This window comes from Bacteroides sp. 1001136B_160425_E2 (genome assembly GCF_015559655.1).
GTDB classification, from domain to species: domain Bacteria; phylum Bacteroidota; class Bacteroidia; order Bacteroidales; family Bacteroidaceae; genus Bacteroides; species Bacteroides luhongzhouii.
Window position 1 is genome coordinate 115,344 of record NZ_JADMQH010000007.1, and the last position, 57,671, is coordinate 173,014.

The window sequence follows — 57,671 nt, forward strand, 5'->3', positions numbered from 1 at the left end:
AGCTCTTATACGCTGTTTGTACGTACATATCACTCAAGTGTGGGGAAGGTATCCTCTTCGAAGATAGCACGAAAAGACTACTTACACAAGCAATCTTTTTCGCTTTGTTGTATATACTGGTTAGGGTTATGATTCTTTTCAGGTTGTCGTACATATCTTTGTTATGTTTGCCGCATCATTTCTCTGTGGTGCGCGGTTAAAAAAAAGAGAGCGTGGGAAACTACCACTGTATGCGACCGTAGGTATCCAGCTAAGACCCTACAACGACATAAGTGATAGCCCCACGCCCATTTATTATTATGGATAAATGGCTATATATAATACTTTTAGCTGAAAAGTATCCCTTTTTACCAATATAATGCTTACCTTTGCTAAAAACGTATTCTTATGGAACAGAAAGACAAATATATTCGTTTTGACTGGGCAATCAAACGCCTTTTACGCAATAAGGCTAACTTCGGGGTGCTTGAAGGTTTCCTCACAGTATTATTAGGTGAGGAGATTCATATTCTTGAAATTTTAGAAAGTGAAGGTAATCAGCAACGGGAAGATGATAAATTTAATCGTGTTGATATTAAAGCCCGCAATAGTAAAGATGAAATAATTCTTGTTGAAGTTCAGAATACTCGTGAACTCTATTATCTGGAACGTATCCTGTATGGGGTAGCTAAGACTATTACCGAACATATTGATCTGGGCGAAATCTACTCTAACGTAAAGAAGGTATACTCTATCAGTATTCTTTATTTCGACATTGGGCAAGGAAATGATTACCTTTATCATGGACAGAATACATTTTTGGGTGTACACACGGGCGATCATCTGAAAGTTACTACCAAAGAACAGGGGGCTATTGTTCGTAAGTTGCCTGCTGAAATCTTTCCTGAATACTTCCTTATCCGTGTGAATGAGTTTAATAAAGTGGCTGTTACTCCTCTGGAAGAATGGATTGAATATCTGAAGACAGGGTGTATACGCCCTGATACAAAGGCACCCGGACTTGAAGAGGCCCGTAAGAAACTGGTTTATTATAATATGGATAAGGCTGAAAAGCTGGCATACGATCGCCATATAGATGCGGTAATGATACAGAATGATGTGTTGAGTACTGCTAAATTAGAAGGGCATGAAGAAGGACACCAGCTTGGACTTGAAGAAGGACGACAACGAGGACTTGAAGAAGGTATTAAGGAAGGACTTGAAAAAGGCATTGAAAGAGGTATTGAGCAAGGTATTGAAAAAGGTATTGCGCGAGGCATTGAAAAAGAAAAAACAATCACTGTCCGTAAGTTGAAATCTCTCAATATCCCTGTTGATACTATTATGCAGGTTACAGGATTGTCTGCTGAAGAGATAGAACAACTCTAATAGGCACCTATTATAGGTCCTTTTCCTATAACTATATAAGAGAATCCTGCACTAATAAAAAAGTTCAGTGCAGGATTCCTCATTCTTATTATTATAGAAAATGTTTTGTAACCTAAAATCTTAATTTAACTCCGGCATTCATGACGAAACCGTCAAGCGGTGCATAAATATCCCTGAATATAGGATTGGATATACTGCCTGTGTATATCGTGTCAAAACGGGTTTGGCGTCTATCCGTGAAGTTTTCAAAGTTGGCATATAAAGAAAACATTTCCCATATTTTCTCAATCATAAAGCCGCATACCACATACTGTTTCCCTTTCAGTCCGTCTCCTAATTTCTGCGGACTAAAGTAATATGCCTCTAAACCAATTTTCCATTTGTCCTCTACCTCATACATCAAAATGCTGTTCAACCGGTGTTTGGGAGTTAATATATTCTCTTGTCTTATACCGTTTTCTTTCGTGCCGGTATCGGTAAATGTATATCCTAAATATAGATGGAAATCTTTATATCCGATTTTTACATTCGTTTCTCCGCCTTTGCTATCTGTATGGCCGGTTATGTTGTTGAGTCTGTACAGACCGTCTGTTGTTGATTGTAGCAGGAGGGGATTGTCGAGATAGGTATAAAAGAATAGTTGGTTGATGCTGAATGTAATGTTGCCGTCACAGAAGGAAGTCACATAATTAAAGTCTATATTTAACCCGTAACTTCTTTCCAGTTTATTCTTATCCTTGTCGATTGGTAATACATGCTGGTATTGAAGCCTTTCGCTATCTTCTGTAAAGATAGTAGGTGCTTTATAGCCAAACCCTCCTCCGAGCCGGGAGGAAAATTTGTCAGTTATCTTGAAGTGGGCGGAGACGCGTGGAAGTATGGCAGTTCCATAATCAGGAACATAATCCGTTCGTAATCCTGTTTCCAGGTTAAGCCACTCTGTCGCTTCCCAGTTGTTCTGTACGAAAGCTCCCAGTATTGTTTGGTTATAGTCTCTTGGTTGAAAATCGGTCAGTTTCTTTTCATCAAACTTATCTGTCCACAAATTCAGTCCGGCTACCCATTCTGTTTTTTGATTCGTATGTGTGTATGATAGTTCGCTGAATGTAGATACTTGAACACCTTCGAAAGAATAGCTTGGTACGCCTATGTTTCTTTTGAAATAAGTGACACTATTCTTAAAGTCCAATCTGTCTTTTTCATTAAATCTGTGCCCGAAGGTTAATTGGGTAGAATGTCTTTGTGTCTTATTCTTCTCGAAATAAGAGTGGGTGTCGTCTCCTTTTCCTTTTATATATTCAATATCTCCTCCCAAGCGGTCCTCGAACATGGCATTAAGCCCTATGCTTATCTGTGTGTTTTCAGTTAAATAGAGGAATAATTTAGGATTAAAGACATATCTGTCGAACTGGGGTATTGCCGTGAAACCGGTATCCGAAGGGTCATAAGCCCAATTTCTATTATAAGAAGCAAAGATTGTTGTACCGACCTTATTGAATCGTTGCCCATAAAATCCGCTCACGTCCAAGCCTTTGCCTGATGTCCCGTTGAGATGCAGGCTTAAGTCTCTCTTCTCTTCGGGAGTTTTTGAGATGAGGTTGATTAATCCGGCTATTGCTCCGCCGCCGTATAGGGTAGATGTAGAGCCTTTGATAATTTCAACCTGCTTCAAGTCGAGGGGAGGAGTCTGTAATAGTCCCAGTCCGCTTGCCGCACCTGCAAAAACGGGGAATCCGTCTTTCAATATCTGCGTATATCTGCCGTCTAAACCCTGTATGCGTATAGCTGCGTTTCCTGATGTCGCAGAGGTTTGTTGTGTAATGATACCTGTACTTTCGTTCAGCAACATACGGATATCTCCCGGCTTCATACTTCCTTTTTCTCCAAGCTCTTCACTGGAGATGAATTCAACTCTGGTAGGTATATTTTGGATACTTCGTGTTCCTCTGGTCGATGAAATAATTACTTCTTCCAGCATTTCTTCATCTTGCTCTAAGAAAATCTCCACCGGAGCTGTTGAGGAGAGGGGGAACGAAAATGATTTTGTTTCAGACTCATACCCTAGATAACTGAATGTAATATGTTGCACTCCGTTTGGTATGTTTGATATAGTGATTATTCCGTTCTCATCCGAGCTGGCTCCATTGGTTGTTTTGTTAAGAACAGCGTTCACGCCAATCAATATCTCTTTGTTTTTTTCGTCTTTAACGATTGCTTTAAATGTGTTTTGCGCCCATGCGTTTTGCGCCAGCAATGTAACTATTGCTAGTGTTATAATTCTTATGTTCATATTTTTATTATTGATAATTTACCGTTGCACACTTATTCACGCTATGAATAAATACGCAGCAAACCTACGGTGAAGTATAACCTTCGCCGTCGTGAATTAAATAGTTATATCTCCATAGAAGGGATATTCTTAAATAAATGATTAGAGAATCATTATCTTGGGTGGTTGCCAGATAGAAGATGAGAACTGCGGAATCAGTTTCTCCTTGTAAAACGAAAGGGGGGTATCATTGAACTGAATCATTGTGACAAATGGCGAATGAAACAGTTTGGGCGCAGGGCAGCCCGTACAAGTGTTGCAATGTAAGAAAGGTGAGCAGCAACAATCTGTGCAGGAACATCCGTCGTCATCAGTGGATGTCTCTTCCTGCGTGTCATTTTTGCATTGGAATAAACATTCGTCTTTCAAAAAACAAGGAGCTGTTGATAATAACAACACCCATAAAGCTATTATGTAAGACAAATATTTCATATATGTTGTACAACGTTTAAATTCGGGCGCAAAGTTACTGCTTTACATTTAATAAACAAAATGTGTCATGCTTTTTGTGCGAAAATTAGGATTGTGATAATGCTATCCCATCTTCAATTATTTACTCTTCTGTCTTTTTCGCATATACTACCTGTTTGCCTGCTCCGTAACGAATCAGCACACCGTGTTCGATAAAAGTATTCAGTTCTTTCAAAGCACGTTTCTTGTCGTGCCCTGTCAATCGGCAATAGTCGGTGCGGGTTAGGCAGGGATATTTGTTCAGATGCTGGTTGATTATTGTCAAACATTCTTCTTCACTGCGCCCTTTCCCGTGGTGACGAGTCATCGATTCTCCACGTTCTAGTCTCATTTGCTGGCCTACTTCTTTCTTAAACTGGCTACTTGCCCGGAAATTGACATTCTTCAGTTCTATAGATTGTGCATGTACATCTTTTTTCTTCATCACGCGAGGTCCCTTCAAAGACACAGAAAAATATCCGATATCTCCCAGTTCCACAATCCATCCGTTGGCAATCAAATCTCTCAACTCGTTTTGGAAAGACTGCATGGCGCCTGCCAGTAAACTGCGGCTTATTCCTGTGAATTTGTGTACACGGTCTAGAAATTCTTCCTGATCGACGGTTCCTTTGAATACTACGCGGGGATGAAGCGGTTGTGCATCGCCTGTTTGTTGAATGTCAGGCGTGTCGTAAAGGTCATATTGTATACTCATATTCGTTTTTATTTTGTGTAGGCACATTGATGAATCTGCTTGCCTATCCGGATTTACTTCGTTTGCTACTTTTATTTCGTTCCACTATAGTTTCTCTTTCGTCCCACTATAGTGTTCCGTAAGGGAAACTATAGTGCTCTTTGTGGAACACTATAGTGGAACGAAAAAAGATTAGGCAACAAAGGTAATCTCTTTAGGCAATAAAACTAATTATATTAGCAGGAAAAAAATAAAAACGTCGCAAATATTGTTTATTACCTTAAGTCGCCCTTTCCTTTTTTAATAAATTAGCTAGAAAGTGTGGTGTTTATTGAATAAGAACGCTTATTTTTGCAGCATGTTACAATTTGAGAATCAAAAGATAAAACAAATAGTTCGCAAGGTGCTTCCGGTAGTAACGCTGGGGGCGATGTTATATTCCTGTGCCAGTATTGGACGACCGGACGGTGGACCATACGATGAGACGCCGCCTCGTTTCATCGGTAGCACTCCGGAGGCGGGGGCTTTGAATAATAAAAGGACTAAAGTCTCTTTGATGTTCGACGAGTTTATTAAGCTGGAGAAAGCGACCGAAAAAGTCGTTGTTTCCCCCCCCCAGATACAGCAACCGGAAATCAAGGCTTCCGGTAAGAGAATACAAGTCAACCTGCTCGACTCTTTGAAGCCTAATACGACCTATACGATTGATTTCTCGGATGCAATTGTCGACAATAATGAAGGTAACCCGTTAGGTAACTTTGCGTTTACGTTCTCTACCGGTACAGAAATCGATACGATGGAAGTGGCAGGAACGATGCTCGATGCCTCTAACCTGGAACCTATTAAAGGTATGCTAGTCGGACTACATTCCAACCTGAATGATTCGGCTTTCAACAAATTGCCTTTCGACCGTGTGGCACGTACGGACAGCCGTGGACGTTTCTCCATCCGTGGTGTAGCCCCCGGCAAATATCGTATCTATGGATTGATGGATGCCGACCAGAACTTTGCCTTCAACCAGAAAAGTGAAATGATCGCTTTTCACGATTCGTTGATTATTCCCCGCATGGAAGAACGTATTCGTATGGATACGGCTTGGGTAGACTCGTTGACCTACGATACGGTGGTGGAAAAGAAATATATGCATTATTTGCCGGATGATGTAATCCTCCGTGCTTTTAAAGAGCTCAATTATTCACAATATCTTATCAAGTCGGAAAGACTGGTTCCTCAAAAGTTTACTTTCTATTTTGCCGGTAAGGCGGACACTTTGCCTGTCTTGAAAGGCTTGAACTTCGATGAAAAGGATGCTTTTGTGATCGAAAAGAATCAGCGGAACGATACGATCCATTATTGGGTAAAAGATTCTCTTCTCTTCAAGCAGGATACGCTGGCCATGAGTCTGACTTATCTTTATACGGATACCTTGAATCAGCTAGTACCCCGTACGGATACACTGAACCTCGTTTCAAAGCAGAAATATAAGAAAGAGGAGCCGGATAAGGACAAAAAGAAAAAAAAGAAAAAGAAAGGGGAAGAGGATGAACCCGAACCGACGAAATTCTTGCCGGTGAATGTCAATGCCCCTTCGTCAATGGATGTATATGGATATATTTCTTTGAATTTTGAAGAACCGATAGCCAGTTTCGACACTGCCGCCATACACCTGCGGCAAAAGGTGGATACGCTTTGGAAAGATATACCTTTCGATTTTGAGCAGGATTCAGTGAATCTGAAGAGGTTTAATCTGTATTATGATTGGGAACCGACGCTGGAATATGAATTCTCAGTAGACTCGACTGCCTTCCACGGAATATACGGATTATTTACCGATAAGATAAAACAAGGATTCAAGGTGCGTAGTGAAGATGAATATTTCACGCTTCATTTCAACGTGACGGGAGCGGATTCACTGGCCTTTGTCGAATTGCTTGACGCTCAGGACAAAGTGGTCCGTAAGCGAAGAGTGGAAGAGGACGGAATGGTCGATTTCTACTTCCTGAATCCGGGAAAATATGCAGCCCGACTAATCAATGACACAAATGGAAATGGTGAATGGGACACGGGAGACTTTGCTAAAGGCATCCAGCCGGAGGCTGTTTACTACTATCCGACGATATTGGAATATAAAGCGTTGTGGGATGTGACCCAACCGTGGAATATTCATGCGACTCCTGTGGATAAGCAGAAACCGGACGAACTTAAAAAACAAAAACCAGATGAAGACAAGAAAAAGAAAGATAGGGATCGAAATAATCAGAACCGCCGTCGTTGACGTTCGACGTAACCTTATTATTGGATTGGTGGCATTATTGACCGGAATCTTCGCCCTCCCCGCCAGTGCCCAATGTGAAGCGAAGAATGATGCGTTTCAATCCGGCGAACATGTAATGTATGATTTATACTTCAACTGGAAGTTTGTCTGGGTGAAAGCCGGACTCGCCAGTCTGACAACGAATGCGACCACTTATCATTCGCAACCAGCCTATCGGATCAACCTGCTTGCTTTAGGTAGCAAACGGGCAGACTTCTTTTTCAAGATGCGCGATACGCTGACTTGTGTGATCGGTGAAAAACTGGAACCGCGCTATTTTCGCAAAGGTGCTGAAGAAGGAAAACGTTACACGGTCGATGAGGCTTGGTTTTCTTATAAGGACGGTCTTTGCTTGGTAAATCAGAAGCGTACTTACCGGGATGGAGCGTTTGATGAATCTGAAGCTAGCGATAGCCGTTGTATATACGATATGTTGAGTATTCTGGCGCAGGCACGTTCTTACGACCCTGCAGATTATAAGGTGGGAGACAAAATCAAGTTCCCGATGGCTACGGGCCGTAAAGTGGAAGAGCAAACGCTTATCTACCGTGGAAAAGAAAATGTGAAAGCGGAGAATGGAGTTACTTACCGTTGCCTGATCTTCTCATTGGTAGAATATGATAAGAAAGGAAAAGAAAAGGAGGTGATTACTTTCTTCGTAACGGACGACTTGAACCATCTTCCTGTCCGCCTGGATCTATTCCTGAACTTTGGTTCGGCAAAAGCATTCCTGAATAATGTGACGGGTAACCGGCATCCACTGACTTCTATCGTTAAATAGATATAGAGAAAAAACAGAGAGAGCTGGAAAGCGCCTTTGCAGGTCGTTTTCCAGCTCTCTCTGTTTTTTTATTCCTGAACTTCGAAAGGCACTTTCTGATCCTTTCGGAACACGCTGGATTCAAAAGTAGCAATCAGCTCTCCGTTTTGGTTTGTTATATCTACCTGATAGCAACCTGTGCTTCGGCCGATATAGCGTTCACGTGCTTCGGCAAAGAGAGTGTCTCCAGGTCCGCTGGCACGTAGAAAAATAATAGTGGACGAGAGAGAGAAAGCTAGTGTGCCGTGCGAGTTGGCAGCTGCGGCAAGCGCCAGATCTGCTAATGTGAAGATCGCTCCTCCTTGTGTGCGGGCACCTGCATTAAGATGTTCGGATTTTATTTCTAATTTGGCTTTACTGTAACCTTTGCGTACTTCCAGCAGTACTACGCCTGCATTTTCGGCAAACAGATCGTTCTTAAAAAACTCTTGTGCGGTCATGATGATTTGATTTATAGTTTATAGGGTGAATTCTGGGTTATGAAAAGGTCACTCAGGCATAAATCATAATTCATAAATCCAAAATCTGTTGCAAATGTACCAAAATTGTCCTTCATTTGGATTATTTGGGTCGGTCAAATCTATTTAAATGCACTACTTTTGCCATCAAGAAAATTAATCACTTAACAAATAATCCCTGTATTATGAAAACAATTCTTAGCGCATTAGGATTTTCCCTTTTGATCTTAACGAGTTGCGGTGGACAAAAAAAGGTTGAAGTAGACTTTATTCAGGACAACATCGACAACGCAGTTGCACAAAACACGATTCAAACGGACATTATTGAAAAATCCGGTAAGATCCTGAATCCAAGAACCATCAACGGAGACGGTAGTATATCCTATATACCTATCGAAGACTGGTGTTCCGGTTTCTTCCCCGGCAGTATGTGGCTCACATATAATCTGACCGGAGATCAGAAATGGTTACCATTGGCCGAAAAATATACGGAAGCTCTCGATTCGGTAAAATATCTGAAGTGGCATCATGATGTAGGCTTTATGATCGGTTGCAGTTATCTGAACGGCTACCGTTTTGCGGACAAGAAAGAATATAAAGATGTAATTATTGAAACAGCCAAGTCACTTTCTACTCGTTTTCGTCCGAACGCGGGCGTTATCCAGTCATGGGATGCTGATAGAGGCTGGCAGGGAACACGTGGATGGAAATGTCCGGTGATTATTGATAATATGATGAATCTCGAACTTTTATTTGAAGCAACCACTCTTTCCGGTGATTCTACTTTCTATAATATTGCAGTGAAACATGCTGATACAACGATGGCTCACCATTTCCGACCGGATAATAGTTGCTACCATGTGGTAGATTACGATCCGGAGACAGGTGAAGTGCGTAAGAGACAAACTGCGCAGGGATATGCGGACGAATCGGCTTGGGCGCGCGGACAAGCTTGGGCACTCTACGGATATACTACTTGCTATCGTTATACGAAAGACAAGAAATATCTCGACCAGGTACAAAAAGTATATAATTTTATATTTAATAATAAGAATATGCCGGAAGATCTCGTTCCTTATTGGGATTACGATGCTCCGAATATTCCGAACGAACCGCGTGATGCTTCTGCTGCCGCTTGTACAGCTTCTGCTCTTTACGAACTGGATGGCTACCTGCCGGGTAATCACTATAAGGAAACCGCTGATAAGATTATGGAAAGTTTAGGCTCGCCTGCTTATCGTGCGAAGGTTGGAACAAATGGAAACTTCATCCTGATGCATTCAGTAGGTAGTATTCCTCACGGTCAGGAAATCGATGTCCCTCTGAACTATGCTGACTACTACTTCCTGGAAGGACTGATGCGTAAAAGAGATTTGGAAAAGAAATAAGGAATAAGAAATAAGGAATAAGAAATAACAAAAAATAATGAACGGTAAACAGTGAACGATGAATACTCTACAGATTCTAACGTAACATGTTTACCGTTTATCATTCAGCATTGATTGTTTATTATTCCCCTCTTATCATTTATCACTAACCTGTTTAAATCATTTATCGTAAACTATCATGAACAAACCTATTAACCTCCTTGTAGGAGGCCTGACACTGTTTGTTGCACAGGGTTGCAAGGCTCCGAAGCAAGTGACCCAACAAGCTGAACATCCCAATATAATCTATGTATTTCCCGATCAATACCGTAATCAGGCGATGGGCTTTTGGAACCAGGACGGATTCCGGGATAAAGTAAATTTTAAAGGAGATCCCGTGCATACTCCCAACTTGGATGCGTTTGCGCGTGAATCGATGGTACTGTCGTCTGCACAGAGTAACTGTCCGTTGAGTAGCCCTCATCGTGGAATGTTATTGACCGGTATGTACCCGAATAAAAGCGGTGTGCCATTGAATTGTAACTCCACACGTCCGATCAGTTCCTTACGCGAAGATGCGGAATGTATTGGCGATGTATTCAGTAAAGCAGGTTACGATTGTGCCTATTTCGGCAAACTTCATGCTGACTTCCCAACTCCGAACGATCCCGAACATCCGGGCCAATATGTGGAAGAGAAACGTCCGGCATGGGATGCTTATACTCCGAAAGAACGTCGTCATGGTTTTAATTACTGGTATTCTTATGGTACATTTGATGAGCACAAGAACCCGCATTATTGGGATACAGACGGCAAGAGACACGATCCGAAAGAGTGGTCGCCCCTGCATGAGGCAGGTAAAGTCATTTCTTATCTGAAAAATGAGGGCAACGTACGTGATACCAAGAAACCGTTCTTTATTATGGTAGGTATGAATCCCCCTCACAGTCCGTACCGTTCTTTGAATGACTGTGAAGAACAGGATTTCAATCTTTATAAAGACCAGCCTCTGGATAGTCTGTTGATTCGTCCGAATGTCGATTTAAAAATGAAGAAGGCAGCATCCGCCCGCTATTATTTCGCTTCCGTAACAGGTGTAGACCGTGCTTTCGGTCAGATTCTGGAAACATTGAAAGCGATGGGATTAGATAAGAACACAGTTGTCATCTTTGCTTCCGATCATGGTGAAACGATGTGTAGCCAGCGCACTGATGATCCGAAGAATTCCCCTTATTCCGAATCTATGAATATTCCGTTCCTGGTTCGTTTCCCCGGTAAGATTCAGCCGAGGGTGGATGATTTATTGCTTTCTGCTCCTGATATTATGCCTACGGTACTTGGCCTGTGCGGGCTGGGTGATTCTATTCCGGCAGAAGTGCAGGGGCGTAATTTTGCTCCTCTTTTCTTCGATGAAAAGGCGGAAATCGTTCGCCCTACCGGTGCGTTGTATATCCAGAATATAGATGGTGATAAAGATGAAAATGGATTGGTACAGACTTATTTTCCTTCCTCAAGAGGTATCAAGACCGCTCAATATACGTTGGCTTTATATATCGACCGTGATACGAAGCAATTGAAGAAAAGCCTTTTATTCGATGATGTAAAAGATCCATATCAACTGCATAACTTGCCTTTGGAAGAAAATAAGGAAATTGTGGTACAACTTTGCGGTGAAATGGGAGCTATGTTGAAGGAGATTAACGATCCCTGGTATACGGAAAAGATTCTGTCGGATCGGATTCCTTATTAACGATTTATGTATTCTTAATATAATCATTTAGGCACAGATTACACGGATTTCACGGTCTTTAGTGTTGTCATTGTTGCAAAGTAGCCGCATTCATCCGTGTAATCCGTGCCTAAAAAAGATAACAATTCAGTAATGAAAAGTAGTTGTTTTATAATATTATTCCTTTTGGGAATCATTCCTTCAACTTTCGCTCAACTCATCGGATTTGAAGAGGAAGTACCCGAAGCATTTAAAGTTTCCGGAAAGGGAGAAGTGAAAATCTCTTCTCTTTTTTACAAAGAGGGTGAAAGTAGTCTGGAATGGGACTTTCAACCCGGTTCTACGCTGGATGTTCAAATTGCTCCTTTATCGTTGAATACGAGAAACGAGAAGCAGTTCGGCATTACCTTGTGGATTTATAATGAGAAACCACAGCAGGATTCCATTCGTTTTGAGTTTCTGAATAAGGAGGGAGAAGTCTCTTATTGGTTCTCTTATCGTTTGCAGGCAGCAGGTTGGCGGGCTTGCTGGATCTCTTTTGAGTATATGCAGGGAGATAAGAAAGATAAGAAGATCGTAGCTTATCGGCTGGTTGCCCCGCAACGGAAGGGGCGTATCTTTCTTGACCGTCTGATTTTCCCGGAAAAGAAAATGAATCTTCGTACCACCCCCGATCAGCAGTTGCCTACTAATAATGGATTGTCTAATCGTGACCTGTGGCATTGGTGTCTCGTGTGGAAATGGGAACAACAGTCGTATGATATTCCTCTGCCTTCTAAATTAACAAGCGAGCAAAAGAAGGAACTGAAGACTATCGAACAACGTTTGACAGATTTTTTGGAAGTAAAGAAGGCACCCCAAGGAGCGATTAATGCTGCCTATAAGACATTTGAGAAGGCTGCAATTAGTCCGTCCATCGCCGGAACGGGATTTATAGGAACCCCTATTGTTGCTCCTGATGAACAGGACAAGAAGAAAGGGGAAATGTCATGGAATGATATTGAAACAATGCTTTCCGGTTTTGCTTATGATGCTTATTATAATCAGAACGAAACGTCAAAGAAGAATTATTTTACCGTATTCGATTATGCTATTGACCAGGGATTTGCATATGGTAGCGGTATGGGTACCAATCACCATTATGGATATCAGGTGCGTAAGATATATACGACTGCCTGGCTGATGCGCGATGCAATCTACAAACATTCTCATCGGGAAGCTTATCTTTCCACATTGCGTTTTTGGGCTGCTTTGCAGGAAACTCGTCAGCCATGCTCTCCAACACGTGATGAATTGTTGGATTCCTGGCATACATTATTGATGGCGAAATTTATCTCTGCTATGATGTTTCCCGATGCAAGAGAACAGGCGCGAGCTTTGAGCGGCTTGTCACGTTGGTTATCTTCTTCTTTGCGTTATACTCCGGGAACGATCGGTGGTATAAAGGTAGACGGTACGACTTTTCATCATGGCGGTTTCTATCCGGGATATACCACTGGAGTACTTGCGACTGTAGGAGAATATATTGCATTTACCAATGGTACAAGTTTTGAACTGACCGAAGATGCGCGCAAACACATGAAATCAGCCTTTATTGCTATGCGCAATTACTGCAATTTTTATGAATGGGGTATCGGAATCAGTGGCCGTCATCCTTTTGGAGGGAAGATGGGAAGCGATGATATCGAAGCATTTGCCAATATCGCTTTATCCGGCGATTTGTCCGGTCAGGGAAATACGTTTGATCGTGGTCTGGCTGCCGATTATTTACGTCTGATACGCAATAGTGATACTCCGAATGCGCGTTTCTTCAAGAAGGAAGGTATTCAACCGGCACAGGCTCCACAGGGATTCTTCGTTTACAACTATGGTTCGGCAGGCATTTTCCGTCGTGCGGACTGGATGGTGACATTGAAAGGGTATACTACTGACGTATGGGGCTCTGAAATTTATACGAAAGATAACCGTTACGGACGTTATCAGAGTTATGGCTCCGTGCAGATTATGGGGAAAGGAAATCCCGTGTCACGTGCCGGAAGCGGCTTTGTGCAGGAGGGATGGGACTGGAACCGTTTGCCGGGTACAACTACCATTCATTTGCCTTTCGACTTGCTTGATAGCCCATTGAAAGGAACGACTATGGCACGCTCCAAAGAGAATTTCTCCGGAAGCAGTTCTTTAGATGGTAAAAATGGAATGTTCGCTATGAAATTGGCAGAACGGGATTATGAGAACTTCACACCGGACTTTGTAGCTCGTAAATCCGTTTTCTGTTTTGATAACCGGATGGTTTGCCTGGGAACAGGTATTTCGAACTCCAATGCGGATTATCCTACGGAAACGACTCTTTTCCAGACAAAATATAATGGTAAGGAGCCCAAAGTAGGAGAGGATAACTATTGGCTTCATGATGGTTATGACAATTATTATCATGTAGTGGATGGAACCGTTCGCTCACAGGTGGCAGAACAGGAATCACGGCACGAAAAGACGCGTGAAGTAACTAAGGGAAAATTCTCTTCTGCCTGGATAGAACATGGCAAGGCGCCGAAAGAGGGGACTTATGAATATATGATATTGATACAGCCTTCAGCTTCCGATCTCGACGAATTGCGTAAAACTCCTGCATACGAGGTGCTGCAACGCGATCAGACAGCTCACGTTGTTTATGATAAAAAGACAGGTATCACGGCCTATGCTGCTTTTGAAGCTTATCAGCCTGTCGCTGATAAAGTGTTTGTCGCTATTCCTACGGAAACAATGGTGATGTATGCAAAGGAATCTGATAAGGGTATCCGTTTAAGTGTCTGTGATCCGAATCTGAATATAGAAGAGAAGACGTATACAACGAAAGAACCCAGCCGTCCTATTGCTAAGGAGATACGGCTTAAAGGACATTGGAGATTGACAAGCCCGATGGAAAATGTCCGGTTGGAACAGCAGGGAACCCAGACCGTACTGATGGTAACTTGTCAGCATGGACGGCCGGTTGAAATGCTCATGGAAAATAAATAATTAGTGAATAAGATAAGAGAAAATAAGAATTTAAAGAGAGGGTATTAGTTATCATGTTTCTATGAAAAAAAGAAGACCGGTTCGTGGTGAGCCGGTCTTCTTTGTATTTACAAGGTGCGTTGAGCACTTTCTTTTTTTGTTACTTATTCAGTCTCCATTCGAAACCGTCTTTGGTATCTTTGATTTCAAATCCGAGTGCTGTCAGTGTGTTGCGGATCTCGTCGGAAGTAGCCCAGTCTTTGTTGGCTTTCGCTTTCATACGTTGTTCCAGTAGCATATCTACTACCTTGCCGTAAGCTGCTTCACGACCATCTGAAGAGCCTTTTTCTTCTTTCAATCCCATGATGTCGAAACAGAATAGATGGAATGTTTCTTTCAGGTCTTTCAGGTCTTCGGCGGAGATGGTGGCATTGCCGGCAATGATATTGTTTATAATGCGGGCACCTTCGAAAAGCTGTGCGATGACAATCGGTGTATTCAAGTCGTCATTCATTGCTTCATAGCATTTAGCGCGCAGTTCTTTCACGTTGATTCCCTCTGAAGTTGCCGGTGCGGGAGTAATCTTATCCAATGCGTCAATGGCTTCCATCAGACGTTGCAGCCCTTTTTCGGATGCTTGCAGTGCTTCATTGCTAAAGTCTACCGTGCTGCGGTAATGAGCTTGCAGGATGAAGAAACGGATTGTCATTGGTGTGTAGGCTTGCGCCAGCAGCTTATGAGTACCGGTGAAGAATTCGTCCAGCGTGATGAAGTTGCCAAGTGATTTACCCATCTTGGTTCCGTTGATGGTAATCATGTTGTTGTGCATCCAGTAGTGAACCATGTCATCACCTTGTGAGGCTACCGATTGTGCGATTTCACATTCGTGGTGAGGGAAAATCAAGTCCATTCCTCCTCCGTGAATATCGAAGTGTTCACCTAGGTATTTGCGTCCCATAGCGGTACATTCCGCGTGCCATCCGGGGAAACCGTCGCTCCATGGAGACGGCCAGCGCATGATATGTTCAGGTTGTGCCTTTTTCCAAAGGGCGAAGTCGGCGGGATTGCGTTTTTCGCTTTGTCCGTCGAGGTCACGGGTGGTATTCAATACGTCGTCCAGATTACGTCCGGAAAGTTTTCCGTAATGGTGATCTTTGTTGTATTTGGCTACATCGAAATAAACGGAGCCTTCGCTTTCATAGGCGTATCCGGCATCCAAAATCTTCTGTACCAGTTGGATTTGTTCAATGATATGTCCTGAAGCATGTGGCTCGATGCTCGGAGAAAGTACATTCAGTGCTTCCATTGCTTTGTGGTAACGGTTCAGGAAATACTGGACAACCTCCATTGGTTCCAGCTCTTCCAGGCGTGCTTTCTTGGCAATCTTGTCTTCTCCGTCATCGGCATCATGTTCCAGATGACCTACGTCGGTAATATTTCGTACGTAGCGTACTTTATATCCTAGGTGGGTGAGATAGCGGAATAATACGTCAAAAGTAATAGCCGGACGGGCATGTCCTAAATGGGCATCTCCGTAAACAGTCGGTCCGCACACATACATGCCTACATGAGGCGCATGAAGCGGTACAAACAACTCTTTCTTTCTATCTAAGGTGTTGTAAATGGTAAGTTGATGTTCCATAACATTTTATATTTGTTTTATTGGAATCGCAAAGTTAGTATAAAATCTGAATATGCGCTCTATCTTTGATGAGTTGATTTTAAGTGTCGGGTCGTTTTTACCAGTAATGTGATTTGTTTCCCGGTATGAAACTAACAGTTTCACACCGAGGAACCAATAGTTTCATTCCTTGAAACCAAAGGTTTCTCACCGAGAAACTAAAACTCTGCCGGCATGTCAGTAGATGTTTGGCTATTGTTGACTGCAAAACTTATTGATTGCTTCTGCTACACCGTCCTCTTCGTTACTCAGGGTGATGTAATCTGCTGCTTTCTTTACAGGTTCTTGAGCATTTCCCATGGCAATCCCCAGTCCTGCAAACTTAATCATGGACAGGTCATTATATCCATCACCTATGGCTATAACTTCTTCACGTGCTACTCCTATTTCTTTTAACAGGACGGCCAGAGAAAGAGCTTTGTCGATACCTTGAGGGACTAATTCGAGAAAATAGGGTTCTGAACGGAAAACGTTAATATGTCCTTGTAGCCGGAGACTAAGTTCTGCTTCAAGCGGAATGAGTTTATCTGCGTCTCCCACGATGAGGCATTTGGCTACAGGAAGCGTGATCTCTGTGAGGAAGTCGTTTGTTTCTCGTACTGCCATTTTATTGAGAAAGGCCTCTTTCTGTACGTATGGGTCTTGAGAGTTTTCTGTTATTATATCTGCTCCGTCATAGGTTAATATACTTAGTTGGTGGGTACGGGCACATTCGTAGAGTATCGGAACAACTTCATTAGGTAACACATTTTCATATACCATCTCTTTTGTTTCCCAATTGATAATTTCACCTCCGTTATAGGAAAGGATGAAACCTCCAAATTCATTCATCCGTAATTCGTTGGCTAATGGTACAATACCATAAGTAGGTCGTCCGGAAGCTAATACGAGTCGTATTCCTTGCTCTTGTATACGTATTAGGGTTTCCCTGTTGCGGGGAGTGATTTCTTTTCTAGAATTGGTGAGTGTGCCGTCAAGGTCGAGCACGATAAGTTTGTATTTCATGTAGCGTTGTTTTGGGTGCAAAGATAGATTAAAAAAGTTTTTCCGCAAGGTGGTGGGGGAAAAGATATGGCTTTAGCTGAAATTGCACTATGATAGTGCAATTTGTTTTGCTATTTGCACTGTTATAGTGCAAATAATCGTATTCAAGCCAGCCGTTGTTTGTTCGACTTGGCAGATGCTTTTGTAAAGATTGGGGCAAATGCCTGTTTATTGAAGAAATTTATAAATATAAAAATTAGTCGGAAGAGCTTAATTTAATTTACGATTATCATTCAGAGTTGAATATTGTTTTTACAGGTCCATCTGTATTGGATATTAATAAAGGAGATTCTGATTTGAGTCTTCGCGGTGTCATGTATCAAATGTAGGGACTTTCTTTTTTGAACCAGACCCGCATCTTTTCGGATGTAATAGCTTCTCCTGTTTTTGATTTCTTGATTGATGATATGACATTTGAGGTGGGGGAAAGAAAAAAGGGACAAAAGCAAATTCAGGATGTACAGAAAGGATTTGTGGTGAAGGATGATGTTGAGAGAGGCTTTATGAATGTGGTGCCGTTGTGGCAGTTTGGGATGGGATGTTAAAATAAATTTATGATAATATAAAAATGAGGGTGTCCGAAAATGAAGTGACACCCTCTTTTTTAGTTAACTATAAAGGCTATTTATCTATTTTGCATTCCGTAATCTGTATATGGAGCTTTTAAACTATAGTCTCCTGTACTAAAATCTGTTGCATTGAATGGATTTTCGGTAAGGTAGGTTAATTGATCTGTAGTGGGATTACTCGGTCTACTAGTGGAGGCCGATGGAAAATTAACCCATTTTCCAGAACCTGCAAGGCCAAAAGCTATATTTTCCTGAACATCAAATGTTGGATTACTACCAGCTTTATATACAGCGCATAAGTTGGAACTTAAAGCAGATGAAGGATCTCCGTAGAAAGCATTCTTTTTAATTGTTATGGACTGTGCGTCATATACTTTTAAATGATAATTGGCTCCAACAAAATTGATAATTGTGTTGTTTTGTAACAGAACTTTTATAGATTGTTGATCAGGGGATTGGGCAGTACCATTTGTCCATCCGAAAATCTGTCCTTTTATAGCAACTGGGTTGTAGATTAGATTATTATCCATTGTTAGCTTCTGAAAAGCGTCCATATTAGATGTTTTTCCAAGATTGAATAGTACAATACTAGTATCAGTAGTTCCGGTTTTAGCGGGAGCATTCAATAAGAAACGATTATTTTTCAAATGTATAGTATTAATTCCAAATGTGAGGGAATTGCCGCTGGAAGTAACAAATAAATTCTTTTGCATCTCTGTTATTTCACAATCTTCAATAGATAAATTATTGAAACTTTCAGTTGCACTCGCGTTATTGAATAGATATGTTGCATTTGAAGCACCATTAATCTGGCTCATATCGATATGTAGATTCTTGAAGATAAGCTTTCCACTTATCAAGTTCCAACATAATTTTGGCTGTAACGTTGGTTTGCTATCACTGTATCGCCCTATAATGACAATCTCTGCATTGATTTTGGCAATTTTGTCTACAATGAAGTTGTATTCTCCATTTTCTAAAAATAGTAAGACCTTAGCACCTGCTTTTTGGGATATGTCATTCATTAAGTTAAGTTCTTCAGTCATATCTGCCGCTTTGTATAAGATAGGAGTACCATAATCATTCTTATTAACTTTTAGATCTCCGATTTCGATGTCTTGCCCATTATTGTATAAGGTATAATAGTCAATCCGTGTTTCTGCTTCTCCGAGTTCTACCTGTATTTTTGCAATGGCAGCATACGATCCTGAAGTAGCGAGAATAGACACATCTTTTGTATTATCAGCAACAGCACGCGATAAAGTCTTTGTTGTTGCAGGAGCTTTTATTGTCAATGTACCTTCATCATTATCACCGGACGGTTCTGATAAAGTCGCTTCCCAACCTTCGGGAGCAGTAATGATATAAGATTCTACACCCTTCATGTGTACAATGAAATCTTTCGTAGATCCTGCTGCGATTCTTTGTACACCTACAATACTTTCATCAAACTTGCAGTAGAAGTTGCTGATGATAGGGATAGATAACTTTGTGCCATCTCTTAATTCAATATTAAAGCTGTTGCCAACCTTTTCTACAGAGTTGAAGAATTTATCTTTTACGGCTTCCCCGTCAGTAGCTTTTACAGGGTTGCCTGCAGAGTCTTTCACATTTTCATAAGTAGTACCGTCGTAGCTGACTTGCCAGTATCCTGTTTCTGCATCGATCTGGAAAAGAGGAGTCTTTCCATTTTCTGCAGTTGCTTTTATAGGATTTCCACTTTTATCTTTCAGTTGTGTAAAAGTGACTCCGTTGTCATAGCTGACGGTCCAATAGCCATCGTTATCAATCCCCATTTGTGGAATCAAGGCACCAGCTCCGGTTTCCTCAACGAGTTTGAGTGTTTTGCCGTTGCTTAATGTTATTGTATATATACCATCCTTTAATTCAATATCAGTAATGGTAGCGCCTTCCTTGCAAAGTTCGCGTACAGCTTCAATGTTCCAGTTCAAATCTTGAACGGTTTTTTCAAGGGCGGTAACACGAGTCTTTAAATCGTTAACGTCGTCCCACAAGTCGTCTGTCTTATTACATCCTATCAGACATAAAGTCAGTAACATACATACGTACCAAAGTTTCTTCATAATTGTATTTTGTTTTTAAAGTTATTACTGGAGTGAATTTAACCAAGCCGGAACTGCACCTAAACGTTTGCGCAATTGGGCTTCGTAAAGTGAATATGGAGTGACTGTTTTACCTTGTTCCTCATTCAATTTCATTTGGCTTTCATTGAAGTTAATGCTTCCGCCATGATAGCCAACTACGATTGGGGGAAGGAATTTCCACCAAAGAGAATTACTATCCCACCAAATAAATGGAGAATCTGTGACATTATTCTTTGCGTTAAAGTTCCATAAAGTCAGATCGGCTAAATGATTAGGCATTTGATTATAATCACCCCCTTGGCGGAATCTCATAAAACCACCTGTACAACGGTCAATCAATGTAGCACGAGGTTGTGTTGCGTGAGACTCAAAACAAGCATCGGTTCCCCAGTCTACATTCCAAAGTACAGCACCTATACTTTGCTTGGAAACGCCACATGCATGATATTGTCCTGCTCCTTGTTCATATACATTTCTGTTGTCTATAAGGAATCCATTTGACTTATCTGTCACTTTACCTATAAATACACGTGATGAGGCTTGCGAACGAATGGCTGCATGTCCGCGGTTACCATCAATGATTACGTCGTATACTGATACGTTCGAACTATTAACGATAGAACTAGCTTCACTGACGCTACGAAAACCTACACGGCGCATCCATGAATTTGTTAGACGGACTAGATTAATCGGTTTGTAGGCTCCATCGTCCTCCCATGAACCGTGATGGGTAAAGTCTACCTTGGCTTTTCCTTCAAAGGTCATATCTTCCACACCTACGTTTTCATAGTGGGGGTATTTTTGGATAGTCCATTTCCATTGTGAATCTACAGCGTGCATGATTGGTTCTTTGAAAGTGATAGTTTGTCCGTTGATCGCTGCTACTAAATGATAATCATAGACTTGTACACCATCATTATGTAGATTAGTCATGTTTGAAGTAGGTTGATAAGGTGATAACTCAGTTTTGATAAGTTCCGGACTATTATCCACCAATTGTAAACATACCCAATCTCCAACTTTAATGCCTGTGGTGGAGGCTACTTCTACGGAGAAAGTTCCCTTATCGGCATTTCCTGTAACTTCAGTAAGCTGGGATAGTCCGCTATTATGCTTGATTTCCAGCATTACCGGCGAAGAATACATGACATTTGGATCTTTCGGTTGGTTGGGAGCATCCATTTTTATAATGGTTTGGTCGCGTCCGTCACCTTTTAGAATAACTCCTCCCATTAATAACTGGATTGTTTGTGATTGTCCATCTACATCGTCAGCTGCTGTATGTAAGATGTATTCTCCTTTGGGGAAATAAATTATAGCTTTGGCATTATCCACTTTAGAACCGATTTTAGCTAATATTTTAGTCAGAGCTTCTCGGTCAGACTTATTATCATTGGGAATAGCACCGTAATCTTTTACATTATATACTGTGTAACCTAAAGACCATACATCAGGGGGAGCAACTTCGCCATGCTTATAACCTGCATAGGAGAAATCAAGCAATAGATTGTCGGCTTCTCCCAAATTGTATTTATTCCATGCATCACATGCATTGGCATCATAACCTGTTGTCAGTAGTTGTACTTTGAGAGGTACTATACGAATATAGTTTTTGGAAGAAGTAATGATGATATTGATTATTTCTTCTTTATTCTCTATGTCGTTTGCCTTAGGAGAAGTAACAGATAGTTCATTGTCTTTTAAGATAATATTCCATCCTTTAGGAGCTTTTATTACAGCTTCTGTTACATCTTGTTGTTCTACCTCATAAAGACGTGTTTCGTTTAGTGGGAAAATTTGCATATCTTCCATTCCTTTTACCTTTAAGTAGAAAGTATCGATCACTTGAAGTTCAATGGTTTTGTCTGCATAGGTAACTGTAAGCTTTTTGGAAGTTGTGTTATATTCCACTTTGTCAAAGATCGAATTTTTACCAGCACTTTCAATGGCTTTTATTTTACTGCCATCGTTGTTGGTTAAGTTCTGATATGTTTTTCCATTATCATAGCTTATCAGCCAGTAACCATTTGCATCTATCTTTAGCTTGGGAGATTGAATGGGAGTGGCAGGTTTACTGGGATCACTAGGCTTACTGGTTGGAATGGCATATATTTTATTGCCATTAACGTCCTTCAAAGGCATATAAGTAGCACCTCCGTCTATGCTATAAATCCAATAGCCTTCATTATCTACAGATAAAGAGGGTACTAGTGCATTGACGGCTTCTCCACTCATAACGGTAATACTTTTTCCATCGCTTAATTCTACAGTATAGCCATTTTTGATGGGAGTGATACCCACAATGACTGGATCATTCAATAAGTACTGTAAACTTTCGATAGAGGTGTTCAATTGATTGGCTGTCTCTTCCAATATTTGGACGCGATTCTTAAGCGAATCAATTTCAGAACGCAGGTCATCCGTTTCTTGGCAAGATTGCAGAACGAATAACATGCTGCAAATACCAAATAGTAATAGGTAGGTAATGCTCCTGTTTTTCATACATTTATTATTTCGGGTTATTTATAATTTTCACAGTGGCAAAGATAACCGGATAAAATAAGAGTATATGGATAAAAAAATTCAGGAATACGATGAAATAATACATTTTACGTATCTCTGTGATAGATTGAGGCTTTATGTATTATTAGAGTAAGTCTACCCATTGCTCATTGCTTAATATAGGCAATGATTCACTGTCGGCAACAAATGTTTCCGCCAGTTTTCGTTTCTCATCTTGCAGATGCAGAATCTTTTCCTCAATGCTGTTTTGTGTAATGAAGCGATAGGCAATCACTTGTTTGTCCTGACCGATGCGATGGGCACGGGCGATCGCTTGCGATTCGGCGGCAGGATTCCACCAGGGATCTATGATAAATACATAGTCGGCTTGCGTAAGATTGAGGCCCACACCTCCTGCTTTTAGTGAAATAAGGAATGCTTGAACATCTTTTTGTTCGGTGAAATGAGCAATTTCGGAGGGCCGATTGTTGGTTGCTCCTGTTAATAGGGCATATTTCCAACTCCGTTCTCGGAAAGCTTCGGCCAGTAGCTCCAGATGTCTGACGAATGAAGAGAAAATCAGGACCTTGTGGCCTTCACTTTGTAATGTATCGAATGTTTCGATTATCTGTGCGGTTTTTCCGGATGTTCCGGTATAATCAGGAAGAATGAGTTGCGGATGACAAGAGAGTTGTCGTAAACGCAAAATGCCATTTAGTACACTGAATGAATGGAGCCTGTTCGTACTTTGAGAGTGCTGGAGAAGTATGTTTCGCAGGCTGTTTTTCTCCTGTTCGTAATACGTGTTCTGCTCTTCAGTCATGTCACAGTAGATTGTTTCTTCGGTAAGTTCAGGAAGTTCCGGAGCTACCTCTTTCTTGCTTCTGCGGAGGATGAATGGGGCAATCAGTTGTTGTAACTGCACTTGTATGCGGGTGTTTCCCTGACGAATCGGCATTATGAACTGTTTTTGGAATGCGCTTTCCGTTCCCAGTAAGTTCGGTTGTATAAAATGAAATTGAGCCCACAGGTCCTTTAATGAATTTTCGATAGGAGTACCTGTCAGTACAAGCCGGTGTTTGCTTTGCAGTTGAATTGCCGACCGGAAGGTGAGCGATTCGCTATTCTTGATATTCTGACTTTCATCGAGCACGATGTATTCGAAACGGTAAGAACAGAGTGTATCAATGTTGTTTCTCATCATGCCATACGTAGTAAAGATCAAGTGAAAATGACCGAAGAATTTTTCCGGACGTTCCTTGTCTATAACCACGGTATTGTTGTATTCCGCCATTGAGAGCCCTGTAAAACGTTTGGCTTCCCGTCGCCAGTTGTGAAGTAGCGATGTGGGGACCACGATCAGAGTAGCGGGTTGTTTGGGAGCGGATGGCTTATATATGTACTGCAGCAGGGTAAGAGTCTGAAGCGTCTTCCCGAGTCCCATGTCATCTGCCAGGCATCCGCCAAATCCTTGTTTATACAGGTGTACCATCCACGAGAATCCTTTCAGCTGATAGGGGCGTAACGTTGCTTTAAGCGTTCTCGGTGCGGAAACGTTACGTATTTGCAGCTTCGCCGGGAATTTTTTAAGTCCATCCTCACCTAAAGCTGTCTGTACGGCACCTATAAATGTATGTTTCAGACGAATTCCTTTTTCTGTTTGTACTCCCATCTCCAGTAAGTTCGCATATTTGCTGAACCACTCTTCAGGCAGGAGAATCATACGGCCGTCAGGTAACAAGTACTCCCTCTTTTCTTCAAGAATATGCTTGCGGAAACGTGAAAAAGGAATACGCAGATTACCGATAACAACAGTGATGTACAGTTCAAACCAGTCAACCTCATCGTCGCAACTTTGCTCGATACGTATCTCATCCAGACAATAAAACGCATTTTCTATATTACTGATAAGGTGAAAGGATTGCTGCAACATCTCCCGGTGATTGTTGATCCATTCGACAATTGTCTTCTCGGGAACTGCGGGAGATAGTCGAAAGTGCGTGCCATTGAATTGCTGCAGACCGGCATTCGTTAAGAGTAGGACAGCTTGTTCTTCCACTGTAATATTACGTCGGAAAAAGCCGATTTCACCGGATGTTTTCCGATAAATGATTTTCTTCATTTCATTAGCACTATCCGGTGTGAATGTCTGGTCTCCATAGCGGAAGGCAAGTTGTAATGCTTGTCCGTTGTATGTGACATCTTCGAATGAAAGAACTGCTTCACAGGCACATTCTTCTTCAATAATGTTCAAACCGTGAGTCTCGATATCGTGATAGCGTGCAATCGGAATAACGATGTTGTCTATGTATTTTTCAATCTGTGAAGCGTCCACGCTAATCGATCTTTTTTTGGTGAAAGGTAAGATACGTGCGCTTTCAATATGCGGAAAGAAGTATAACTCCATTCCTAATAATAGGGTGGCCGGCGAGGAGGTCAGTACAACCACAGGTTTTAACTCATTCAAAGAGAACGGTTGCCCTTCATAATAACACTGCAACTGATAACGGAATGTTTTACTGTCAACATGAAACGTTACGCGAATTTCTACGTCATGAGGGTTTATATGATAAGCATGATGGGCGTATAAGATTTTACTGCCCGCTTGTTTCTGATAAAAAGGCAGTCCGTTTTCCCGTATCAACACCAGCATCTCCAACAATTTCTTTTCGATAAACGGGCGAATATTGTTTTTAATTCGTTCCGGATCTTCGGATAGCTTATGTAGAAAGCGTGATACTGTTTTTTCACGGGAGTAGAGACCCATCAAATACTTTTCTGTATAGTATGAAGCGATATCTATAGCTTGTCTTTCCGCTTCGCTCATTATGCTCATAGCTTCCGGAGAGGCGTGAAACGCTTGCTCCACTAATTGCAAGGTACCATCGTTCAGCCTTTCCACAATATACGGAATCAGCAATATGCCGAGTATCGGATGCTCTGTGAAAACGATTATAACTTGTCCGTTAGTTGGTCTCTCTTTCATTCTCTTTTATGCTTTAACTGACAAAGATACGGGAAAATACTTAATTTTGCAGCATGATAGAGGAAAACAAACGCGTATTGCTTGGAATGAGTGGCGGTACAGATAGCTCTGTTGCTGCTATGCGATTGCTGGAAGCCGGTTATGAAGTAATCGGGGTAACCTTCCGTTTTTATGAATTGAATGGTTCGACAGAGTACCTGGAAGATGCCCGTAATTTAGCAGAACGTTTAGGAATACGGCATATAACATACGATGCCCGTGAAATATTTGCCCGGCAGATTATTGAATATTTTGTGCAGGAATACCTGGCAGGACGTACTCCGGTCCCCTGTACATTGTGCAATAATTACCTGAAATGGCCTTTGCTTGCTAAAATTGCCGATGAAATGGGGATTTTTTATATTGCTACCGGGCATTATGCGCAGAATATACAACTAAATAAAACTTTTTATATAACATATGCTGCCGACTCGGATAAAGATCAAACCTTCTTTTTATGGGGATTGAAACAGGATATTCTTAATAGGATGTTGTTGCCGATGGGCGATATTACGAAAGTTGAAGCCCGTGCTTGGGCTGCTGAACATGGCTTTCGAAAGGTGGCAACCAAAAAGGATAGTATCGGTGTTTGTTTTTGTCCGATGGACTATCGGACCTTTTTAAAAGACTGGTTAGTCAGAAATGGTCAGACATCAATCAGCAATAACCAGACATCGGCCGGTGATAAACAAGCCTGGTCTGACAGAATCAGAAGAGGACGATTTGTCGATGAAAAGGGGAATTTTATTGCCTGGCATGAGGGCCATCCCTTTTATACTATTGGGCAGAGGCGCGGCTTAGGCATTCATCTGAATCGTCCTGTTTTTGTGAAAGAGATTGATCCGGAAAAGAATGAAGTGGTGTTGGCTTCTCTTTCATCGTTGGAAAAAACGGAAATGTGGTTGAAAGATTGGAATATTGTAAATCAGGAGCGTACTTTAGGACGCTCTGACATAATTGTGAAGATACGGTATCGCAAGCAGGAGAACCATGGTACGGTTACCATCACACCGGATCGCTTACTGCACGTGCAGCTGCACGAACCGCTAACTGCCATTGCTCCGGGACAGGCGGCTGCGTTCTATGGAGACGGATTACTATTAGGAGGAGGAATCATAGTCAACGCCCGGTAATTTTATATATAGGGAAGATAAACGCTCTGACGAGAGTGCGTTAAAACCAAACTTAGCTTGCTAATTGACATAACTTAGGCACGGATTATGCGAATTACAAGGAATTGGAGAGTTGTGTTGACACACCCTCCTTGTACAAGTATCTTTGTAATAGAGAAAACTTGTGGTGGCTATGTTTTGGCTTTTGGTTATTCTTCCGAATGAGTACTATTATTCAGCACCAGCATTGTTTCTATATATTCGCGTGTATTGCTTAATCTGGGGACTTTGTGTTGCCCTCCCAGTTTCCCTTTCTGCGCCAGCCAGTCATGGAACAATCCCTGACGGGCAACGATTACTTCCAATGGTTGCAAAGCAATATCTTTCCATCGTTTGGCTTCATAGTCAGAGTTAACCTCTTTCAGCGTAGCGTCAAGTATCGCGGCGAACTTTTCTACCGAATCCGGCATTTTGGCAAATTCTATTAACCACTGGTGCCTGCATTTTGCGTTCTTATCCATAAACACCGGCGCCGCAGAGTATTCGCAAATTTGTGCTCCAGTCTCGGCACAAGCCTTTGCCAAGCCTTTTTCAGCATTATCAACAATCAGTTCTTCACCAAATGCATTGATGAAATGCTTCGTTCTTCCCGTGATGACAAACTTATAGGGATTCTTGCTGGTAAACTTCACTGTATCACCAATCATGTATCTCCACAAACCACAGGAAGTAGAAATAACCATTGCATAGTTCTTGTTGAGCTCGACTTCTTCAAGACAATAAACCCGTGGATTTTCTTTTCCCACTTCCTCCAACGGAACAAATTCGTAGAAAATCCCATAGTCGATCATTAATAACATGGCAGGATCGGAAAGGTCGTTCTGGGTTCCGAAATATCCTTCCGAAGCATTGTAGGTCTCTACATAATGCATTTTAGGTGTTTTAATCACCTGTTTATATTGCTCACGATATGGCGTGAAAGCCACTCCACCGTGGAAGAAGACTTCCAGGTTAGGCCATACTTCTTCCAGAGCTTGCTTTCCTGTCTTTTCAAGGACACGTTTGATAAGTACCAGCATCCACGACGGTACGCCGGACAGACTTGTCACATTTACCGGAATGGTGCTGTTGGCGATTGCTTCTATCTTGGTTTCCCATTCGCTCATCAACGCAATTTTTTTGCTTGGTACACGAATGAAATTGATAAGCGGATTTACGTTTTGGATCAGAATAGCGGATAAATCTCCTACTAAACTATGATTGGAGTTGAGGTTCGGGCTATGGCTCCCTCCTAGAATCAGTCCCTTGCCAGAGAAGAAATGGCTATCCGGATTGATGCGGAAATAAAGAGCTGCCGCGTCTTTTCCTCCTCTGTAATGAATATCTTCCAAAGCTTCTTTGCTGACGGGAAGGAATTTACTTTTATCATTAGTCGTTCCGGAGGATTTTGCAAACCAGCGTATCTCCGATGGCCAAAGCAGATTCTGTTCCCCGGCTCGCAAACGTTCTACATACGGTTTGATTTCTTCGTATGTTTGGATAGGAACACGTTTACGGAAATCTTCATAGTTACGGATAGAGGAATAATCGTACTTTCTTCCCCATTCAGTTTGAGCGGCCTGGTGTATTAAGCGGCTTAACACACGATGCTGTATCTCACTAGCCTGACTAGCATATAAGTCTATTTGTTTTAAACGGGAATCGAAAGTCTTACTAATAATTTTTGTAATATTCATTTCTGCTTTAACATAATAATGTTTAGTCGTGCAAAAGTAACTTATTTATCTTTTTTTTCTATCTTTACGACGGAAATAATCGTTAAAAATAGACGAGTTTCATATAAATCCCGAGTTTTAGACTAAAAAATGCGACAATGAGAATTGGAATCTTAACATCCGGCGGGGACTGTCCCGGTATCAATGCCACGATTCGTGGCGTGTGCAAAACTGCCATCAATTATTACGGGATGGAAGTGGTAGGTATTCACAGCGGTTTTCAGGGCTTGCTGACTAAAGATGTCGAATCTATTACGGATAAGTCGCTTTCCGGTTTGCTCAATCTGGGTGGAACAATGTTAGGAACCTCTCGTGAGAAGCCTTTCAAAAAAGGTGGCGTTATCTCGGATGTTGACAAACCGTCTTTAATCCTTCAGAATATCCGGGAAATGGGACTCGATTGTGTCGTTTGTATCGGCGGAAATGGAACACAAAAGACTGCGGCGAAGTTCGCTGCGATGGGAGTGAATATCGTATCTGTGCCCAAAACTATTGATAATGATATTTGGGGTACAGACATCTCTTTTGGTTTCGACTCGGCAGTAAGTATTGCTACCGATGCTATCGACCGCTTACATTCCACCGCAAGTTCTCACAAAAGAGTGATGGTGATTGAAGTGATGGGGCATAAAGCGGGTTGGATTGCTTTGTATTCCGGTATGGCAGGAGGAGGAGATGTGATTCTTGTCCCCGAAATCGCTTATGACATTAAAAATATTGGTAATACGATTCTGGAGAGGCTGAAGAAGGGTAAACCTTATTCTATTGTAGTGGTAGCAGAAGGTATTCAGACTGACGGGCGCAAACGTGCTGCTGAATATATTGCGCAGGAGATTGAATATGAGACTGGTATAGAGACCCGTGAAACAGTTCTAGGGTATATTCAGCGTGGTGGTTCACCTACTCCTTTCGATCGTAATCTTTCTACCCGTATGGGCGGCCATGCGACAGAATTGATCGCCAATGGCGAATTCGGGCGTATGGTAGCTTTAAAAGGAGACGACATAGCATCTATCCCTCTTGAAGAAGTTGCAGGAAAACTGAAATTAGTTACTGAAGATCACGATTTGGTGATTCAGGGGCGTCGCATGGGGATTTGCTTTGGCTAGTCTCTGTCTCTGCGGTTTCTGTGGTAAGTTGTACCATAGAAATTTCATTATCGGGGATGTTTTCTTCTGAGACATTCTCCGGTTCTGTTGCAGTTACTGAATGTTGTGCTTTGATCTCTTCGATGGTTGACATAAATTCGGGCTCCTTTACTTTCCTTATAGCCATTTGGGCGGCATTCTGCTGAGACTCTTTCTTGGAATATCCCGTACCTGTTCCTGCCGGAAGCCCTTCAATGCGTACTTCGGTTTGGAAAACAGGATTGCTGTCATGATCGAGGAACTGCTCGATTAACTCAAAGGAAACCTTCATCTTGTTTTTTTGGCTCCACTCAATAAGTTTGGATTTGAAGTTGACCTCTTTTCGGGATATTTTATCCAGGTCGATGTAGTGGTTGATAATCCGTTGTTCCATAAACTGTTTGCAACGTTCATACCCCTGATCCAGATAAATAGCTCCGATAAATGCCTCAAAAGCATTTCCGTACATGTAACTGTTGTGAGAAGAAGAGCGGGTAGAATACTTTATGAGTTTGTCCAAACCGATTTCAACGGCCAACTTATTCAAAGTCTCCCGTTGTACGATCTTAGAACGTGTGTTGGTCAAGAAACCTTCCCTTTTCCCTTCAAAACGTTTATAGACAATATCTCCTACGATGGCGTCGAGGATGGCGTCACCTAAAAACTCCAGTCGTTCATTGTTGAGGGGACGTCCCTTGTCGGAGCGGACAGAAGTCGATTTGTGCAGGAGAGCCTGCTCATAAAGCTGGATATTGCGCGGGTAGAACCCGAGTATCCGGTAAAAACAAAGATAAGACTCTCTATCCTTGCGGAACAAGAGCCTTATCTTATCTATTTCATTACGTAACACGATATTACTCTGCGTATTTCTTGAAGATAACGCACGCATTGTGACCGCCAAATCCAAATGTATTGGACAGGGCAACATTAACTTCGCGTTTCTGTGCTTTATTGAACGTGAAATTAAGGTTATAGTCGATGTTCTCGTCGTTGTCACCTTCTTCGTGGTTGATAGTCGGAGGAACAATGCCGTTCTTGATAGCAAGGATACTTGCAATAGATTCTACCGCACCGGCAGCTCCCAGCAAGTGACCTGTCATTGATTTTGTTGAACTGATGTTCAACTCGAACGCATGATCACCGAATACTTCCTTGATTGCTTTTGCTTCTGAAATATCACCAACCGGAGTAGATGTACCGTGTACATTGATATAATCTACTTCTTTCGGATCCATTTCCGCATCTTCCAGTGCATTTCTCATCACTAATTTCGCTCCCAGACCTTCCGGATGAGAAGCTGTCAGGTGATGTGCATCTGCAGACATACCTACACCGGCAACTTCTGCATAGATTTTTGCACCGCGAGCTTTAGCGTGTTCCAGTTCTTCCAGGATCAGGCAACCGCCACCTTCGCCCATAACGAAGCCATCACGGCTTGCGCTAAACGGACGTGAAGCTTTAGAAGCTTCGTCGTTGCGTGTTGACAATGCGTGCATAGCGTTGAAACCGCCCACACCTGCCGGGAAGATCGCAGCTTCCGAACCACCGGATACAATCACGTTTGCTTTACCCAGACGAATCAGGTTGAAAGCATCTGCAATAGCATTGGTTGAAGTAGCACATGCTGAACAAGTCGCGTAGTTAGGACCATGGAAACCATACATGATAGAAATCTGTCCGGCTGCAATATCCGAAATCATCTTTGGAATGAAGAACGGATTAAATTTCGGACCCATTTCCTGACGAGTGTAGTAGTTGCCTACCTCTTCTTCAAATGTATGTATACCACCAATACCGGCGCCGAAAATAACACCGATTTTGTTCAAGTCTTCTTTCTCGACATCAAGACCGGAATCACTCACCGCTTCTTTGGCAACAGCGATGGCATATTGAGTATACAGGTCCATCTTTCTTGCTTCTTTGCGGTCTATGTATTTCGTTGCATCGAAGTTTTTCACTTCGCATGCGAATTGGGTCTTGAATAACGACGCATCAAAATGAGTAATAGGCCCTGCTCCACTAACCCCGTTCACAATGTTTTCCCAAAACTCGGGAACGCTGTTGCCAACGGGAGTAATGGCGCCAAGGCCTGTTACTACCACTCTTTTTAATTCCATATTGATGAAATCGAATTACTTAGCGTGTTCTTCGATATAAGATACAGCATCACCTACAGTACCAATCTTTTCTGCTTGGTCATCAGGAATAGAGATACCGAATTCTTTTTCGAATTCCATGATAAGTTCTACAGTGTCAAGAGAATCTGCTCCCAGGTCGTTAGTGAAGCTTGCTTCGGTTGTAACTTCTGATTCTTCTACGCCTAATTTATCAACGATAATCGCTTTTACTCTTGATGCAATTTCAGACATAACTTTAAGTTTTTAATTAATAATTAGTTTTATTTCTTTAAATTTGCGGTGCAAAGGAATGAATATTTATCGTTTTGCGCAAATATTTGACTAAATAAATGCAAAGTTTTGCACATTTTTCACTGTTTTGTGCATCGAATTTGAGAGTTATGAAGAAAAACATCGCAATTTTTGCTTCCGGTTCCGGTTCAAATGCCGAGAATATTATCCGGTATTTCCAAAAAAACGATTCCGTTCAGGTTTCGTTGGTGCTTTCTAATAAAAGTGATGCCTATGTTTTGGAACGTGCGCATCGTTTGGGAGTGCCTTCTAACGTGTTTCCAAAGGAGGACTGGATAGCCGGAGATGAAATATTGGCTATTTTGCAGGAGTATCGTATCGACTTTGTCGTACTGGCTGGCTTTCTGGTTCGTGTGCCTGACTTGCTTTTGCATGCTTATCCCGATAAAATTATAAATATACATCCTGCTCTTCTGCCGAAGTTCGGGGGAAGGGGAATGTATGGTGATCGGGTTCATGAAGCGGTAGTGGCTGCTGGTGAAAAGGAAAGCGGTATCACTATACATTATATAAATGAGCATTATGACGAAGGAAATGCAATCTTCCAGGCTACCTGTCCTGTTCTTCCGACAGATTCTCCGGATGATGTAGCCAAGAAAGTGCATGCCTTGGAATATGAACACTTCCCGCAAGTCATAGAGCAAGTATTACTTAATACTTAATTAAATAAGCTGTCTCTTCTCGTCGTAAAGGATAATCCCCGCGTAAGGTTTCGAATAGTTCCGGTTGATTTTTCAATCGGGTACTGTCTTCGACAGGATTATACATTTGGAGGATTGCTTCTTCATGGTTTTTGGCATGTATAATAGGAGAGGCCGGTGCCGGTGCATTTATATTATAATCACCTTCTATTTGGAAGAATTTGCAAATAGCATCCAGTGACATGCGTGTGGCGTTTGCTTTTCCATCGGCAGAATAACCCGCAATGTGGGGAGTGCCAATAAATACTTTTTCCAATAACTCACGGTTGATTTCCGGTTCATGTTCCCATACATCAATGATGGCATCCGAGATGGTCCGACTCTCCAAGGCTTTTAAAAGAGCATCAGTGTCAATGACCTCTCCTCGTGAAGTATTAATGATAACCGGTCTTTGTTTGAGTGACCGGAAGAAACTCTCATCTGCCAGGTGGAAGGTTTTATATTTCCCTTCCTTATATAAAGGTACGTGAAAGGTAATGATATCACATTCTTCTGCTATTTTATTTAGTGAGACGAACTGCTCTGTTCCTTCTTTTTCCTCCCGTGGCAAATCATTCAGTAAAACGCGCATACCAAAATTCCGGGCAACTTTAGCGACTTTACTCCCTACGTTTCCCACTCCTATGATTCCAATCGTCAGTTCGTTTAACTTTTTGTTTCTGCAAGATTTCCACACCAGAAGCGATGACTGTATATATTGGGCGACAGAAGCAGAGTTACATCCCGGAGCATTTGTCCATTCTATACCTGCATGTTTGCAATACTCTGTATCAATGTGATCGAAACCAATAGTTGCCGTCGCTATGAATCTCACCCGACTACCTTCCAATAAATCCCGGTTGCAATGTGTGCGGGTACGGACAATAAGTGCGTCTGCATCCCGTACGAGCTCCGGAGTGAAATCTTTCCCCGGTATATAAACCACCTCATCGGCTATTTTCTGAACCGCTTCTTTTATATAAGGTATTTTATTGTCGATAATAATTTTCATATACAATTCATCTTTTATACCCACAAAGGTAACAAATAAAAAAGTAAGAAACGGTTGCTTGTCTGAAAAATATTACATAGATTTGCCCTATTATATATCTATTAGCTAGTTAAGATTATGACATTTAGTAACCTTTGCAACGAGATTTTTTGGAAATCGACAACAGATTACCATGTAACAGATAGTGTGGATGCTCCGATGAACAATCCTTACGAGTTGAAAACTATTGAGTATTATTTGTATCTAAAGAACTGGATTGATGCTGTGCAATGGCATTTTGAGGATATTATCCGTGACCCGCAGATTGATCCGGTAGAAGCATTGGCTTTGAAAAGAAGAATTGATAAATCAAATCAGGATCGTACAGACTTGGTGGAATTAATTGATAGCTACTTCTTAGACAAATACAAAGAGGTAAAACCTCTCTCTGACGCAACGATCAATACAGAAAGTCCTGCATGGGCTATTGACCGCTTGTCAATTCTTGCATTGAAAATTTACCACATGCAGCAGGAAGTGGAACGTACGGATACCACAGAGGAACACCGTGCTCAATGTCAGGCTAAGCTGAATATTCTGCTGGAACAACGTAAAGACCTCTCTGCGGCTATTGAGCAGTTGTTGGCTGATATCGAAGCCGGGAGAAAGTATATGAAAGTATATAAACAGATGAAGATGTATAATGACCCGGCATTGAATCCGGTGCTTTATGCTAAAAAATAACGAATGGCGCGTATTCTCATTATTCGTTTTTCAGCTCTTGGCGATGTAGCCATGACAATTCCGGTAATACATTCGCTGGCTGTTCAATATCCGCAGCACGAAATAACAGTGTTAAGTCGTGCTGTATGGCAGCCGCTCTTTCAGGGGCTGCCTGCGAATGTAGGCTTTGTCGGAGCTGACTTAACAGGCAAACACAAGGGACTTTGGGGCTTGAATAGCCTTTATTCAGAATTGAAAGCCATGCATTTCGATTACATCGCAGATTTTCATCATGTGCTTCGTTCAAAATATTTATGTCTGCGATTCCGTCTTGCCAATAAACCGGTAGCTTCCATATGTAAGGGAAGGGCAGGTAAAAAGAAACTGGTTCGTCGTCACGATAAGGTGATGGAGAATCAGAAGAGTTCTTTTCGCCGTTATGCCGATGTGCTTGAGAAGCTCGGTTTGCCGGTTTTATTAAATTTTTCTTCTATTTATGGTGAAGGAAAAGGCAACTTTGCGGAGATAGAGCCAGTCACAGGACCTAAAGAAGATCAAAAATGGATTGGTATAGCTCCTTTTGCCAAACACAGAGGTAAAATTTATCCGTTAGAGTTACAGGAGCAAGTTATAGCACATTTTGCAGCTAATCCGCAAGTGAAAGTTTTTCTTTTTGGAGGTGGCAAAAACGAGCAGGAAGTGTTTGACGCATGGATTGCTAAATATCCTTCTGTTGTTTCAATGATAGGTAAGCTGAATATGCGTACCGAGCTGAATCTGATGAGTCATTTGGATGTGATGCTTTCGATGGATTCTGCCAATATGCATTTGGCATCCTTGGTCAATATTCCGGTTGTTTCTGTTTGGGGAGCAACTCATCCTTATGCTGGTTTTATGGGCTGGAAGCAATTGCCGGTCAATACCGTGCAGCTTGATTTATCATGTCGTCCCTGCTCTGTATATGGACAGAAGCCTTGCTGGCGTGGTGATTATGCCTGTTTAAGAGATATAAAGCCAGAACAGGTTATTGCAAAAATAGAAGGGATTGTCGGCTGATATTTGCAGGAATTCAATTTAGTTGTTTTTTGAGTCGAAAGAGCGTAGAATCAAATAATGATGGAAAAAGAGATACAATGAAAGAAAAAGGTACTGATAGATCTTACAAATTATGGTAGTCTAACAGCTGGTTTCGGACAGATTGCGGCCAACTATGCGGCCGCTTTTTCGTCTATGTCGGTAGAGGATCTTCATTTTGTATATTTGTTGAGACAGAAATATATGCAGGAATTTGGTCCGAATGTGACCTCTGTTCCGGTACGTCGTATCAATAAATTTTTCCCTTTTACTCTTCCTAAAGTAGATGTATGGCATGCGGTGAATCAGCAGCGGAAGTTGTTGCGTATTGCCGGTGGTACAAAGTTTATCTTTACTATACATGACTTTAATTTCTTAACGGAGAAAAAGCCTTGGAAGGCTAAAATGTATCTTCGCCGGATGCAGAATAAAGTCAATAAGGCCGCCGTAGTCACAACGATTTCTCATTATGTAGCAGATGTCATTCGCCAACATATAGATTTGAAGGGAAAAGAGATTCGAGTCATCTATAATGGGGTGGAAAGGATCGATATGTTGGAAGGAACCCAACCCTCTTTCGCAACGGGACGTCCCTTCTTTTTTACGATTGGACAAATCCGTAGAAAAAAGAATTTCCATCTTCTGGTTGACGTAATGCGCCATTTCCCGGAATATGATTTATATATTTGTGGGGATGCCCATTTCGCTTATGCTGAAGAAGTGCGTAGCTTGATTCGTGAGAAGCAAGTCACTAATGTGTTTTTGACAGATGTAATCACTCAAAGTGAAAAGATATGGCTGTATCGGAACTGTGAGGCGTTCCTGTTTCCTAGTGAAGGAGAAGGCTTTGGACTTCCTGTGGTGGAAGCTATGCAGTTTGGAAAGGCTGTATTTGCTGCTAATCGCACTAGTTTACCGGAAGTTTGTAATGGACATGCCATCATGTGGGAACATTTGGATGCAGAATCTATGGTGCAAAGTATCCGGGAACATTTGCCTGATTTCTATAAAGATGAAGAACGCTTGACCAGAATGAAAGAACATGCAGCTTCATTCAGTTATGAGAAGCATATACAAGCTTATCTTGATTTATATCGCGAGTTAGCTCAGTTGCGTTAATGTCGAAATTAATTGCTCGTATACCTTTTCTGGAGTGATTAATGCAAAACGTTCCTCATAAGTTAATGTCGCTTGTTGTTCCGGCGGAAGAATGTCGTCGGGACTAATTCCTCGGGCAAGTACGGAATTTACAGGTAACCACATTGATTTGGAAGCGCTTGGTGAATAAATAGCGAATGAAGGGATTTCGAGGGCTTGAGCAATGTGCCGGGCTCCTCCTTCGTTTCCGAAATAAAATGAGCAGTTGGCGCAAAGTGCGGCTAGCTGTCGTAATGAAGAGGCTTGTATGTCGATCTTGATGCGTTCCGGACATCCCAATTCCTTGTAGATATTTCTTGCATCTTCTTCTTCATACCCCGGTGCATAGTTGAAGATCATTTGTATGTCCTTGTATTCTTCCAATATTCTTTTAAGTGTGGCTATCATGAACTCCGTATTCCATTTTTTATGGAGGAGCTTAGTGGTGACTCCTATTAGGAATACAGGGCGCGCGAAATCTATCCCCTCCTTTTCCATATAATATCGAAAGTCTTTTTTCTCCTGGTCAGTGAGGTATAACCTGAATTCTTTTGTATATTGAATAGGCTTGATTTTCTCTAATGGCGCTGCAAGCAATAGGTTGCGTTCTACCATATCAATTGTCAGACTATTGCTGTAAGTGTCTGCCCGATAATTTAATAGGAAACGTGTATATCCCTTGATGCGCCCTATCCGGAAAGGAGTTTTTAATGAAAAAAGAGAGAAAAAAAGAGTCCGGATCGTAGAGCGCATATCGATGATGACATCGTATTTGTTTTGGTGCGTCACTTGCCATACTTTTTTTATGTAAGCAGTGAATGGTTTATTCTCATTCTTGTCAAATGTAATAACCTTATCTATGTCCGGATGACCCTCATAGAGCGATGCTATATTTTTATTAAGCACAAAATGTATTTCTGCATCGGGAAAACTTTTTTTCAGTGTACTGCACAATGCAACAGTTAGAATAGAGTCTCCTATTTGTCTAAATCGAATAATCAGAATTTTTTTGATTGGTTTCATGCTTAACTTCTTTATGCTTTTTTATCGTGCAAACATAGCTAAAAAAAAGCATTTATGTCTAAATATAAATGAAAAGAAAAAAGAAAAAACGGCTAAAGTTGTTCGCAACAGTACTTATATGTATAGAGAGTTAGCCAATCTTTGTGAGAAAAGAAAAAAATATAGTCGGAATATGCCTTAATTTCTTTATCTTTGCTCCATCTTTGTAATTAGTATTATATAGGAGAGTGTAATGAGAGTGATTGTAAATCCCAAGTACGCGCATCTGCAGAAGGAGATAGAAGAAATTCCAAGGTCCTTCCAGGAAAAAGGAGATGTGGTGTACGATGGGCGTAATGTTTTAAAACGAATTGGCTTGGGCAGTACTGATGTTGTGGTGAAGAGCTTTAAGAAGCCTCACATCATCAATCGTGTTGTATATTCGTTTTTCCGGCAATCAAAAGCAGAGCGTTCCTATATTTACTCTATGGAAATTCAACAACATGGTTTTGACACTCCGGAGCCAGTTGCTATGATCGAACAATTCCAGAGTGGCCTTCTTTCACATAGCTATTACATTTGTTGTTATGATGGTGGCGAAACAGTCCGTTCCCTGATGGATGGGAAAGTGGAAGGAAACGAAGATAAACTTTCTGCTTTTGCACGCTACACAGTTGCTTTGCATCAGGCAGGTATCCTGCATTTGGACTATTCTCCCGGCAATATATTGATCCATCAGAATGATGCGGATGAATATAGTTTTTCTCTGGTTGACGTGAACCGCATGCAGTTGCTGTCAGATATTGATTGTGATACTGTATGCCGTAATATGTGTCGTTTATGCATCTCTCGTGAAGTGCTGACTTATATAATGACAGAATATGCTTCTTTGAGGGGATGGGATATCAAATCTACAGTTAGTCTGGCTCTTCGTTACAGCGATCAGTTCTTTACTCATTATATTTATCGTCGTGCGGCGCGAAAAGAAAAAGAAAAGCATATCGTATCCTTGATTTTATTCTTTCGTTTGTACCGTTCTGTGCGTAAGTTCTTTTCTTGGGAACCGCATATTTCACGTTTCTTATTGAAAAAAGAAAAGCACATTTATGATACATACCTGTGCAAGTATGACTATTGTGACTTGCTTTCTGCTGATTATCAATGATTAGCTTTTACTTCCGCGCATGACTACGCTGCGGATTTTATGCCTGAAAAACCCTTTTTGATTTGTGTATGTGCAGTTATGCTTATCCAAAAATGCAGAAATGACTGCTTCGTCATCATGTAGATGGTATGTGCAAATTGCAAAATCCAACTTTCGGCAATTCTGAAATAAGTTCTTGCATCCGGCCAATGCATGTCGTTCAGCTCCTTCGATATCCATTTTTAGAAATAGATGCTCCTCCGTTTGATTGTTGAAGAAGTCATCCAGAGTTTGTTCTCTCGAAGAATTATGGTCGCTTACATATTTTTGGACAATCGTAACTTTATTTTGCCATGGTTCAAAAGTAGCTCTGATGGCCTCCAGCCATTGTTCGTCCTGCTCAAACAAGTAGACATGTTTAGCTTCTTCGATGATTTCCAATGAAGAATATCCTTCAGCGCAACCGACATCCACAAATACCTTTCCTGTCACTTCTTTAACGCTGTTGAAGTAATGGTGCGGTGAGCGTCTGTCTTGTTCCATGCTCAAAGCCCTGTAATATTTTTGAATTTTCTTGGCCGGAGTGCTCTTTCTGAAATAGAGCCGTTTCTCTTCTTTTTGAACATAGTATAAGCCTTTCTTCTCGTCTTTTTGTACGTCAACGGGCATATTGGCATATTCATCTTTGAATTCATACAGGTGTCTTGAATATCCATGCTCTTTAATATATTCATAGTATTTCAGATAAGGAGAGCTAGGCTTATATCCTTTCATGAAATAATATGGGAGAGTGCCATATATAAATTTCTTTATTGTATGTTTAAGTACGTTCATCTCATTAGTTTTTTGTAGATGTTTAAGATCTCTTCCGCTTGCTTTTCTTCAGAGAATCTTTTGGCAAATGTTTGCCCCTTTTCAATCATCTCCTGCTTTCTCTCAGGGTCAGAGTATATCTGTTTGAAAGCATTGGCCATTCCTTTGATATCATCGGGATGTATATAGATCGAGTCGGGACCTCCGGCTTCTTCCAGGCAAGAACCTGTTGCGGCTACTACCGGAATTCCGGAATATAAAGCTTCTATTATGGGGATGCCAAAACCTTCAAAGCGTGAAGGATATACAAAAATTTCAGCTAGCTGATAAAAAGTCGGCAGATCATCAAAAGGAACATTGCTGATGATGTGCACTCTTTCTTCCAGCTTGTTCTCCTTAATAAAACGTTCAATCTTATCAGTGTATTCTGTACGGCGTCCTACAATGACAAGGTGGATTTGTTCAGGAAGCATTGTCAGTGCTTGTACTGCCGAAAGGGCATTTTTTCGTTCTTCAATACTTCCTACGTTGAGGATATAGTGTTCCGGTAGCTGATACTTAGCTCGAACTTCTCTTTTTTTCTCTTCTGTTACAGAGTGCGTGAATGAAGTATCACATCCCTGATAAACAACCTCTATCTTATCGGCTGGGATTCCGAAAAACTCAATAATATCACGTTTGGTACATTCGCTGATAGCAATGATTCTATCTGCGTTTTCGCAGGCTTTGCGGAATTTGTATGTATATATATTCCTGTCGATCAGATGGTAGTATTGTGGGTATCGCAGAAATATCAGATCGTGGATCGTTACGATACTTTTTACCTCACTTTTATGGATATTCAGGGGTAATTCATTGCTAAGTCCGTGAAAAATATCAATTCTTTCTTTTTCCAATTGGCGGGTGACTCCCAACACTCGCCATAATGAACTTAACTTTTTCCAGAAAGAAGTAGTGGGATAAGAAAGCTGTAGTTGCCGATATTGCTTCGTTAATTTGTTCAGCCTTTTATTTTCCCGTTTCTTGGGGGCATACAAAACATATTCATTCTCCGGATAGAATTGGCATAGAATATCCACTATATAGCGGCTATAATTGCCCAAACCGGTGAAATTTTGTACTGCACGTTTTCCGTCAAAACCTATTCTCATTTCTACTTCTTGCCTTTATGTGATTATAGTTAGACTTCAAATTCCCGATAAGGTTTATTCAGGTCTAAATAATGGAAATTGTGCTGTCTTTGTCCACTTTGTTTAGGTATGGTCATGTAATCTCCGTATTTCTGTGACAGATAGACATCGTATTTCTGTACTCCCCATACTTCTTCATTTTCAAATAAGATTGGAGTAGGGGTACCCAGAATATCTTTAGACATGATTCCTTTCATACCGTCATCATAATCACAGACCAATGTGGATTGGTCGAAATCATACTTTTTCATTACTTTCCTGATACTTTCCTGTGCTCCGGTAAGGGTAAAAAGCTTTCTGCATAATAGCGGTATCCATGAACTGGGGCCTTTTCCATGCTTGTATGGATCGCGATGAATCAGATAAAGTACACGTTTGTAGAATTCGTATTTTGCAAAATGCATTCTTTGCGCCATGCGGCTTTCCGGAACCCCGTCAAGTGGAAATATATCAATATATACACCTCCCAAATATTTAAGATGCATACGCTCAATTAGAGTTGTGTCAGCATCCTGTACTTTTGCGAATGGAAGAGGATATTCCTTGTCGTTTTCAGCACATACAGCTTCGTATGGTTTCGGCAACCATTCTTTGGCATTAGCCATTAATAAATCATAATCGGCTCTTGGCATACCGATATCCAGATCATCATCCCAGGGGATAAATCCTTTGTGGCGGACGGCTCCCAGCATGGTGCCTGCCATGATGTAATATCGCAGATTATGTTCTTTGCAAACTTTGTCAACAGCTAATAAATTCTTTAATATGCGAAGCTGTAGAGGGCGGATATCGTAATTTGCCATTTTTATCTGAATTTTGATTAATAAAGACTGGCTGGAATCAGCTTTTGTGCTTGTTGAAAGTCCTCTACAGTATCCAGTTCGGCCGAGAAGAACTCGGTGGTGTCCATGACGTAAAAACTATATCCTTGCGGAATCAGTCGTTCAAAAGCCCGTTCGTAGAATATATTGTCCAGTCCTTCGGTAGTAATCATAATTTCCAGTTCACGGAATAGAGCTTTGGTGTATTCTGCTGACATCTTTTCGATGCCGATAGACTCTCCGATAGCATCGGATATAGAACAAACTTTGCTGATTTCAACAACCTTTTGTGCATCGTCTACGATGACTTTTATTTCTTCCGCTCCGAGCTCATGCCGGTTCAGTGCCAATATGTCGGCCTTGTCCGAGTGAAGCAGTTTCTCTACAATTTGAGGATCAAAAACAATGTCGCTGTCTAATAACAATATTTCTTCCCCGTCTGTATACGGTCGGGTAAGCCATAATGAATAGATATTGTTGGTTGATTCATATCTGTCATTATAGATGAAAGTAATATTTTGGACTGGATAACGTGTCTGCAGAAAATCAACGATTTGTTGCTGGCGATACCCCGTGACGATAATGAATTCGTCGAATCCATTTTGTATCAGAGCATCAAAAGCCCTTTCCAGTAGACATCGTTCTCCTATCTTGAGGAGGCATTTGGGCGTTGTATCGGTCAGCGGGCGTAAGCGTGAGGCTATTCCTGCGGCTAATATTACTGCTTTCATTTGGATGCGATTTCTTTAATTGTATCTATAACGATCCGGTTCTGCTCTGGGCGTCCCAATGTGATACGCAAATGAGTGTTGATATCCGGTTCATTCATAAACTTCACTTTATAGCTCTGTTCTGCAAAAGCCTTTTGCAAAGCCTCTTTTAACTCTATCGGGTATTTGATTAAGATAAAATTGGCCACTGATTCATATACTTTGAACCCGGGCAATACACCGATTTCTGTCTCGTAACGCTTTCGGTCTTCGTTCATTAGTTTTGCAATGTTCCGGTAGTGTGTATCCGATTTAAGAGCTGCAATAGCAATATCTTCGGATATTCGGTTGTATCCCAAATACTTATTACTGTATTTACTGAATTTTTCCAGTTCTTTACTCATAAATCCGAATCCCATACGTAGGCCTGGTAATCCATAAAACTTGGATAAAGTACGGGAAATAATCAAATTCGGATATTTGTTGACTAGGCGTTTGATATAACTCGTATCAGTTGAAACAAAAGAAGCGTATGCCTCGTCTATCAGTACCACTGTTTGGCTGGGTACCTCTGCGAGCAGTTCATCCAGTTCTTCCGGAGTTAAACCGTTACCGGTAGGGTTATTGGGAGAAGCCAGTAAAAGAATCTTCGGATTCTCTTTCTGAATCATATCTTTCAGTGTCTCAAAGTCATATTTAAAGGTGTTGCCGTCTTCGTAAAGAGGATATTGCAGAGTATGACCATTCACCTCATCTGCAATTGATTTATAATACCACCATGAGAACTTGGGAATCAACATCGTTTTGTTTCCATCTTCTTGAGTCAGGAAGTAATGAACAGCTTGCTTCAGAATATCTTCTCCACCGTATCCTAACAATACTTGAGTTTCATCTATATCATATAGCTCGGATAAGAAAACGGATAATATACTTTTCTTTCCTTCATCATAAATGCGGGTATAAAAACAAAGTTTATTTATATCGAAGCTTTTTAAAGCCTCTACCACTTCTTTTGATGGGCTGTAGTTAAATTCGTTTCGATCTAAAAAGTTCAAATTCTTTTCCATATTAGTTTTGTATGATTCCTTTATCGCACCAGGTTAGTTTCCTGACTTTTGTTTCGTTCAAAATACTGCGGTTGTTGTATAGATTATCTGTTCCGTGTAGTTCATGATGAAGATGGAACACAATTCCCGCAAATTTGATGGTACGCTTGCGTACACCGTTATTGATGAGGCGGCATACTAATTCATGATCTTCGCTTCCCCATCCGGTTATAGCTTCATTGTACCCATTGACCTTTAACAAATCCTCTTTCCAAAAAGCCATATTGCATCCTCTCGAGTAAGAAACATCCCATTGACGATAATGTTGAAGTAGCGGACTCAACCAAGGTAAATGTACTCCGTTGATTGTGTTTTTAGTACCTTTGTCGTGAATGGAAATGATGCAGTTTTTTTCTGCTAACATTTTTCTTGTTAAGCCTTCCCGTATTAATACACGGCTACCGGTTACAAAGCTACCTTTTTGGGCAAAACGTACATGATCTTTGACGAAATCTTTGTGTAAGACGATATCTCCGTCAATTTGTATAATATATTCTTTAGATGCTTTCGCAATAGCTTTGTTGCGGATGGAGGCCAGTCTGAAGCCTAAATCCTCATGCCAAACATGAATAATGGGAACTTCGGAGGAAGCTGCCAATTGATGAATTAGTTCTCTTGTGTCTTCTTTGGAACCATCATCTGCAATGATAATTTCATCAGGAAGGAGAGATTGACGTAGCACGCTTTTAACGCATAATTCTAATGCGTCGCTTCTATTATAGGTGGATATAATTAGCGATGTACTTATGTTGCTCGCCATGGGTTTATTCATATAATTATTATTAAGTTAGTTAAATAGTTAAGGGGCTTGCATTAAAATTCTACAAATGTATACATTTTATTTGGTTGTGACAAGCGTTAAAGGCTTTTTTGCTAAACATTAGAGGGTTAGCGTCTTTTTTAAGAATAATATCTGTATCTTTGCTATCAGTTTGTTATAATAACTAAGATAAATAGTGTATTTGTAATGGAAAATCACCCGGTGGAAGTTAGCGTAATCATCCCTAATTATAATTATGCTCGTTTTTTACAACAACGTATTGAGTCGGTATTGGCACAAACATATACGGATTATGAGATTATATTATTGGATGATGCTTCAACCGATGATAGTGTGTCTATTTTAAACCATTATAAAACAAATTCTCGTGTTGCTCATTTGGAGATTAATTCAGTCAATACAGGGAGTCCTTTTGCTCAATGGCAAAAAGGAATAAGTTTGTCTCGTGGAAAATATATATGGATTGCCGAGAGTGATGATGCAGCTGATGCTTCTTTTTTGGAGAAAGCTGTTTCTGTTTTAAATCAATATCCTCATGCTTCTTTCTGTTTTTTAGGTTCACACTGTATAGACGAGAACGGGAATCAACTATCTACAGATTTTGACCGTTGGACTTCAAAACAATTGCGTCGCCCTTGCAATATGGGTGTCTTTAATGGTGAAGATTATATAAAACATAATCTTTATTGGCGTAATTATATTTATAATGCTAGTGGCGTTGTTTTTCGTAAACAAAGTTTTGAACAGATAAAGGATTTGTCTTGCTTTTCAATGCGCTATAGTGGTGATTGGCTTTTTTGGATAGAGATGGCGAGGCAAGGGAGTGTTGTTGAGTTATATGAAAAGTTAAACCTGTTTCGATTGCATTCAACAAGTACAACTGTTGAGGGTAACGCTTCAGGTAATGCGATTCTTGAAGATATTCAAGTTGTACATTATGTTGAATCATTTTCTTATCCAATAGAGTGTTATAAGCGTTTGATGCGGCATGGAATGCTTTATAAAAATATAAAGCGTGCAAAAGTTGATCCGAAAATGAGATTGTTGTTGTTTGAAAAGCTGAAAGGATGTTTTGGAACAAGTGTGTGGGCATATAGATGGGAACGGTTTAATAAATACATGAGTTTTTTGAATCCATGGCAACCTACAAGAGATAGAGATAGGTTGTAATGAATTGTGAAGTGTAATAAAGAAAGATATGGTTGACAAAAGAATTATAGCATTTTATTTGCCGCAATATCATCCATTTCCAGAAAATGATGAATGGTGGGGCAAGGGATTTACAGAATGGAGAAATGTGGTCAAAGCTAGGCCTCTTTATCGTGGTCATTATCAACCGCATTTACCCGCAGATTTAGGTTTCTATGATTTGCGTATTCCAGAAGTTCGTGAGCAGCAAGCTGATATGGCTAGATCATATGGAGTTAATGGTTTTTGTTATTATCATTATTGGTTTAATGGTCGTCAATTAATGGAAAGGCCATTAAAAGAAATACTATCTTCCGGTAAACCTGATTTTCCATTCATGCTTTGTTGGGCTAATGAAAATTGGACAAGGGCATGGGATGGTGGAAGTCGTCATATTTTGATTGCTCAAAATTACTCAGAAGAGGATGATCGTGCGCATATCCGTTATCTGTTAGATAATGTATTTAGTGATTCTCGATATATAAGAGTAGACGGTAAACCTGTATTTTTAATTTATCGTTCCATGCTTTTCCCGAATATGAAAGAGACCATTCGAGTCTGGAGAGAAGAAGCTTCTAGTAAAGGAGTGGAGTTGTATCTATGCCGCGTCGAAACTATGGATTGTTATGGAGAAGAATACCTTCAGGATGGTTTTGATGCTGCCGTAGAGTTTCAACCTTTTACTCATCAAATGAATGAATTTCAAAAAAAAAGAAATCCATTACGGAAGTTTGCTTATAATATAAATCGTCACCTTTTTAATACATGTAAGAAGAAAAAGATTGATTACTCGGAATATGTAGATTATATCTGTAAAATTCCTTTTCCTGGCTATAAAATGTATCCGGGGGTTACTCCAATGTGGGATAATACTTCTCGTCGAAAGCAAAAGATGTTTATAATGGATAAAAGTACTCCGGAAAAATATGGTGAATGGTTGCGAACAGTGGTAGGTAAATTTGTTCCATTTAGTAAAGATGAAAATTTTGTTTTTATCAATGCTTGGAATGAATGGGCGGAGGGAAATCACTTGGAGCCTGATTTGAAATGGGGATTTCGCTATTTGGAAGAAACTCGAAAAGCGACTGAATTTTCAAAAGATGGGGCTATTAACCAATGATTTTCTTTATTAATGTATTGAAATCACTTTGTTGCTTTTCGGTGATAACTCCATATCTGATATTTGCTTGTTCTTTATAAAAGAGGTAGTCTTTTCTGAACATTTTAAGTTTCATGAAAAGATCGTTTTTATAAAATGGGGAGAACATCAGAGCGCTGTTGGATAAAATAATGGGCATAGAACATACATTTGATGAGATTACGGGAACTCCATATCCCATAGCTTCTAGTGGTGGGTAACCAAATCCTTCTTGAAGAGAAGGAAAGATGAGGGCGTAAGCATTTTTATAAGCATGACCTAAATCTGAAGGCGATAGTAATGGGAGATTTATGTGTTTGGGGAACAGCTTTTCACCTCCTCCGGTGGTTACAAGACTGCTATCGTATTCAGTGGCAAAACGTTTGAATACTTCTAGTACCATTTGAGCATTTTTGTCTTTTCTATGTATGTTTAAAAGCAAAAAATAAGATCTGCCAGTGAGTAAAAAATTTCTTAATGTGTCATTCTCTATAGATTCTTCAATGATAATTTTTCTCATTGGTGGATATAGTATGTCTATTTTCTTAGATGATAATTGGGGAAAATAATATAAAATACTACTTTGAGAGTAATCTGATACTGTTATTATATTTACATTAGGCTGTTCACAAAATAATATTAATTTCTGATAGTTATCATAAGGGGTTTTCTTTACCTTTTGGGGGAATAATTTTAGCTGAAAACGTTTTTCCTTTTTCCATAACATAGATATTTTGTTATCATAAGTCTCAATATCTCCAATGTCGTGGATAACAATAACTATTTTACAAAATATATTTTCAAGATTGTACTCGAAGTAACGTTGTGCTATGCCAATGAAAAATGTATCTATTTGTTCTTGTTCTATGATATGGCTAATGCTTTCGGACTGGTTTATGTCTATGACATTGGATAATTTTTGATGATAAAAGTCAAGATCCTTTTCAATAAATTCAATATTTGAATCATATAAACCAATTATTCGGATATTTTTCAGTGCTATTAGCTCCTCCAGAACTCTAAAAGTGAATTCTGCACCTCCATTAATGCTTCCTTGAATTGAAATAATATCAAATAAAATATTGGTCATTTCTGATGAATTTTAATGTGTGAAATCAAGCTTATTGTGATACTTATAGCTTATATAGAGACAAAAGTAATGATAAATAGTATGTAAAAGTGGATTTTTCTATAAAAAACGATGAAAATTTAGTTGAAACTGATTTTATGGCTATCTTTGTTGCATCTATTAATAATGCGGATCAGTATTTGATTCCTTAGTTAAAAATTAGAGTAATTAATGCGATGGCAATTTTTCCCATCGTATGTACCAGAAGTCCAGATGTAGATCTGACTTTCATCGCTCTTTGAATATTTGTTTTTTCATTCAACCAGTTGAATAATGCTTCAATGGGTTGTCTGACTTTTGAGACTGCCGTTGAAAACAAGTCTCTTGCCGCTTTCTCCCTTTTTGTTATTTCAGGTGATTCTCCTTTGATAGCTTTTACAGGAGTAAATAGTTCGAGTTTTTTGGATTCTTTTGTCTCTTTATAGAATGGTATATCCGAATATATTTTATCGGCATATATTTCTCTATTGTTCAGATTTCCCACACATTCTCTTTTGAATACAGTGGAGTCATTTTCATCAGCCGCGGAAAGTATGAGCATTTCAGGAAAAGGTATAGTTCCTTTTCTACGGAAAGCCACTGCATGGAGTTTTAGTCCGAAATAATATATGTTCTTTGTCGAACAATATCCTTTGGAAGTAATCTCAGTGGCTACCTTTCCTACTTTGTTCTTTCCTGCGCAAGTAATGATAGGCATCGAGTCAACTAATGATTTCATACTGTCACAATCTTGAGGTTTGAATGAATGGATTAACTGCCTGACGAGTTCGCTGATTGCTTCCGGCATCAAATTCAATCTATGATTGAATGTTTGGTAAGAAGGCAAGTCAGGGAACCATGAAAGTAGGTATTCTTTGGTAAAGGTATGTATGTCTTTGATTTTAAAGTATTGCTGATAAGCTCCACAGAACAGATATACAGTAAGCAGTTCCTGATCGGTAAAGATTGGATGATTGTTATTACTGAATCTCTGGCAGTAGAACTTGAGTGAAGACTCGTAAACATCGCAGATATACATATATATTTTTATAAGTTTTAATTCTTTCTCCTTGGGAATCATAATTAGAACAATGAATGGTTTTATTCTTCTAATATACTGATTTTCAAGGAGGTTAGAAAATTAATTAATGAGATAATTAACTGAATAATAACATTTTAACAAGCGAAAAGGTAGATGATTATCAACTGCTGATTCGCATTAATATGTAAATTTTGCATGGAGGATAATTATTTAATAAGTGTTATTGTTCCGGTACATAATACAGCAGATTACCTGCGTAAATGTGTAGATTCTATATGCAATCAGACCTTAAAATCAATTGAGATAATATTAGTTGAGAACTTGTCAACAGATCAGTCTGCCGATATTTGCGATGAGTATGCCAGATCAGATAAACGTGTAAAAGTTTTGCATCTTTCAGAAGCTGGTTTGTCAATTGCACGTAATGAAGGCCTTAAGGTAGCCTCTGCTCCTTATGTGGGTTTTATTGACAGTGATGACTATATAGAGCCTACTATGTATCAGGAAATGTTGGATGCTATTGAATTATATCAGGCTGACTTTTCGTATTGTAATTATGTTCTTGATTTTGATTATAAAGAAAGTGTTTTTCCTTTTCGTAATTCAGGTTCTGTTGAATTGTGCTCTCGTGAGGATTTTATAAGAGATATGATGTGGGAAAAAATAAGCTGCTCTGTTTGTACCAAGTTGTTTAAAAAATCCTTTTTTGATGCACGTGAGTTTCCTGTAGGCAGGTTATATGAAGATCGTCTCGTTATGCACGAATGGGTACTAACGTGTACTAATATTGTGTGGGTGGATAAATCTTTTTATCACTATATTGAACGTTTGGATAGTATCTGTCATACTATTACTCCGATTAATTATTATCACTATTTTCTATCAGAATTTAGTAGGGTGGAATTTGTGAATAGGCAAGGTTTGTTTAAGGATAAAGAACTCTGTGAAGTACAAACGATGATGTTGCGTATCTGCTTTTCCATTTTTAAAGATATTATGCTACGTGTAGAACCTGGAGATTTTCGGGAGCCAATAAATGATATGAGGCATAGAATGAAGGAATTGTTTCCTTTGTTGAAAAAAGGAGAATTAGAGTCTCGTTGTTATAAGAAGTTGTGGAAAATAATTTATTTGTGGCCTGTTTATCGATTGATACATTATAATAAATTTAAAAGGAATAGGATATGAATGTAAGGAAAGTTTTGTTTTATCATGAAAACTTTCCTGCTGGTGGAGCAGAAAGAGTAACAATAGATATTGCTAATTATATCTCGAATCGGGGATATGAAGTGTATGTGCTTGCTTCTAATATCAATGAAGGCAATTATTCCCAATTAACTGTGCTGAAATTGCCAGATAAGGTATCCGTTACAGAGGCTTCCGGAATACAATATGTGGTTGATGTGATTCACTCTTTTGATATAGATATATTTGTATTGCCTGTTTGTTCTTTTATCCCATTGTTAGAGGCGGTGAAACGACAGACTTGTTGTAAATTGGTATTTGCCCTTCATAGTGTACCTTTTTGGGAGGTATTGTATTCTTTTTATATAAAGAAAGCTAGAGCTAGAGGTGATTTCTTTAAGACTCTGGAGTGGTGGATGTTGACATACCCTAAAACTATGTGGCTAAAAAAATATGATCCTCCGATTCGTGTGAGACATATTAAAATTTATGAACTGGTTGATGCTTATACTGTATTGTGTGAGAGTTATAAAAAGGATTTGCTTAAAAAGATAGGAATGACAAAATCTGGAGATAAAATATATGTAATTTCTAATTCAGAGAAGGAAATTCCCCAGGTAAATTTGGATAAGAAGAAACAGTTGCTTTTTGTTGGGCGAATGTCTTATGATGATAAAAGGGCTGATCGTTTAATTCATATCTGGCATAAAATATATAGGAAAATGCCGGATTGGGAACTAGTACTAGTTGGGGATGGAGATGAAAGGACTCATCTGGAGACTTTAGTAGCTAAATTGCATTTAGAACGTGTTGTCTTTGCAGGCTATCATGCTGATGTTCGTCGCTTTTATGATGATTCTTTGGTTCTTTGTTTGACTTCGAATTATGAAGGGTGGCCTTTAGTGCTAACAGAGGCTCAAGCTAATGGGGTGATTCCTGTAGCTTTTAATTGTACGGCGGGAGTTCGTGAAATCTTGGAGCCAACAGGAGTGAATGGTATTTTGATTCCCCCTTTTAGTAAAAAAAGATATGCCAAGGAACTTTTAGCATTACTGCGGAATCCTCAGAAATGCCGGGAAATTCAGAAGAATGTAATAATGAAAGCTCACAACTACTCTCCAGATAAAATAGGTGAGAAATGGTATGCCTTGTTTGAACGATTGTGTGATTAAATATTTGTGGATATGAATGACTCATTGCCTTTGGTTTCTATAATTATTCCTGTATATAATAGCGAGGCTTATTTGGATGCTTGTTTTATGAGTGTTATAAAACAGACTTATAAGATTTTAGAGGTGATTGTCGTGAACGATGGTAGCACAGACAATAGCCTGTCCATAATCAGAAAATATGAGCAGCTAGATAATCGTTTCTTTTGTATAAATAAAGCCAATGGAGGTTTGCCATTGGCTAGAAAAACAGGAATAGAGCATGCACATGGTAAATATATACAGCATTTAGATAGTGATGATACTTTGTTAGAAACTGCTATTGAAAGACTAGTTCGTCGGGCAGAAGAAACGGATGCTGATATTGTTGCGGCTCCATTCAATTTTTGTTTTCAAGATAGACCAGCTCAAAAGTCTGTTGATCTGAAATTTGAAGCATTGTCAGGTTTTGAATATTATCTTGAGATACTTCATTCCCGAGCATATTGGAGTGTCTGGTCAAATTTTCAGAGAAGTTCTTTGTTTCAAGAAAATATAATTCAGACAGTTCCTGAAATTTCTTTTGGGGAAGATGCTATACTCATAACTCAGCTTGCATTGTGTGCTAAAAAAGTAGTGTCACTAGCGGAACCTATTCTTAATTATAATCGATATTCTACGGCTATGTCATTGCAAGTTCATAAAGCTAGATATGAAGAATATAGAGCTTTTCAGAATTGGATAGAAAATTTCTTAAAATCAAAAGGGGTATATGGACTTTTGGAGAAGGAAATGGCTGTTATGCATTTACAGAAAACCTTTTTGAGTATTTCATGGCGGAGACTGGAATATGTGAATGAGGATATGAAACGTATAATTGGTAGCTTGAATTTATTTCCGGAACTTCGTAATGAAATGTCCAAGCAAGAGCTGAAAATCATATCTTATTATAAATTTTCTCCTTTATTGGGGTATATGAAGTTGAAACAGTATTGTAGAAAAAATAAACTATAAAGATGTCTTTTCAAAAACTGAAATGTAAATATTATAACTCTTTATTGAAGAGAAAACTTCTGATTTCACCTAAAGTTATCGTACAATTGGATGGAGGAATCTGTTCTCAGATGCATCAATATTTATTGGGGCAGTATTATGCTCAACAGGCATTTGCTGTGCGCTATGATTTGGCTTTTTATAAAAAATGGGGTAGTGATTTGAATAATCAGTTTGTACGTAACTTTGATTTATTGAGGGCTTTCCCTTATCTTGAATTTAAAGAAGCTTCGGCTTTGGCAGTCGATGTATATAGGAAAAGGTATTATAATGTTGGAAATAATACAGGTAAGCGTGTAGATGATTTTAGTTTTCTACAGAAACAACCTCCTGTTTATTTGGGTGGTTATTATCATTTACCTGCTAATTTGTGGCTGGAAATGTTTCATTCTATATTTAAAATGTCTTTAGAGGTTTTGGATGATCCTAATAAGGAATTTTGTCAAGCTATTGATGAAAAGGCCAATTCTGTTGCGGTCCATGTTCGTAGAGGAGATTTGAAAGTAGAGGTTTTTGATTATGGGAAGCCTGCGTCATTGAAGTATTTTCAAACGGCGGTGGATATGTTCAGAATGAGATTTCCTGATGCTTATTTTTATTTCTTTTCGGATGAACCTGATTGGGTTAGTAAAGTCTTGCTTCCTCAACTGTCGCTTGTGGATGAAGGCCAGGTAGTCAATCTAAATGGATCAGATAAAGGATATATGGATTTATTCTTAATAGCACATTGTAAACATCAAATAACAAGTAAAGGTACTTTGGGAAAATATGGGGCATTGTTGGCAGATAATTCTGCAAAAGTAGTTGTGCTTTGTGATGATGAAATAGAATATTGTTGGAAGGAGTTACTTATGAATCCTATTTTTTTATAATGTATTGATGAAAATCAAAGAGATACGCTTTCATGTTTAACTTGTTTTAATCAAAAAACATTGTTTTGTTATTCAGAAAGGCGAAAGAATCTTTTGAGAGCGTACAAGAGTTTGTTGTTCCATGGCTCTTTTTTTCGTAAAAGGGTATGACCTCCATATTCTTCTTTGCTTTTATCTCTAATCATTATGATTTCTTTGAATGGAATAGACCATCCTTCCGGATATAAATAAGCAGGGGATAAAGTGAATGGCGGGTTTTCGAGGAAATATTTGTTGATATGTGATTCGTCATGCCATATTGCCACAATTTTCTTAGAATTGTCTATATCAACCCATGACTTTATAGTTTCGCAAAGTTGTAAGTATCTCTCTGTGTATCCTCCGGAAAAACCGCCAGCATAATAGTGTATTCCTTCTCCTTTGGGAATATATGCTTTTGAGTTGTATCGGCGTTCGTATGTAAATTCTGAATTAGGTGAATTGTAGAAGCCTGGATGTATTGTTCCTACAAGTTGATTCTCTGTTTTGAGGGGAATAATTTCTGGTCCAATATTTTGTTTGAAAAGTAGGTTTGCATTACAAAAAAACAGAAAGTCGGTTTCTTGTAGTAATTGCTGTTTTATTTGGAGAAATATGTGAAAACGTTTTAATGTATTATCAGGCCATCCTAAATTTTTTTGTTTTATTCGGTGGATATGTTTGTTATTGTCTTCATCGTATAGTTTAGGACTATCTGTGAATACATAATACTCAAGAATGAAAGATTGGTTTTGTAGGAAGTAGCGTTCTGCACTTAGGTAAAAGTCTTTCCAAAAAATATCATATTTGCCAGTACAAATATACAATATACCAATTCTCATTCTATTTGTTTTTTGATTTATATTATTGGCAAATATATAAAGATTTATTTTATAATTATTTGTTTGAAGTATTTTTATTTTCATGAATTATTGGTAACGGGGCTCTTTTTTGCAGATTCTATATTAGTCTTGCTCAGGGATATCTTGTAAATAAGTAATTTGTGTATTCTTAAAAAAAACAATTTTATTTGTCTTTTTCTATACTTAGTCGTACCTTTGCGTACCTAATCAAAACTTAGCTATGGGATATTTATATGTTTTTTTTACCATTCTATTTACCGTATACGGTCAGATTATTCTGAAATGGCGAATTTCAGATTTGAATTGGTCTTTAAACACGACTGGAGGAATAGGACAGATGATTGTTTCTTATATGAAATTTTTATTTGATCCATTGATATTCTCGGGATTTGTGAGTGCATTTGTTGCTTCTGTCTTTTGGATGTTAGCGATGACCAAGTTTGAGCTAACTTATGCTTATCCATTTATGTCTCTTTCTCCTGCACTGGTTTTTATTGTTGGGATTTTTGTGCTTGGAGAGACTTTCACAATCGGAAAGCTACTGGGGTTGCTTATAATCATGATTGGTATTATTGTTACTGTGAAATTATAGAATGGATAGACTTATTCGTTTGGTTACTCTTTTTATGTCGAAGAAAGGAGTAACATTTACATATCCTCTGGCGTTGGGAGCTTGGGTGGCTATTTTTCTGTTTATGTCTTGGTCTTTATCAATTCGCTTTGAGACGAATGATGATGTGGTGATGTTAATGATTTCTTCTGGGGCATATTCTGGTACGCCAGATTTTCATTTGGTCTTTATTAATGTAATTTATGGTTTTCTGCTGAAAGGATTATATTTTATTTTGCCTGGATTAGAATGGTATACCATTTTGTTTTGTCTACTCCATATTATAAGTTTTTCTATAATATTATGGGTGTATAGTAAGCGGATTACTACGGCTTTTGGTCAGTTATTGTTGTTGCTACTATTACTTGTATTACAAGCTCGGTTTATTGTAGGATTTCAATTTACAACGACGGCCGCTATAGTTGCCTGTGCTGGATTGTCTTTGTATTTTGAGCGAGGAAAGAAGGTTAAAATTTTAGGACTATTCCTTTTTTTAATTGGTAGCTTGATTCGCTTTGAAGCTGCGATGCTTTGTTTTGGAGTTTATGCTCCAGTGATGATGTTTCCACTGAGTGGACGAATACGGAGTAAACGGCAATTTTTGAATACGGGACTAATTTTATTTGCTATTCTTGTTCTTCCTATACTAGCACGGGGTATAGATACTCAAGTATATAAACATAATCCCGAATGGCGGTATTATGTAGATTACAATCGGATTCGTGGAGCATTGAATGATAACCCTAATTTTGCAAGATTGCTTAATGGTAATCCTACTTATTCTATTGCGGATATTAATGATTTACAGAATTTAGCTTATTTTATTGCAGATCCGGCAATTTTGGATTTGCATGTGATTACCCAAGTAAAGGAGTCATTGGATATTAAGCCTCTTTCAGATAAATTTCAGAATGTAAAAACATGGATATGTTTTTATGTGGATACAATCATTTGTATTTTGTTATTAATATTATTATTGATATTTGAACGGAAGGTAACCTATCGATGGGGCTTACTTTTTTCAGGATTATCATTTTTTATGTTACTTTCATGGGTATCTCTTAATGCAACGGTTAAAGAGCGTGTTTTTCTTTCTGCTATTACTCCATTAATGTTAATTATGATCTTGATGATTGTCAATTATCAGAAGAAGTGTTGGAGGATTGTAGTTTTATCTGTGCTTTATTTATTAACTTTGCACACGATTGTAAAACAGACAGTTGATATGTATGCTGTTAAAAAAGAGCAAAGCCGATTAGTTATTAAACAGTTGGATTTGATCAAAAGTTCTATTAATTGTGATTTTACTCCTTTCGGTAATAGTGTTACTTTGGAGGGGCTAAAGCCATTTAGTATTACATCGGGTTTTAAGTCGCTGAATGCTAGGATGATAGGCAATGGTTGGATGACGGAAATACCTTTGAATCATAGACGGATGGATTCGCACCTTGATTTTGTGGAAAAGCCCATCTTGATCTTTATGGCTAAAGGTAGTGAACCCCAAATACATAATATACAATACTGTATAAAGAAGAATTATCAGATAGATACAGTTCTGGAAGTCGTAGCTGAGGATGAATTATCTGAGATTATTATTATTAAAAAGAAAACGATATGAAAATAAGCATAGTATCTCCAATTTATAGAGCTGAGAATATCGTAGATGAACTGGTTCGACAAATTATTAAGAATGTAGAACCTTTAACGTCCGATTTCGAAATTGTATTGGTGAATGATGCTTCGCCTGATCATTCGTGGATGAAGATACGTGAGATTTGCAGTAGAGATTCGCGAGTAAAAGGTATAAATCTGAGCCGTAATTTTGGGCAACATTATGCGATAACAGCTGGGCTAAGTTGTGCATCAGGTGAGTGGATTGTAGTGATGGACTGTGATTTGCAGGATCGTCCCGATGAGATCCCTAATTTATATGCGAAAACTTTAGAAGGTTGGGATATTGTTTATGCCCGAAGGGTGGAGCGGCAGGATGGTTTCTGGAAGAAAATGAGTTCCCGGGCTTTTCATCGAGCTTATTCATATTTGAGTGGTAGTAAGAGTGATCGAACAATTGCGAATTTTGGAATTTATAAGAAGAAAGTTATCCAAGAATACAATAAGATGACTGAAAAAGCTCGTTCTTTTCCTTCTTTGATTGCTTATTTAGGGTTTAAAGCTACAACTATTGATGTTGCTCATTCAGAACGGTATGAAGGCAGTAGTAGTTATACTTTGTCTAAATTAATAAAGTTAACAGTGGATGTTTTAGTTTCTAATAGTACTAAGCCATTGTTGTTAGCTGTTCAGTTTGGGTTTATTATTTCCTTTATTTCTGTACTTTTAGCTTTATATAATGTCATTGCTTATTTTACAGGTATAAATTTGGTACATGGCTATACAACAACAATCTTTTCGATTTGGTTTGTTGGTGGAATGACTATTTTTGTATTGGGTATTGTGGGGCTATATATTGGAAAAATATTTGATGAGGTTAAGAATAGGCAACTATTTATTATTGATGAAACTATAAATCTTGAGAAATGAAGATAATACATGCATCTTGGGAAGAACGAAATTTAGGAGTTACTTGTTGTGAGGTGACAATTGAGAAAGATGATTCTCTGTTATATGTACAGGAGGAGTTGTCTCGCTTGTCTTCTGTTCAATATTTGGTTATAAAGGTTGATGCTCCTAATGTTGAAGCTCATTTTTTATTGGCGAAACTAGGTTATGTTTTTATAGAAGCAAATATCAACATGTTTTTAGATGTTCGCAATTACCGACTTTCTGCTTTAGAACAACGGTTTAATTCGCAGATTCATTACCGCAGACTGTCAGCACAAGAGGAACTGGATAGATTTGAGGCTGAATTAGATAAAGGTCTTTTTAATACTGATCGTATCTATCTTGATCCTAATTTTACGAAAGTGAGAGCGGCTCATCGATATAAGTGTTGGATAAAGGATGAAATGGAGCGAGGAGCAGAATTATTTGAAATAGCTTATAAAGAACATGCTATTGGCTTTTTTACTCAAAAGCAATTAGATGAAAAGACTTATTATCCTTTTCTTGCAGGATTGTATCTTGGTAATGAGGAGAAAGTAGGATTGGGCTTTTCTGTATTGGCTAAGCCTATAGAAGATGTAATGAAAAGAGGTGGAAGATATATTTCGACTTATGTTTCATCTAACAATTTGCCAATCGTTAAATTGCATACGCAATTAGGCTTTTTACCAAATAAGATCTACAATGTATTTGTAAAGCATAATTCTGGAAATTGAAACTAATTATATAATAGGAAATGACAAATTTGGAGAAGTATAATCAGGTGTTTATCTCAACTTTGGAGATTACAGAGGATAAATTGCACGGGTTGAGCTATCAA

Annotated in this window: 48 protein-coding genes (1 of these 48 only partly in view); 25 read left to right on the forward strand and 23 right to left on the reverse strand. The window is 39.6% G+C overall.

From position 1 onward, the window contains the following. Positions 1 to 387 precede the first annotated feature (387 nt). Positions 388 to 1,368 (forward strand): Rpn family recombination-promoting nuclease/putative transposase, encoded by a 981-nt coding sequence (locus I2I04_RS08675; RefSeq protein WP_195654816.1) that lies wholly within the window; start codon positions 388 to 390, stop codon positions 1,366 to 1,368. Between the two features lie 112 nt (positions 1,369 to 1,480). Here the strand turns inward: I2I04_RS08675 and I2I04_RS08680 are convergent, their stop codons facing one another. Both I2I04_RS08680 and I2I04_RS08685 read right to left on the reverse strand, forming a co-directional pair. Then, on the reverse strand, positions 1,481 to 3,658 hold the full coding sequence (locus I2I04_RS08680; RefSeq protein ID WP_195654817.1) for a TonB-dependent receptor: 2,178 nt from the start codon (positions 3,656 to 3,658) through the stop codon (positions 1,481 to 1,483). Between the two features lie 592 nt (positions 3,659 to 4,250). Continuing rightward, positions 4,251 to 4,862, reverse strand: coding sequence for a DNA-binding protein (locus I2I04_RS08685; RefSeq protein ID WP_143256734.1), 612 nt, complete (start codon positions 4,860 to 4,862; stop codon positions 4,251 to 4,253). A gap of 337 nt (positions 4,863 to 5,199) precedes the next feature. Between I2I04_RS08685 and I2I04_RS08690 the strand changes: the two genes are divergently transcribed. After that, entirely contained in the window at positions 5,200 to 7,116 is a 1,917-nt protein-coding gene (locus tag I2I04_RS08690) for an Ig-like domain-containing protein (protein ID WP_195470035.1), read from the forward strand. Continuing rightward, on the forward strand, positions 7,061 to 7,936 hold the full coding sequence (locus I2I04_RS08695) for a DUF3108 domain-containing protein (protein ID WP_087317595.1): 876 nt from the start codon (positions 7,061 to 7,063) through the stop codon (positions 7,934 to 7,936). Before I2I04_RS08690 ends, I2I04_RS08695 begins: the two co-directional genes overlap by 56 nt. 68 nt (positions 7,937 to 8,004) lie before the next feature. Here I2I04_RS08695 and I2I04_RS08700 read toward each other — a convergent pair whose 3' ends face one another. Further along, positions 8,005 to 8,415 (reverse strand): PaaI family thioesterase, encoded by a 411-nt coding sequence (locus tag I2I04_RS08700; RefSeq protein ID WP_195654818.1) that lies wholly within the window; start codon positions 8,413 to 8,415, stop codon positions 8,005 to 8,007. 203 nt (positions 8,416 to 8,618) lie between these two features. On the opposite strand from I2I04_RS08700, the gene I2I04_RS08705 reads away from it, so the two are divergent. The 3 genes from I2I04_RS08705 (at position 8,619) to I2I04_RS08715 (ending at position 14,544) form a co-directional block, all read left to right on the forward strand. Beyond that, positions 8,619 to 9,821, forward strand: coding sequence for a glycoside hydrolase family 88 protein (locus I2I04_RS08705; protein ID WP_195654819.1), 1,203 nt, complete (start codon positions 8,619 to 8,621; stop codon positions 9,819 to 9,821). A 178-nt stretch (positions 9,822 to 9,999) separates the two neighbouring features. Then, positions 10,000 to 11,550, forward strand: a complete 1,551-nt coding sequence (locus I2I04_RS08710; RefSeq protein WP_143256749.1) for a sulfatase — start codon at positions 10,000 to 10,002, stop codon at positions 11,548 to 11,550. 132 nt (positions 11,551 to 11,682) lie between these two features. After that, complete coding sequence (locus I2I04_RS08715) at positions 11,683 to 14,544, forward strand: chondroitinase family polysaccharide lyase (protein ID WP_195654820.1); 2,862 nt, start codon at positions 11,683 to 11,685, stop codon at positions 14,542 to 14,544. 139 nt (positions 14,545 to 14,683) lie between these two features. On the opposite strand, the gene cysS is transcribed toward I2I04_RS08715, so the two are convergent. Together cysS and I2I04_RS08725 are read right to left on the reverse strand one after the other, a co-directional pair. Then, entirely contained in the window at positions 14,684 to 16,165 is a 1,482-nt protein-coding gene (gene cysS / locus I2I04_RS08720; RefSeq protein WP_195654821.1) for a cysteine--tRNA ligase, read from the reverse strand. Positions 16,166 to 16,396: 231 nt separating this feature from the next. Beyond that, a complete protein-coding gene (locus tag I2I04_RS08725) occupies positions 16,397 to 17,209 on the reverse strand; it encodes a Cof-type HAD-IIB family hydrolase (protein WP_195654822.1) in 813 nt (270 codons plus the stop codon). Positions 17,210 to 17,589: 380 nt separating this feature from the next. Between I2I04_RS08725 and I2I04_RS23210 the strand changes: the two genes are divergently transcribed. Beyond that, complete coding sequence (locus I2I04_RS23210; protein ID WP_229126958.1) at positions 17,590 to 17,793, forward strand: hypothetical protein; 204 nt, start codon at positions 17,590 to 17,592, stop codon at positions 17,791 to 17,793. A gap of 80 nt (positions 17,794 to 17,873) precedes the next feature. Here the strand turns inward: I2I04_RS23210 and I2I04_RS08735 are convergent, their stop codons facing one another. The 3 genes from I2I04_RS08735 to I2I04_RS08745 form a co-directional block, all read right to left on the reverse strand. Continuing rightward, positions 17,874 to 19,901 carry a PL29 family lyase N-terminal domain-containing protein gene (locus tag I2I04_RS08735; RefSeq protein WP_195654823.1) on the reverse strand — a complete coding sequence of 676 codons (2,028 nt, stop codon included), beginning with the start codon at positions 19,899 to 19,901 and terminating at the stop codon, positions 17,874 to 17,876. A 24-nt stretch (positions 19,902 to 19,925) separates the two neighbouring features. Next, positions 19,926 to 22,424 (reverse strand): DUF4955 domain-containing protein, encoded by a 2,499-nt coding sequence (locus I2I04_RS08740; protein ID WP_195654824.1) that lies wholly within the window; start codon positions 22,422 to 22,424, stop codon positions 19,926 to 19,928. 145 nt (positions 22,425 to 22,569) lie between these two features. Continuing rightward, a complete protein-coding gene (locus I2I04_RS08745; protein WP_195654825.1) occupies positions 22,570 to 25,410 on the reverse strand; it encodes a DEAD/DEAH box helicase in 2,841 nt (946 codons plus the stop codon). A 53-nt stretch (positions 25,411 to 25,463) separates the two neighbouring features. On the opposite strand from I2I04_RS08745, the gene mnmA reads away from it, so the two are divergent. Continuing rightward, entirely contained in the window at positions 25,464 to 26,582 is a 1,119-nt protein-coding gene (gene mnmA, locus I2I04_RS08750) for a tRNA 2-thiouridine(34) synthase MnmA (protein ID WP_143256756.1), read from the forward strand. Positions 26,583 to 26,770: 188 nt separating this feature from the next. On the opposite strand, the gene I2I04_RS08755 is transcribed toward mnmA, so the two are convergent. Then, positions 26,771 to 28,297, reverse strand: coding sequence for a GH3 auxin-responsive promoter family protein (locus I2I04_RS08755; protein WP_195470049.1), 1,527 nt, complete (start codon positions 28,295 to 28,297; stop codon positions 26,771 to 26,773). Positions 28,298 to 28,434: 137 nt separating this feature from the next. Between I2I04_RS08755 and I2I04_RS08760 the strand changes: the two genes are divergently transcribed. Beyond that, positions 28,435 to 29,445 (forward strand): ATP-dependent 6-phosphofructokinase, encoded by a 1,011-nt coding sequence (locus tag I2I04_RS08760; RefSeq protein ID WP_143256758.1) that lies wholly within the window; start codon positions 28,435 to 28,437, stop codon positions 29,443 to 29,445. On the opposite strand, the gene rnc is transcribed toward I2I04_RS08760, so the two are convergent. Genes rnc through I2I04_RS08775 form a run of 3 tightly spaced genes read right to left on the reverse strand, consistent with a single transcriptional unit; the run spans position 29,387 to position 31,832 of the window. Continuing rightward, a complete protein-coding gene (gene rnc / locus I2I04_RS08765; RefSeq protein WP_195654826.1) occupies positions 29,387 to 30,352 on the reverse strand; it encodes a ribonuclease III in 966 nt (321 codons plus the stop codon). The genes I2I04_RS08760 and rnc overlap by 59 nt on opposite strands. Then, the gene (gene fabF / locus I2I04_RS08770; protein ID WP_117809356.1) at positions 30,318 to 31,580 is read right to left on the reverse strand and encodes a beta-ketoacyl-ACP synthase II; all 1,263 of its coding nucleotides are present in this window, start codon (positions 31,578 to 31,580) and stop codon (positions 30,318 to 30,320) included. Before fabF ends, rnc begins: the two co-directional genes overlap by 35 nt. A 15-nt stretch (positions 31,581 to 31,595) precedes the next feature. After that, entirely contained in the window at positions 31,596 to 31,832 is a 237-nt protein-coding gene (locus I2I04_RS08775; protein ID WP_002558672.1) for an acyl carrier protein, read from the reverse strand. A gap of 98 nt (positions 31,833 to 31,930) precedes the next feature. Here I2I04_RS08775 and purN point away from each other — a divergent pair, with 98 nt between their 5' ends. Then, a complete protein-coding gene (gene purN, locus I2I04_RS08780; RefSeq protein ID WP_143256760.1) occupies positions 31,931 to 32,554 on the forward strand; it encodes a phosphoribosylglycinamide formyltransferase in 624 nt (207 codons plus the stop codon). Here the strand turns inward: purN and pdxB are convergent. Beyond that, positions 32,544 to 33,584, reverse strand: a complete 1,041-nt coding sequence (gene pdxB / locus I2I04_RS08785) for a 4-phosphoerythronate dehydrogenase PdxB (RefSeq protein ID WP_195654827.1) — start codon at positions 33,582 to 33,584, stop codon at positions 32,544 to 32,546. The two genes, purN and pdxB, sit on opposite strands and share 11 nt — an antisense overlap. 117 nt (positions 33,585 to 33,701) lie before the next feature. Here pdxB and I2I04_RS08790 point away from each other — a divergent pair, with 117 nt between their 5' ends. From I2I04_RS08790 to I2I04_RS08800, 3 genes are all read left to right on the forward strand, one after another. Then, the gene (locus I2I04_RS08790; RefSeq protein ID WP_195470051.1) at positions 33,702 to 34,307 is read left to right on the forward strand and encodes a DUF4254 domain-containing protein; all 606 of its coding nucleotides are present in this window, start codon (positions 33,702 to 33,704) and stop codon (positions 34,305 to 34,307) included. 3 nt (positions 34,308 to 34,310) lie between these two features. Then, positions 34,311 to 35,342 carry a glycosyltransferase family 9 protein gene (locus I2I04_RS08795; RefSeq protein ID WP_117809352.1) on the forward strand — a complete coding sequence of 344 codons (1,032 nt, stop codon included), beginning with the start codon at positions 34,311 to 34,313 and terminating at the stop codon, positions 35,340 to 35,342. 93 nt (positions 35,343 to 35,435) lie between these two features. Further along, positions 35,436 to 36,479 carry a glycosyltransferase family 1 protein gene (locus I2I04_RS08800; RefSeq protein WP_317192945.1) on the forward strand — a complete coding sequence of 348 codons (1,044 nt, stop codon included), beginning with the start codon at positions 35,436 to 35,438 and terminating at the stop codon, positions 36,477 to 36,479. Here I2I04_RS08800 and I2I04_RS08805 read toward each other — a convergent pair. Continuing rightward, positions 36,462 to 37,520, reverse strand: a complete 1,059-nt coding sequence (locus I2I04_RS08805) for a glycosyltransferase family 9 protein (protein ID WP_195654828.1) — start codon at positions 37,518 to 37,520, stop codon at positions 36,462 to 36,464. The two genes, I2I04_RS08800 and I2I04_RS08805, sit on opposite strands and share 18 nt — an antisense overlap. 232 nt (positions 37,521 to 37,752) lie before the next feature. Here I2I04_RS08805 and I2I04_RS08810 point away from each other — a divergent pair, with 232 nt between their 5' ends. Beyond that, complete coding sequence (locus I2I04_RS08810; RefSeq protein WP_143256763.1) at positions 37,753 to 38,664, forward strand: lipopolysaccharide kinase InaA family protein; 912 nt, start codon at positions 37,753 to 37,755, stop codon at positions 38,662 to 38,664. Here I2I04_RS08810 and I2I04_RS08815 read toward each other — a convergent pair whose 3' ends face one another. From I2I04_RS08815 to I2I04_RS08840, 6 genes are read right to left on the reverse strand one after another with little or no spacing between them, the layout of a single operon-like run. Further along, complete coding sequence (locus I2I04_RS08815; protein ID WP_143256764.1) at positions 38,665 to 39,477, reverse strand: FkbM family methyltransferase; 813 nt, start codon at positions 39,475 to 39,477, stop codon at positions 38,665 to 38,667. It abuts the gene before it with no gap. Next, positions 39,474 to 40,607, reverse strand: a complete 1,134-nt coding sequence (locus tag I2I04_RS08820) for a glycosyltransferase family 4 protein (RefSeq protein WP_143256765.1) — start codon at positions 40,605 to 40,607, stop codon at positions 39,474 to 39,476. Before I2I04_RS08820 ends, I2I04_RS08815 begins: the two co-directional genes overlap by 4 nt. A gap of 29 nt (positions 40,608 to 40,636) precedes the next feature. Continuing rightward, complete coding sequence (locus I2I04_RS08825; RefSeq protein ID WP_009039123.1) at positions 40,637 to 41,449, reverse strand: phosphorylcholine transferase LicD; 813 nt, start codon at positions 41,447 to 41,449, stop codon at positions 40,637 to 40,639. Positions 41,450 to 41,466: 17 nt separating this feature from the next. Continuing rightward, positions 41,467 to 42,198: an NTP transferase domain-containing protein gene (locus I2I04_RS08830; RefSeq protein ID WP_143256766.1), complete on the reverse strand. Its 732-nt coding sequence runs from the start codon at positions 42,196 to 42,198 to the stop codon at positions 41,467 to 41,469. Then, the gene (locus I2I04_RS08835; protein WP_143256767.1) at positions 42,195 to 43,244 is read right to left on the reverse strand and encodes a pyridoxal phosphate-dependent aminotransferase; all 1,050 of its coding nucleotides are present in this window, start codon (positions 43,242 to 43,244) and stop codon (positions 42,195 to 42,197) included. Before I2I04_RS08835 ends, I2I04_RS08830 begins: the two co-directional genes overlap by 4 nt. A 1-nt stretch (position 43,245) precedes the next feature. Beyond that, positions 43,246 to 44,055: a glycosyltransferase family 2 protein gene (locus I2I04_RS08840; protein WP_195654829.1), complete on the reverse strand. Its 810-nt coding sequence runs from the start codon at positions 44,053 to 44,055 to the stop codon at positions 43,246 to 43,248. 195 nt (positions 44,056 to 44,250) lie between these two features. On the opposite strand from I2I04_RS08840, the gene I2I04_RS08845 reads away from it, so the two are divergent. Together I2I04_RS08845 and I2I04_RS08850 are read left to right on the forward strand one after the other, a co-directional pair. Beyond that, a complete protein-coding gene (locus I2I04_RS08845) occupies positions 44,251 to 45,234 on the forward strand; it encodes a glycosyltransferase family 2 protein (RefSeq protein ID WP_195654830.1) in 984 nt (327 codons plus the stop codon). A gap of 28 nt (positions 45,235 to 45,262) precedes the next feature. Then, a complete protein-coding gene (locus tag I2I04_RS08850; protein WP_195654831.1) occupies positions 45,263 to 46,372 on the forward strand; it encodes a glycoside hydrolase family 99-like domain-containing protein in 1,110 nt (369 codons plus the stop codon). Here I2I04_RS08850 and I2I04_RS08855 read toward each other — a convergent pair. Then, entirely contained in the window at positions 46,362 to 47,480 is a 1,119-nt protein-coding gene (locus I2I04_RS08855; protein WP_143256771.1) for a glycosyltransferase, read from the reverse strand. The two genes, I2I04_RS08850 and I2I04_RS08855, sit on opposite strands and share 11 nt — an antisense overlap. Positions 47,481 to 47,667: 187 nt before the next feature. After that, positions 47,668 to 48,537, reverse strand: a complete 870-nt coding sequence (locus I2I04_RS08860; protein WP_143257076.1) for a transposase — start codon at positions 48,535 to 48,537, stop codon at positions 47,668 to 47,670. A gap of 198 nt (positions 48,538 to 48,735) precedes the next feature. Here I2I04_RS08860 and I2I04_RS08865 point away from each other — a divergent pair, with 198 nt between their 5' ends. Genes I2I04_RS08865 through I2I04_RS08880 form a run of 4 tightly spaced genes read left to right on the forward strand, consistent with a single transcriptional unit; the run spans position 48,736 to position 52,798 of the window. Then, positions 48,736 to 49,728 (forward strand): glycosyltransferase family 2 protein, encoded by a 993-nt coding sequence (locus tag I2I04_RS08865; RefSeq protein ID WP_143256772.1) that lies wholly within the window; start codon positions 48,736 to 48,738, stop codon positions 49,726 to 49,728. After that, positions 49,725 to 50,897, forward strand: a complete 1,173-nt coding sequence (locus I2I04_RS08870; RefSeq protein ID WP_195654832.1) for a glycosyltransferase — start codon at positions 49,725 to 49,727, stop codon at positions 50,895 to 50,897. Before I2I04_RS08865 ends, I2I04_RS08870 begins: the two co-directional genes overlap by 4 nt. Before the next feature lie 12 nt (positions 50,898 to 50,909). Then, positions 50,910 to 51,887 (forward strand): glycosyltransferase family 2 protein, encoded by a 978-nt coding sequence (locus tag I2I04_RS08875; protein ID WP_143256774.1) that lies wholly within the window; start codon positions 50,910 to 50,912, stop codon positions 51,885 to 51,887. A 2-nt stretch (positions 51,888 to 51,889) separates the two neighbouring features. Further along, positions 51,890 to 52,798 carry an alpha-1,2-fucosyltransferase gene (locus I2I04_RS08880; protein ID WP_143256775.1) on the forward strand — a complete coding sequence of 303 codons (909 nt, stop codon included), beginning with the start codon at positions 51,890 to 51,892 and terminating at the stop codon, positions 52,796 to 52,798. 68 nt (positions 52,799 to 52,866) lie between these two features. Here the strand turns inward: I2I04_RS08880 and I2I04_RS08885 are convergent, their stop codons facing one another. Then, a complete protein-coding gene (locus I2I04_RS08885) occupies positions 52,867 to 53,742 on the reverse strand; it encodes a family 6 glucosyltransferase (protein WP_223225800.1) in 876 nt (291 codons plus the stop codon). A gap of 157 nt (positions 53,743 to 53,899) precedes the next feature. Between I2I04_RS08885 and I2I04_RS08890 the strand changes: the two genes are divergently transcribed. The 5 genes in view from I2I04_RS08890 to I2I04_RS08910 are tightly spaced (at most 20 nt apart) and all read left to right on the forward strand, a layout consistent with a single transcriptional unit that may run on beyond the window. Continuing rightward, positions 53,900 to 54,271 carry an EamA family transporter gene (locus I2I04_RS08890; protein WP_143256776.1) on the forward strand — a complete coding sequence of 124 codons (372 nt, stop codon included), beginning with the start codon at positions 53,900 to 53,902 and terminating at the stop codon, positions 54,269 to 54,271. A 1-nt stretch (position 54,272) separates the two neighbouring features. Next, the gene (locus I2I04_RS08895) at positions 54,273 to 55,907 is read left to right on the forward strand and encodes a hypothetical protein (protein WP_195654833.1); all 1,635 of its coding nucleotides are present in this window, start codon (positions 54,273 to 54,275) and stop codon (positions 55,905 to 55,907) included. After that, positions 55,904 to 56,830, forward strand: a complete 927-nt coding sequence (locus tag I2I04_RS08900) for a glycosyltransferase family 2 protein (RefSeq protein WP_195654834.1) — start codon at positions 55,904 to 55,906, stop codon at positions 56,828 to 56,830. The genes I2I04_RS08895 and I2I04_RS08900 overlap by 4 nt, the downstream gene beginning before the upstream one ends. Continuing rightward, positions 56,827 to 57,567: a GNAT family N-acetyltransferase gene (locus I2I04_RS08905; protein ID WP_195654835.1), complete on the forward strand. Its 741-nt coding sequence runs from the start codon at positions 56,827 to 56,829 to the stop codon at positions 57,565 to 57,567. Before I2I04_RS08900 ends, I2I04_RS08905 begins: the two co-directional genes overlap by 4 nt. Before the next feature lie 20 nt (positions 57,568 to 57,587). Continuing rightward, positions 57,588 to 57,671 carry the beginning of an acyl carrier protein gene (locus I2I04_RS08910; RefSeq protein WP_195654836.1) on the forward strand. It continues 156 nt past the right edge of the window, so 84 of the gene's 240 nt are visible here — the first part of the coding sequence; the start codon lies at positions 57,588 to 57,590; the stop codon falls past the right edge of the window.

Excerpts from the sequence above, each read along its gene's own strand:
- I2I04_RS08840 (WP_195654829.1), bottom strand. The coding sequence starts at position 44,055 with ATGAATAAACCCATGGCGAGCAACATAAGTACATCGCTAATTATATCC.
- I2I04_RS08835 (WP_143256767.1), bottom strand. The coding sequence starts at position 43,244 with ATGGAAAAGAATTTGAACTTTTTAGATCGAAACGAATTTAACTACAGC.
- I2I04_RS08755 (WP_195470049.1), bottom strand. The coding sequence starts at position 28,297 with ATGAATATTACAAAAATTATTAGTAAGACTTTCGATTCCCGTTTAAAA.
- I2I04_RS08820 (WP_143256765.1), bottom strand. The coding sequence starts at position 40,607 with ATGAGAATAGGTTTTGACGGAAAACGTGCAGTACAAAATTTCACCGGT.
- I2I04_RS08870 (WP_195654832.1), top strand. The coding sequence starts at position 49,725 with ATGAATGTAAGGAAAGTTTTGTTTTATCATGAAAACTTTCCTGCTGGT.
- I2I04_RS08690 (WP_195470035.1), top strand. The coding sequence starts at position 5,200 with ATGTTACAATTTGAGAATCAAAAGATAAAACAAATAGTTCGCAAGGTG.
- I2I04_RS08790 (WP_195470051.1), top strand. The coding sequence starts at position 33,702 with ATGACATTTAGTAACCTTTGCAACGAGATTTTTTGGAAATCGACAACA.
- I2I04_RS08775 (WP_002558672.1), bottom strand. The coding sequence starts at position 31,832 with ATGTCTGAAATTGCATCAAGAGTAAAAGCGATTATCGTTGATAAATTA.
- mnmA (WP_143256756.1), top strand. The coding sequence starts at position 25,464 with ATGATAGAGGAAAACAAACGCGTATTGCTTGGAATGAGTGGCGGTACA.
- cysS (WP_195654821.1), bottom strand. The coding sequence starts at position 16,165 with ATGGAACATCAACTTACCATTTACAACACCTTAGATAGAAAGAAAGAG.
- I2I04_RS08865 (WP_143256772.1), top strand. The coding sequence starts at position 48,736 with ATGGAGGATAATTATTTAATAAGTGTTATTGTTCCGGTACATAATACA.
- I2I04_RS08725 (WP_195654822.1), bottom strand. The coding sequence starts at position 17,209 with ATGAAATACAAACTTATCGTGCTCGACCTTGACGGCACACTCACCAAT.
- I2I04_RS08695 (WP_087317595.1), top strand. The coding sequence starts at position 7,061 with ATGAAGACAAGAAAAAGAAAGATAGGGATCGAAATAATCAGAACCGCC.
- I2I04_RS08850 (WP_195654831.1), top strand. The coding sequence starts at position 45,263 with ATGGTTGACAAAAGAATTATAGCATTTTATTTGCCGCAATATCATCCA.
- I2I04_RS08675 (WP_195654816.1), top strand. The coding sequence starts at position 388 with ATGGAACAGAAAGACAAATATATTCGTTTTGACTGGGCAATCAAACGC.
- I2I04_RS08715 (WP_195654820.1), top strand. The coding sequence starts at position 11,683 with ATGAAAAGTAGTTGTTTTATAATATTATTCCTTTTGGGAATCATTCCT.
- I2I04_RS08815 (WP_143256764.1), bottom strand. The coding sequence starts at position 39,477 with ATGAACGTACTTAAACATACAATAAAGAAATTTATATATGGCACTCTC.
- I2I04_RS08810 (WP_143256763.1), top strand. The coding sequence starts at position 37,753 with ATGAGAGTGATTGTAAATCCCAAGTACGCGCATCTGCAGAAGGAGATA.
- I2I04_RS08885 (WP_223225800.1), bottom strand. The coding sequence starts at position 53,742 with ATGAAAATAAAAATACTTCAAACAAATAATTATAAAATAAATCTTTAT.
- I2I04_RS08905 (WP_195654835.1), top strand. The coding sequence starts at position 56,827 with ATGAAGATAATACATGCATCTTGGGAAGAACGAAATTTAGGAGTTACT.
- I2I04_RS08830 (WP_143256766.1), bottom strand. The coding sequence starts at position 42,198 with ATGAAAGCAGTAATATTAGCCGCAGGAATAGCCTCACGCTTACGCCCG.
- I2I04_RS08895 (WP_195654833.1), top strand. The coding sequence starts at position 54,273 with ATGGATAGACTTATTCGTTTGGTTACTCTTTTTATGTCGAAGAAAGGA.
- I2I04_RS08900 (WP_195654834.1), top strand. The coding sequence starts at position 55,904 with ATGAAAATAAGCATAGTATCTCCAATTTATAGAGCTGAGAATATCGTA.
- fabF (WP_117809356.1), bottom strand. The coding sequence starts at position 31,580 with ATGGAATTAAAAAGAGTGGTAGTAACAGGCCTTGGCGCCATTACTCCC.
- I2I04_RS08860 (WP_143257076.1), bottom strand. The coding sequence starts at position 48,537 with ATGTATATCTGCGATGTTTACGAGTCTTCACTCAAGTTCTACTGCCAG.
- I2I04_RS08745 (WP_195654825.1), bottom strand. The coding sequence starts at position 25,410 with ATGAAAGAGAGACCAACTAACGGACAAGTTATAATCGTTTTCACAGAG.
- I2I04_RS08740 (WP_195654824.1), bottom strand. The coding sequence starts at position 22,424 with ATGAAAAACAGGAGCATTACCTACCTATTACTATTTGGTATTTGCAGC.
- rnc (WP_195654826.1), bottom strand. The coding sequence starts at position 30,352 with ATGCGTGCGTTATCTTCAAGAAATACGCAGAGTAATATCGTGTTACGT.
- I2I04_RS08685 (WP_143256734.1), bottom strand. The coding sequence starts at position 4,862 with ATGAGTATACAATATGACCTTTACGACACGCCTGACATTCAACAAACA.
- I2I04_RS08890 (WP_143256776.1), top strand. The coding sequence starts at position 53,900 with ATGGGATATTTATATGTTTTTTTTACCATTCTATTTACCGTATACGGT.
- I2I04_RS08845 (WP_195654830.1), top strand. The coding sequence starts at position 44,251 with ATGGAAAATCACCCGGTGGAAGTTAGCGTAATCATCCCTAATTATAAT.
- I2I04_RS08710 (WP_143256749.1), top strand. The coding sequence starts at position 10,000 with ATGAACAAACCTATTAACCTCCTTGTAGGAGGCCTGACACTGTTTGTT.
- I2I04_RS08795 (WP_117809352.1), top strand. The coding sequence starts at position 34,311 with ATGGCGCGTATTCTCATTATTCGTTTTTCAGCTCTTGGCGATGTAGCC.
- I2I04_RS08875 (WP_143256774.1), top strand. The coding sequence starts at position 50,910 with ATGAATGACTCATTGCCTTTGGTTTCTATAATTATTCCTGTATATAAT.
- I2I04_RS08880 (WP_143256775.1), top strand. The coding sequence starts at position 51,890 with ATGTCTTTTCAAAAACTGAAATGTAAATATTATAACTCTTTATTGAAG.
- I2I04_RS08760 (WP_143256758.1), top strand. The coding sequence starts at position 28,435 with ATGAGAATTGGAATCTTAACATCCGGCGGGGACTGTCCCGGTATCAAT.
- I2I04_RS08705 (WP_195654819.1), top strand. The coding sequence starts at position 8,619 with ATGAAAACAATTCTTAGCGCATTAGGATTTTCCCTTTTGATCTTAACG.
- I2I04_RS08855 (WP_143256771.1), bottom strand. The coding sequence starts at position 47,480 with ATGACCAATATTTTATTTGATATTATTTCAATTCAAGGAAGCATTAAT.
- I2I04_RS08700 (WP_195654818.1), bottom strand. The coding sequence starts at position 8,415 with ATGACCGCACAAGAGTTTTTTAAGAACGATCTGTTTGCCGAAAATGCA.
- I2I04_RS08680 (WP_195654817.1), bottom strand. The coding sequence starts at position 3,658 with ATGAACATAAGAATTATAACACTAGCAATAGTTACATTGCTGGCGCAA.
- I2I04_RS08825 (WP_009039123.1), bottom strand. The coding sequence starts at position 41,449 with ATGGCAAATTACGATATCCGCCCTCTACAGCTTCGCATATTAAAGAAT.
- I2I04_RS08735 (WP_195654823.1), bottom strand. The coding sequence starts at position 19,901 with ATGAAGAAACTTTGGTACGTATGTATGTTACTGACTTTATGTCTGATA.
- pdxB (WP_195654827.1), bottom strand. The coding sequence starts at position 33,584 with ATGAAAATTATTATCGACAATAAAATACCTTATATAAAAGAAGCGGTT.
- I2I04_RS08805 (WP_195654828.1), bottom strand. The coding sequence starts at position 37,520 with ATGAAACCAATCAAAAAAATTCTGATTATTCGATTTAGACAAATAGGA.
- purN (WP_143256760.1), top strand. The coding sequence starts at position 31,931 with ATGCAAAGTTTTGCACATTTTTCACTGTTTTGTGCATCGAATTTGAGA.